Genomic DNA, 57,671 nt, shown 5'->3' on the forward strand with positions numbered 1-57,671 from the left:
TGAGTCGATCTCGTGCACTTGATTTGCACTGCTCACTTTCATCCGCCGCAGGTGGTATACATTGACCGCCCTATCCAACAAGGGAATTTTTTTCATGTTTATGTCGTAGATAACATACTCCATGATCTCGGATAGCTTAAGAACAACCTCAGCCGCTTTTTTGGATCGCTGCAAGGTTAGCGCATAAAGGTTATTTAGGGTATTAAAAAAAAAGTGGGGCTGTATCCTGGCTTTTAAAAATTTAAGTTCGGTTTCAGATTGCAGGGCCAACAAATGTTTGCTCTTGTTCAATTGAACCACATATTCCACGGTAAACTTGATGGCTGAGACCAACCCAATCACATATATTTCGCCCAAAACCACGGTAACAATATGATTGAACCCGAAGGGTTCATGAATTCCTTCAGCCTCTCTCCAGATTACTTCACAAACCCACCAATAGGATAGGCCTACGCGAACAAAATAATGACAACCAAGGGCAAGCATCAATAAAAGGATATAGGTTTTATATCTTTTGGATAGAATAAATTTCGGGACGAGATAGTAGATGTTGAAGTACACCATGATCATATGCAACGGGAACTCCACCAGATTGGATTTGAACGAATACCAATAATCATGAAAATAGCTGCCCCATCGGATGGAATTGAACAAAAAATAGACCACCCAAAATATAATGTGGTATCGGATGGGTATCGTGGTCTTTACCTTGTTCTCTATGTTCCAAAATGCACTCAATACTGAACTTTTGCAAGGATTAAGGTGGATGAAAATTAGATGTTTTTACCCAATCTACAAACTTGATAATCACCCTATTTGGAGTGGAATCACGCCGATAAGGGAAAACCATGCAATTGACCTTCACAAACATACCGTTCAGATAAAAAATAATTTAGATTTTTTAAAAAGCAATACTTTCAAATTGACAATTAAAGTTGGAAATCACATTTTATGCGACTTGCATCCATAGATATTTTAAGGGCAGTTACCATGGTCCTAATGATTTGGGTAAACGACTTTTGGACACTTTCCAATGTCCCCAAATGGCTTATGCATGCCACAGGCAATGAGGATTATCTGGGTTTTTCAGATGTTATTTTCCCGCTGTTTCTGTTTATCGTAGGCCTTAGCATTCCCTTTGCCATTAGGAACAGAATGGACAGGGGAAATTCAAAATCATCCATTGCCGTTCATATTCTCATTCGTTGGTTTTCCCTTTTACTAATAGGATTCTACCTTATGAACTATGAGGTGGCTTTTGACGAAGGTATTTTAATTGGAAAAGATTTCTGGACCATTTTAATGACGCTGGCCATTGTCCTGGTTTGGGTTGACTGGGAAAAAACATCGACCCCAAAGAAATATCATCCGCATTTTAGGGCCGTAGGTGCCGCCCTGTTGATCTTTCTGGCAATTATTTACAAAGGTGGAGCTGCAGGTGAGGATTGGATGCAGGTTCACTGGTGGGGCATTTTGGGGCTTATTGGCTGGGCTTATCTTTCCAACTCCCTAATTTTTTTGTATTCCAAGGGAAATCTGATTGTAATTCTTCTTCTTTGGATACTGTTCAATACACTATGTATCCTCTTTCAACAGGGAATAGTGGAAGGGCCTGATGGATTTTTACGATATTTCTCAGTGCTATACCAAGGTACCATACCTGCTTTTACAGCAGCTGGAGTGTTGACCACCTTATTGTTCCAAAAATATTCCGCTGCGCGATTAAATTCCGCTTATCTGGTCTTGGCCTTCCTTGGGATTGTAAACATTGCCATAGGGTTGATTACCAGACCCCTGTGGGGGATTTCCAAAATACAAGGAACCCCATCTTGGCTGGCCATTTGCACCGGAATTGGGGTTTTGGCCTTCATTTTGTTTCATTACTTGGCCGATGTCAAGAAAAAAACCAAATGGGCAACCTTTATTTCCCCGGCAGGAACAGCTACCCTTACCTGTTACATGATTCCGTACATGGTATATCCGATTCGCAGTTTGTTGGGCTTTAGACTCCCCGACATTTTCAACAATGGATATGTGGGACTATTGGTGTCTTTTGTTTTTGCGCTTCTTGTGGTGGCATTTACAGGTTGGATGGAACGCAGAGGGTATAAACTGAAACTCTAGAATATAATTGATTTACCCCACTCCTACTCATTCCATTACAACCTTTTTTCCCTAGGTTCTAGATCCGTTAGCTCCGCTATTTTAATAGGGCGACCACTTTCAATACTTTTTCTGGCGCCTATACCAATAAGAATGGACATAGCTCCGTCCCTTACCCCAGCAGCCCTATCAAAGGGGTCTTGGGTGTTTGGAAGTTTGAAGATTTTTTCATGAAGTCGCTTATCTCCTCCACCATGACCTCCTCTTTCCATGGGCACTTGTACCGTTTCATGGTCTTTCCATAGATGATGGAGAATCATGGGTTTGTACCCTTCCACCTCCTTAAGGTTCTGAGTCATTTCCAAAGCGTGAAGCTCTTCTTGGCTCAATGGATTTTCCTTGCGATAAGGAATATCGTGCCATGCCTCTATCCTCCCCTTGGTTCCATTGAATGCTATCCGCCACCCTTCAAAAGGAGAATAGGTCGTTAACGAATAATTGACCACGGTTCCATTGGCATATTTTATCTGGGAAGACATCTTATCATAGATGTTTATTTCTTCACGATACAGACAGTTGTCCCGTACATAACCATCATGCTTTTCGTTTTTGACATACAGATTCATGTCCATCTTGCTTTGGGTAATATCCCAATGAAAATCACAATTATCCACATGTTTGCAATCCCTGCAATTGTTTCCTCTAAATGTATTGGCACTGCCATAATGCTCCAAATCTCCGTAAGCAAATACTTCCATGGGGTCCGAATCCAACCACCAGTTCAATAAATCAAAATGATGGGTTGCCTTGTGCACCCACAAAGTCCCCCCTGTCTGGCGCAGGCCGTGCCATCTCCTAAAATAGGAAGCTCCATGATAAGTATTCAAGTACCAATTAAAATCCACAGAGGTTATTTTTCCAATGGTCTCTTCCCGAAGCAATTCCTTTATTTTGGTGTTGTAAGGAATCCAGCGATAATTGAATCCAACAATTACCTTGTTGTTGTATTTCCTTTCAGCATCTATGATCTGCTGGCATTTGTCCTCATCAGTGGTCATTGGTTTTTCTGTCAACACATCACACCCCAGCTCAAGCCCTCGGATAATGTATTCGTGATGCGTGGAGTCCGTTGTGGTAACGATTACTAGATCTGGTTGGTTCTGTTGAACCATTTGATCAAAATTGGAACAAGTACTGCACTTTACACCCATATAGTCTTTGGCAAAAGCCAACCGGCCAGGATTAACATCGCATAAACCTACAAACTCCAAGGTGTCGGAATAGGTATCCACTAATCGCTTCCCCCAAAATGTAATACCTCTTATTCCCGTTCCCACCAACACAACTTTAAGTTTTCTTCCCATAAAGGCAAAGTTCAATGGTGATGCTTCTACCATAGTTCCAGCGGCCAACATGGACACTGCCGTTAAAAATTTTCTTCTGGTTTGTTTGTTCTCCATGGCGGTTTTGGTTTTGCGGATTATATATTGATTTTTGAACTTCAGTAATTAGGATATGATTGTATTCTTTTGATTAAAAAGTTGCGTCCATTAAAACATTTTGTGCAATCGATTACACAATTATAGCAATTTACCATGCGTAATCAAAATATTTTTGCCATCTTGCTCCCAACGTAAGCGTTCATTTCATTTCATTTTTGAACTTTTGGATTCTATCAAATGGCCAATAAAACAACCATCTATGATATTGCAAACGAGCTAAATCTCACCGCGGCAACGGTTTCGCGGGCGCTGAATAATAACCCCAGAATTAGTAAGGCCACAAAAAAATTGGTGCTGGAAACCGCTAGGGAATTGAACTATGAGCCCAACAAGTTGGCCTTGGCCCTTAAAAAAGGAAAAAGCAATAATGTGGGAGTGGTTGTCCCCTATATTAACCACAGTTTTTTTTCCACCATTATAAGAGGAATTGAGGAAGAACTCCATCCCAAAGGATACCATGTAATCATCAGTCAATCGCACGAAGAAGAGGACCGTGAAGGACAAACCATAAAGAGCTTACTAAATGCCCAAGTTGAGGGCATTTTGATTTCGGTCTCCCGATCTACAAGAAATACAGAACACTTGGATGAGGTGGTACAAAAAGGTATTCCACTGGTCTTCTTTGACCGAAAGAAAGATATTAGCGGGGTAAGTTCTGTGATCTTTGATGATTATCAGGGGGGATATCAGGCCACCAAGCATTTAATTGAATTGGGATGTTCCCGCATCGCTCATTTTTCGGGGGATAGGTCTTTGGAAATATACCAAGACAGGTACCTAGGTTATTTAAGCGCGCTCAAAGACCACGGGAAAGAGCCCGACCAAGATTTGGTTTTTGAAATCCGCAGTACGGCAGAGGACGGCATACAGGCCATTAAAAGCCTGATGGCACTAAAAAATCCGCCAGATGCTATTTTCTCATCCACGGATTACGGAGCACTGGGTGCAATCACATGGTTAAAGAACAATGGCTTTAAAATACCAGCGGACATCCGCGTAGTTGGATTCAGTAATGAACCTTTTACCGAGTTTATGGATCCTCCCATAAGTTCCATGGACCAATCTCCTTTGGAAATGGGAAGGAAGGCCGCCCAAATGTTCTTGGAGCAAGTAGGTCAAAATTCAAAAAGAAAAGAAAAAAGAATAGTCCTCCCTCCTAACCTCATTGTTAGGGAATCTTCTTCATAGCTTTTAAGCCAAATGCGTTTTCCTGAAAGCTGAAGGTGTAAGCCCTTCAAATTTTTTGAAGGCGCTGTTAAAAGAAGATAGGCTACTGAAACCGGAATCAAAAGCTATGCAGGATATCGTAAAATTTTCGTTGTCCTTATCCACAAGCAGTTTCTTGGCCTCCTGAATTCTGTAGAAATTAACAAAGTCATTGAAATTCTGCCGGGCATGTTGGTTGATGACTTCGGAAGTTTTTTGCGTACTCACTTTCACCAACTTGCTTAAACTGGATAGGGAAATATCGGATTCCAAGTACAACTTATTATCAACCAAATGATGGGTCAATTGATGAAATAGGTCCAAATCGTTGTTCCCTTTAAAAGCATTTCCGTCCATATCCGTCACCTTGAGTTGAAATGCTTTAAAACTCAAGAAATAGACCACCACGGAATACATAATGGGACCAACTATGTAGGGTACTGCATCTTCCACAATGTTCAACACATAGGAAATCCAAATAATGACCAAGCCTATATGCAACAAACCTAACCAGCTAAAAATGGCCTTTTGGGATTTGGTCCTTTGCTCCTTGGGATAGGTCTTGCCCATTTTGTTATAAACCCTACTGGAGATGAAGATATAAAAGGCAAAGTGCAGGTAGATAAAAATGAGAACGCTGCCAAATATGATGATGACTTCCTTATTGTTTGTCTCAAACCAAGCTTTGTTCACGAAAAAGCTGGCCAGAAAAACCAGTGCAAACGGAATTAATTCCAAAGCATAAAACTTCGGTAGTGTAAAACCCGAACGTGTCATTCCGTTAACATACCAGCGCAACATGGGGCCGATACCCAATAAAAAAGCCAAGCCTGCGAAAATAAATGCAGGCTCAAGATTATTACCAAAATACAGCAGTACCGATTTGCCTATTCTAAATGCCATCAGCATCAGAATCAAGGCCAACAATGAATTGGTCAGGATTCTTTTCTTTTTGAAGAACAGCAGATATAAGGCGAACATGGTACCATGCAAAAGGCCGGCACTGCTAATAATTACAAGAAGTATATCTAAAAATCCCAAATAACCAATTTCTCAAATGTAGCTATATTTTCGCGCTTTTGGCTTCGCATTTTTTGGCGTGGGAAACCAACCCAATAAGTGCAGCGAACTGCCCAAGCTCCCCTTTCATAGCCGCAATTATTCCATGTTTGGCGATCAACACACGGTCTAATGGTTTGTTCTCCTCAACCAATAAGTTCTCCATTAATTGCTTGGCAGGTTGCTTTCCTGCCTCATGGAATTTTAGAAGCACTTGCACGGCATTCTCCTCTGCTGTGATTTCCCGCTTTTTTAAGGTATAGCCCATTTGCTGAATCATTTGTTCTGCCACACTCCAGGTGGACCATGGATTTTGTCCGGTTATCAAGTTTTGATCATGGCTGACATTGTCCAAATACATAACCCCTTCATTGAACTTGGCACCTTGTTCCACCATTTTATCCTGTAGCAAAAAAGGAAAGATTGTCTCAGCATCGGAAATTAGAAGCAATTCCTCTTTATTGGTAAAACCGCTTACGGTTTTGTTGGCCAAGATATGCTGCCCGTTGTCCAAGGTAACATTGACCAAGGCTGCTGGGCCATGGCAAACGGCTCCAATAACTTTGTTGGATTGATAATAGTTTCTAACCAATGTTTGAATGGCCACATTGTTTGGAAAATCGAACATGGCCCCTTTCCCTCCAGCAAAGAAGACTGCTTGATAATCCTCCGCCATTACTTGGTCCATTGGAATGGTGTGGCTTGTTTTGAGCTGGGCAATGGAATCGTTCAAAAATGCGAAGTCGAAGGCTCCCATATCTTCATCATCGATTACAACAGGTGGTTTTCCACCTTCTGGACTCGCAATGTCCACTTCAAAACCGTTGGCTTGGAAGGTGTAATATGCCCTTGCCAATTCCGTCAATTCATAACCTGTGCTTTTATCACTGTTTCCCATAGTATCAGCACTGGTAACCACCGCAAGTATCTTACCTCTATAAGGCACAGGATCATTTACCAAATAGGCCAGTTCCGTTGCGGAAGCGGATGTTAGCGAAGCATCTCTGGGCGGTATCAAGCTTTTAAACCAAAACCCAAAGGATACCACCACAATAATTAAACTAAGAATAAAGAGGGATACCCATTTCAGCATCCGATATTTTTTAAACATAACTTTTGATTTAGAATTACGATGCGAAATAAGGGCAGGAAGGCAACAAAAGCTGTCGAAATGATAATTCCGTCAGAACAAAATATAATTCGATAGGCCCCCAAAGCAGAGCAATCTAGAATATAAAAATTCTTTTATCACTAAACTTTTGCGTTGGCTGTGGATTTCAAAAATTGGGATGGGGTAATTCCCGAAAACTTTTTGAACGCTTTGTTGAAGGTGTTTTTGTTGCTGAAACCAGCATCAAGGGCAATGGCCAAAATGGTCAGGTGGTTATATTTGGGATTTGTCAATCTGCTCCTTACCTCCTTGTACCGATATTCATTCAAAAATTCATAAAACGTCTTGCCCAGTTCCTCGTTCAAAATCTGGGAAATCACATGTTTGGGTATACCTAGGTTTTCGGATAGCTTGGATAAATTTAGATCGTGAAGCAAGTAGGGCTTTTCATCCTCCATATAAATTATAATTTGAGAAATATGCTTCTTCAAATCAGATTCCACGAGCTTGGAACTTTTATATTTCACCCTTGGATTATTCAAAAGTACCTCCGTATAGACTTTGCGGTTCCTAATGGTAAGAACTACCATAAAGTGGATGAAGAGGGTGCAGCAGAACAAGCTCAAATAGTATGCCTTTACATCCATATGTCCCTGCTGTAAAAACCAGACAACGGCTAAAAAATCAACCAGCCAAAATAGCAGAAACCCAAAAGTAATTTTCCTTAACCACTCCAGTCTAAAGGTATCCTTCTTCATCTTGGATTCCTGGGAACTTTTGTTGAGTAGGTTTAAGGCTAGCACGACATAGATAAAACTTTGGGCGATTTGGGCTACCGTGAATATTGTAGTACCCAAATCCAACCCTTGCTGACCTGAAATTATCTGGGATTCAATCAACTGGATTTTAGCTGGACCAGACAGCATAAAAAATGGTGCCATTGACAATAGCGCCAACAAAAATGGAAGTCCGTGTAGGAGGTCAGTAGCCCTAAACCCAAACCCCTCGCTTAAAACGGATTTCACATAAAACAAGAATAAGGGACCCAGTAAAAAAAGTAAAGGGAGGCTAACGTTTACCAAATGGGGTACGTTTAAATGCAAGCTGGAATTGATGATCACATAATTGAGCAAGTTGATAGTGACAACTGCTACCAAAGCAATGAGGTAGTATTTTGACTTTCTTCTAGTGGAGCCGATCAGCAAAAGCATCCCTAAGAACAGCCCTTGTAAAATCCCAAAAAGCAATAGGACGGACCAAATGTCAAACCTAACTGCGGATAAATGCTCCATGCTTCACTGATATAATTTAGATACACAAAGGTAAGACCTTAGTTATCAAGTGTTCAAAATGACTCTTCCAAAGAGTCACTCTCAATTTATGGATACGCTTTGTGCAGAAAATTGCTTTAATCTTGACCCAATCAATAATAAAAAAAATGGAAGGTATATCAATACTAAGAACTGCGCTTAAAGCAAACGGATTTTTCTCTTTGGCCACTGCCCTACTTACCTTGCTATTGGGTAATTCAATCTTGGCATTCAATGAAATGGCCAATGGACAACCTATGGGGTTGGCTATCCAATTGTTCATTTTTGCCGCCGTTGTCTTGTTTGCAGCCTACAGAAAAAAAGTGCCGGTAATACTCGTTTGGATCATCATAGTATTGGACATTTTATATGTACTGCTTGGATTCTATAATCTATCCTTGGTGGCGTCGGAGACAAGTTTGGGCGGAAAAATGCTTATGGTCATAACCAATGTAATGGTGGCCTTGTTCGCTGCCCTCCAAACTTTAGGAATTATCAGGTATCGAAAATCCTTGACAGCATCTAAGCCCTAGTTAAGGTTTCCAAAAAAAAAACAGTCATTTTCTAAAGAACCAAGTCCAGATGTTTTTGTCGATACTGGTTAGGAGTACACTTTTCATGTTTTTTGAACACGGACGAAAAGTATTGACTGGTAGTAAATCCTGTTCGATAAGCCACTTCCGTTATGGTAAGTTCAGGCTCTTCCAAGAGCATTTTTTTGGATAATTCCAAGCGCCGCATCATCAAATAGCGCATGGGCGTTAGATTCGTGATTTGTTTACAATGGTAGGTAAACCGTGTAACGCCCACCCCTGCAGATTGGGACATTTCCTCAATGGTCCAGTTTTCCGAAAGGCTGTTTTCCAACTCTTTTAGAAAAAAGTTCACACTTCTGGAACTCTCGGTAAGTGACTCATTCAGAATAATATCGTCCGTATCCACCAAATCTAGAATCAAAATCAAGAGATAGTTGATGAGCAATCTTATTTTTGAGGCGTTGCTCCCGGATTCGTCGGTATCTATGGCCTTTCCAAGAGCAATAAAACAATCACGAACCTCCTTATTGGTTTTTAAGATGGACTGATCATTCTGTCTCAGAATAGTCGTCAATCTATTCAAGTCATTGGGTGTTAAGGTTACCCAGTCTGGCCATTGCCATTCCTGATGGGGTCTGCGGACTCCCAAGTCAAGAATAACCCAGTAAAATTTACCCATCCCTACGTAGGGATTACCAACCTTATGTACCTCCCAGGGCCTGGTAATGGTTAAATAATTGGGTTTTAAAAGGACTTCTTTGTTTTCCTGTGCATAGGGCATACTACCAGATTCCAAGAAATGGAATTCAATTCCTTCGTTGCGATGCCAATCCAATCCCCAATCCTGTGGTTCATGGGCGTCCCAATACCCGATGCTGTTCAATCCCAAGGTATTATCATCCAATCGGTCACCAGGATAGGTGTGTCTTGACAACATCCTGGATTTGATTTTCTGCCGCTTAGCGGCATCTACCAAGGGCAAACATTTATCTGCATGATACACAATTCCGTCTGCCTCGTAGGGCTGAATCTCATGTATACTTTCTTTCATTGAAAAGATTTAAACAAAATGGGATGAAAAGTAGTTATTTTTATATGTTCAATCAAGTATAAGAGATATAAGCATCCAAAACAAGTTTCATGGGAGCTCCAACTAAATCATTTTCACCACGAAAAATTTTCAACCTGGTTTTGTTTGTGCTTTTTGCAGCTTTCGCTTATGTACAATTAAACGATAAGGACGGAATGCTTTGGTTTTCTATTTATGGTGTGGTGGCTTTGGTTCATCTATATATTGTTTTTAAAACTATCAATAGGATCATCCTGTTGCTAATGATGATTGGACTAGCCATATACAGTGCGGTACACATCCCCTACTTTGTGGATTGGATACAAGTGCAAAACAAATCCGAACTTTTTGGTGAAATGGTCTACGAAAAACCATACCTTGAAGGTACTCGGGAATTTTTGGGCTTGGTCATAGCATTGGTTTCCATGGTTTATCAATGGAGACAATCCAAAAAATGAAAAGAAATCTATACTGAAAATAATGTGGGAAGGATAAAATGGGAGATAGAAAGTTAGATTTTACCAACTGCGTTCTAAGCAAATTGTCTCCTGAAGAGCAAGATTGGTTGAACTTAAAAACGGCGGCCGTTAACGAGAGCACAAGGAGATTTCCCATTTTCTTTAGCCAAGCCTCACGTTTTATAGCCAGTGAAATCCCGGAATGGAATGCCAATCAAATTCAAGAACTGAATAACATATATCCAGGGTTTGGAAAGACGAATTGGACCAAACAGGACTTAGCAAGGACAATATTGGTGTGTGCCCTGGACACCAACAAAGATGCACAGGTATTACGCGGCTTTTTTGAAATTGCGGAGATGAAGGAACTGGTGGCACTTTATAAAAGCTTGTTTTTATTGGACAACGCAGCCGATTTTACGTCGCAGGTCAAGGAAGGAGTCCGCACCAATATGGTCAACGTGTTTGATGCCATTTGTCTTGGTAATCCTTTTGCGGCCGCTTATCTTGAAGACCCGGCATGGAACCAATTGGTCTTAAAGGCCATTTTTATGGAAAGACCTTTGTATAAAATCCAAAATATAGACCAACGAAGGAATAAGGAATTGGCCAATATGCTCCAAGATTATATCCAAGAACGCTGGGCGGCTAAGCGAACAGTTTCTCCTGAGGTCTGGCGACTGGTAGATCAATACCTACGAGAAGATGTCAAGCAACTAATTTTGGAAAAGGAACTTGAAACATTTGAAAAAAGTGCTCTAGAAACCGTTTTAAGTTCGAATGAGACTGTGAACGAGGAATTTTGGAACAACATAGGAAAAATGAACGAATTAAATTTGAATTAATGCACTATATAGACCCCCATATACATATGGTCTCAAGGACCACAGACGATTATGAAGCGATGAGGGAAGCCGGTATTGTTGCCGTGATTGAACCTGCATTTTGGCTGGGACAGCCACGGACCACCGTGGGATCCTTCAAGGATTACTTTAGCATGCTGGTCGGTTGGGAACGCTTTAGGGCCTCGCAGTTTGGAATCAAACATTATTGCACCATTGGACTGAATTCCAAGGAAGCGAACAATGAGGAGTTGGCGGAGCAGGTCATGGAAATCCTGCCCCAATTTTTGGCCAAGGAAGGAGTTGTAGCCGTTGGTGAAATCGGATATGATGATCAATCCCAAGCAGAGGACAAATACTTTAGATTACAACTGGAACTCGCAAAGGAATTTGAACTACCCGTTATGGTCCATACCCCGCACCGCGATAAGAAAAATGGTACCCTAAGAAGTATGGATGTTATCCAGGAGCATGGCATTCCAGAACATATGGTGGTCATAGACCACAACAATGAAGAAACCGTAAAACATGTGCTCGACCGAGGCTTTTGGGCTGCGTTTACCATCTACCCGAAAACCAAGATGAGCAAGATGCGAATGGTGAATATTGTAAATACCTACGGTTCTGAAAAGATCATCGTGGACAGCTCAGCGGATTGGGGCGTAAGCGATCCGTTATCAGTTCCTAGGACTGCGGCCTTAATGAGAGAAAATGGCATTGCAGAACATCATATCCACCTCACTTGCTACCAAAATGCGTTAACCGTTTATGGGCAAAGTGGGCAATTCAATGAATCTGATTGGAAACAGGATCATGTTGTAAAACAAGATGATCTCCATCAGGGAAACAGCGTGCTAAGGGGTCAGGAAGCCAAGGAAATCAACTTCAAAAATAGCATTGGGGATTAATACATGCAATGGTCCGGGTATATACAGCTGATCAGGCCTGCCAATATTGTAACTGCCATAGCGGATATCATTGCAGGGGTTGCCATAGCTGGCGTATTTACCCTTGATATTTGGAATCGGGATGTCATCTTGGATTTGTTCCTGCTGATTCTTTCCACTTCCTGTTTATATGGCGGAGGAATTGTCTTTAATGACGTTTTTGACATTGAGGAGGACAAAATCCATAGGCCGGAGAGAGTTATTCCTTCGGGAAAGGTCAGCCTAAAACAAGCCAAACGCTTCGGCACGCTGCTTTTCTTAGTCGGAATCCTTGCTTCTTTCGGGGTATCTATTTTAAGTGGTGGCTTGGCTACTGGGATTACCTTGTTGGCACTACTATATGATAAATACAGCAAACACCATTTGGTTATGGGGCCCTTGAATATGGGAGCATGCAGGGGTGCTAATCTTCTGTTGGGCATGAGCATTGTGCAACCTATTCCTTCGCAATTTCTTTGGATTGGTTTACTGCCCATAATCTTTGTGGCGGCCATAACCCTAACCGCACAAAAGGAAGGCCAAGGAAAGAACAAAAGAGCTATAATGGTTGCCATGGCATTGGACGCAACCATAGTGGCGGGTATGTTGCTTTTAAGCCGATACTTTAACTTTTCCTTAAAATCAGCTTCCATATTTATAGTACTTTGGTATGGGGTAAACTTTTTAGCGAAGCTTAAAGCGATTCAGCATAATCATCCAAAAGCCATTAAAAAAGCGGTGAAGACCGGGGTTTTGTCCCTTATCCCTCTAAATGCAAGTTATGTAGCAGGATTTGGTTCCATCTACTTAGGATTGGCTACGCTTTGCCTGTTGCCCTTGTCCATATACCTGGCCAAGAAATTTGCAGTGACCTAATTTGTTATGCAGAAAGTGATTATGAAAAAGGAAAGAACATTAGAACAGAAGTTTCAAGTAAATTTTCAATTTAAGGTGTTGTTTACGCATCATATTTTTGATGTGGACAATACCATCCTCCAGAAACTATTGTCGGAAAATGCTTTGAACAAGAGTAAAGCCCTCGTTGTCGTGGATAGCGGTGTTAAGCAAGCACACCCTGCTTTGATTCAGGCTGTACAAGCTTACTTTAAGCACTACGCTAAGTCTATTGCTCTTCAAGGAGAAATATTGGAAATTCCAGGTGGGGAGGCCGCTAAAAATGATGAATCCCTCATCAAAACCATTTTGGACAAAGTGAATCAATTTGGGATTGACAGACATTCCTATGTCATTGCCATAGGCGGAGGTGCGGTTCTGGATGCCGTAGGTTTTGCCGCGGCCATTGCCCATCGCGGGGTTAGACATATTAGAATACCAACTACGGTTTTGTCCCAAAACGACTCAGGTATTGGTGTGAAAAATGGGATAAATACCTATGGAAAGAAGAATTTTACGGGCTGTTTCGCCAGTCCGTATGCCGTTATTAACGATGCCACTTTCCTCTCCACCTTGGACGATCGCGATTGGAGGGCTGGAATAGCAGAGGCCATCAAGGTTGCTCTTATCAAGGATACAGATTTCTTCGAGTGGATCGAAATGGAGGCGGATGCTTTGACCAATCGGGATATGGAAGCTATGGTTGAGCTCATCTATCGTTGTGCAGATTTACATATGCAGCATATCCGAAACTCAGGTGATGCCTTTGAGCAAGGATCGTCACGACCTCTGGATTTTGGACATTGGGCTGCCCATAAGTTGGAGCAATTATCCAATTTTTCGTTGCGTCATGGAGAAGCTGTGGCAATAGGTATTGCGTTGGACAGTGCCTATTCGCACCTAAAAGGACATTTGGACCAACCATCCTTAGATCGCATTTTAAATCTGATGGCTAAATTGGGATTTGAACTCCACCATCCCAAGCTTACAGACCAAGTGATCCAAGGACTTGAAGAATTCAGGGAACATCTGGGCGGGCAGCTTACCATTATGTTGCTCAACGCCATCGGCAATGGTTTCGAAGTACATGAAATGGACGAAGAAGTAGTCTTGGAGGCCATGAATAATGTAAAGCACTACAGCGCGCAAAAACTCGAAGTGTAATGCAAATTGAACAAAACGCGCATTTAACCTATTGCACCAACATTCACCCAGGTGAAAGTTGGGAAGAAGTCTTTGCCAGTTTGCAAACGTATGGCCTACAGGTGAAAAAGAAGGTTTCCCATGATCAAGCCTTTGGTCTTGGTTTGCGTTTATCACGGCGCAGTGCTGAAGAATTGATTCAAGGGAAACATTTGGACCAATTTAAGTCTTGGTTGGATATCCATAATTTATATGTATTTACCATGAATGGTTTCCCTTATGGGGATTTTCACCATGTAACTGTAAAAGACCAGGTCCATACTCCTGATTGGACAACGGCAGACCGAGTGGTATACACCAAAAGTCTGGTGAAAATTCTAGCCCACCTGCTTCCAGAAGGCATGGAAGGTGGGATTTCAACCTCCCCCTTGTCCTATAAATATTGGTTCAATTCCGAAAAGCAGATTGAAGAGGTGAAAAACAAGGCTACCCTATCCCTAATTTCTGTGGTTGAAGATTTGGTCAAAATTAAAAACCAAACAGGTAAAACCATACATATCGATATTGAACCGGAGCCGGACGGGGTTTTGGAAAACACCCAAGAAGTCATTTCCTTTTATCAGGAACACTTGCTTAAAACAGGCATAGCAGCGCTGCAGGAAAAACTTAAGTGTTCCCCTTTTCATGCTCGTGAACACATTTTGGAGCACATTCAAATCTGCTATGATGTCTGCCATTTTTCCTTGGCCTATGAGGAACCCAAGGATGTTATGGCACAATTCCAGGAACAAGGCATCAAAGTCGGAAAAATACAGATCAGTGCAGCGCTTAAAAGTAGACGTTCTCCTGATATTTCCATTAAAGAACAACAGGATTGCCTACAACAATTTGATGAACCTGTTTACCTGCACCAAGCAGTGGTACTGAAAAAGGATGGGACGCTGGACCATTACCCTGACCTTCAGGAAGGCATAACTGCTATGGCTCAGGAAAATTTTAGGGAACTCCGAGCGCATTTTCACATCCCCATTTTTGTCCCTGATTTTCAAGTGTTGGAATCTACTCAAAATGATATTGTCAAGGCCCTGGACCTATGGAAAGAAGTTCCCTATAGCAGTCATCTTGAAGTTGAAACCTATACCTGGACCATATTACCGGAGCATTTGCAAACGGACATCACAAGTTCTATAGTAAGGGAATTGCAATGGGTTTTCAACCAATTGGAAGCATAAATAGCAAAAGTACATGAAGCAAACCGTGGTCATCAATGTTGTGGGACTCTCTTCTTCCCTGCTCCAACACCAAGATTTGTTTTTGTCTCAATGGATTAAAAACAAACAGCTATCCAAGATAAAACCTGTGCTTCCAGCGGTAACCTGTACTGTCCAGTCCACCTATCTAACTGGGAAACTCCCCAGTGAACATGGGATTGTGGCCAACGGTTGGTATTTTAAGGATGAATGTGAGATCAAACTTTGGCGGCAGTCCAACCACTTGGTGCAGTCTCCAAAAATATGGGACAAAGCCAAGGCACACAACCCCAACTTTACATGCTCCAATATGTTTTGGTGGTACAATATGTACTCAAATTCCGATTTTAATGTGACTCCAAGACCGCAATACCGAGCGGACGGCCAAAAGATTCCGGATTGCTATTCCAATCCACCGGAGCTGCGGGATAGGTTGCAAAAGAAATTGGGCACTTTCCCACTGTTCAATTTTTGGGGGCCTACGGCCAATATCAACTCCACCCAGTGGATTGCGGAAGCCTCCAAGTTGGTGCATACCTGGCATGAACCCACTTTACAGCTCATTTATCTTCCACATTTGGACTATGTTTTGCAAAAGCATAATGACCAAGACATCATTTATCAGCATCTAAAGGAGTTGGACACTGTTCTTAAAGACCTAATTGGATTTTATGAGGAAAAAGGAATTGATCCCATTGTACTTTCAGGATATGGCATCACTCCAGTTAAGGGGCCAATGCACATCAACCGATTGCTCCGAAAAAATGGATACATAAAGGTTAGGGAAGAAAATGGATTGGAAATTTTAGATCCAGGAGTCAGTGAAGCTTTCGCCATGGCCGATCATCAAATTGCACATGTCTACGTGAATGCAAAAGGCAAATTGCAAGAAGTTAGAAGACTCCTCGAAAATTGCCCGGAAATTGAACTGGTTCTGGATATGGAGGGCAAAAAGAACCATCATCTAGATCATATACGGTCAGGAGACTTAGTGGTAGTTGCGAAAAAAGAATATTGGTTTACCTACTACTATTGGCTTAACGATGCCAAAGCACCTGATTTTGCAAGAACAGTGGACATCCACAAAAAACCAGGCTATGATCCAGTGGAAATGTTCACGGATCCCAACAAAAAAATGATGCTGGCGCGAATTGGATGGAAACTGCTCAAGAAAAGACTTGGATTCAGGAGCTTGTTCAATGTGATTCCTTTGGATGCCAGTTTGATCAAGGGATCTCATGGAGCCATCAATATTCCAGAGGCATATTATCCGGTTTTCATACATAATGCTGACCAAGGGAAGCCGAAGCGCGAAACCCTACTTCCAACCGAAGTCTATGGTCATATCTGGAGGAATGTTTTTGGAACTGCCAAGGAATAAGAATCGACCTTACGGACTACATTATGTTGACCCGCAATGTATAAAATATTTCAACGTGCAATTATACACAGGAAAGAGACTATAAATCCTTAATTTTCCTTGTTTAAAATAAATTTCGAACGGCAAGACTATGAATGTGACAAAATATGCAGTGGTACTTTTGGTGCTTCTAACTGCAATTTCCTGCGGGAAAAAACAGAAGGAAATATTGGTGTTGAGCAAAACTGCTGGTTTCCGGCATGAATCCATTGAGGCGGGAATTGCGGCCCTCAAAAAATTAGGTTTGGAAAACGATCTTAAGGTAGTGACCACCGAAAATGTCTCCTACATTGTGGAGGATTCTTTGAAAAATTATGATGCCGTTGTCTTTTTGAATACCACTGGTGACATTTTAAATGCCGCACAGGAAGCTGATTTTGAACGCTACATTCAAGCCGGAGGGGGTTTTGTGGGGATCCATGCCGCAACAGATACAGAGTATGATTGGCCTTGGTACAACAAAATGGTCGGCGCCTATTTCATGGGACATCCAGCCGTGCAATCTGCTACTTTAAATATTATCGATAGAACGCATTCTAGCACCCAAATGTTGGATAGCACTTGGGTTAAGGAAGATGAATGGTACAACTTTAAGAGTTTTAATAAAGATGTCAATGTTCTGATTGAGATAGATGAAAGCACTTATGAAGGTGGAAACCACGGCGAGCACCACCCTATTTCTTGGCATCATGAGTATGACGGAGGAAGAGCCTTTTACACCGCCATGGGCCATACAGATGAAACTTTTACGGACGAAACCTTTCTAAACCATCTCATGGGCGGAATAAACTATGCCATGGGCAATCGCTCATTGGATTATAGTAAGGCCAAAACCGACAGGGTCCCGCTGGAGAACCGATTTACCAAAAAAATCTTGGATTTTAACCTGGATGAACCCATGGAGTTGGAAGAACTTCCAGGCAGAGGAATTCTATTTATTGAGCGCAGAGGCAACCTTAAATTTTACGATTTTAAAACGGCGACCACCAAGGTAATTGCCAAGTTGGATCTGTTTTATGGCAATGAGGATGGTCTCTTGGGAATGGCGGTGGACCCAAATTATGAAAAGAACAACTGGATTTATCTCTTTTATTCATCCGCAGAAAAGGTGGAACAACATGTCTCCCGATTTACTCTTAAAGATGATGTGCTAGACTTGGATTCCGAAAAAATCTTATTAGAGATTCCGCTGATCCGCGAGTGTTGCCACAGTGGCGGTGGTTTGGAATTTGGACCTGATGGAAATTTATTTATTGGTTTAGGAGATAACACCAATCCGTTTGAATCCCAGGGATTTGCACCAATTGATGAGCAAGAGGGAAGGGCCCTTTGGGATGCCCAAAAATCCGCCGCTAACACTAATGATCTTCGCGGTAAAATCTTGCGAATAAAACCCGAGGATGATGGCACGTATTCCATTCCAGAAGGGAACCTTTTTCCTGAAGGAACACCCAATACCCGACCTGAAATTTACGTAATGGGCTGCCGAAACCCGTTCCGGTTCCATATTGATTCCAAAAATGGTTATGTGTATTGGGGTGATGTGGGACCTGATGCTGGAAAGGGAGTCGAAGACCGTGGACCAAAGGGCATGGGTGAATTTGACCAGGCCAGAAAGGCTGGCTTTTGGGGATGGCCCTATACCCGTGGTAACAATCAACTGTACAACGATTACGACTTCGCCAAGGAAGAATCCGGGCCTAAGTTTGACCCTAACCATTTAATCAATGATTCGCCGAACAATACAGGGATACAAGAACTTCCGCCTGCCCAGGAATCCATGATTTGGTATTCCTATGACCGCTCGGAGGAGTTTCCATGGCTGGGCGAAGGCGGGGTAAATCCCATGGCAGGAGTGGTATACCACTCCTCGGATTATCCCAATGCAACCGAAAGCACCTTTCCAAAGTATTTTGAGAACAAACTGTTTGTTTACGAATGGATGAGGGATTGGATCTATGTGGTCACTTTGGATGAAGACCAAAACTATGTAAAAGCAGACCCCTTTATGCCCAGTACCGAGTTTTCGCACCCCATGGACATGATCTTCGGTTCTGACGGAAAAATGTATATGTTGGAATACGGTCAAAAATGGAACTCCAGAAACCTGGATGCCCGTTTGAGTCAGATATCCTACATAGAAGGAAATTTAAAGCCTGTAGCACAAATTACCTCCAACACGGAAATAGGTGCCGCTCCCCTTTCTGTTGAATTTTCCGCTTCGGCCTCCATAGATTATGATGGAGATGCTTTAAGCTATGAATGGTCTTTTTCAAACAGTTCCCAAGTGGAGTCCAATGAAGAAGCTCCAGTCCACACCTTTGAGGAGGCAGGACTTTACAACGTACAGTTGAAGGTAACCGACCCCTTTGGAAACTCTGATGTGACCCACACCAAGATTTTGGTAGGAAATACGGCACCAGAGCTTCAAATTCAGATTGAGCCCAAGGATTCCATGTATTTCAACAACAAAAAACTTACGTATAAGGTTGTAGTCGATGATGCAGAGGATGGAAATTCCGATAATGGGACTATCCCTGCAGATCAGATCAAGGTGACCTTTAGCTATATTCCAGAAGGCGAGGATATGATCAAAGCCACGCTGGGACACCAACAAAATGTAGTTCCCGAAGGGAAGGTACTCATGGATGCCACCGATTGTGCGGCCTGCCATGCGGTGGATGTTAAGGTTAATGGCCCCAGCTATACGGAAATTGCCGAAAAATATAGCTCGGATGACCGCAATTACCTTATTGACCGGGTCAAAAAGGGAGGCTCCGGGGTTTGGGGCGAGTCCCTAATGTCTGCCCATCCACAATTGGATATTGAGGAAATTGGGAAAATGGTGGACTATATCCTTTCACTGAGCCCCGATGAAAGCGTGGAGGAAACTTTATTGCCCCTTTCAGGAACCGTTCGGTTTAGAGAACATATGAAAGGTGAAAGTGGTGGTAAATATGTATTGATGGCCTCTTATTTGGACCAAGGCAACGAGAAGGTTCCAAATTCCGAATTGGCCACAAGCTCACAGGTGATTTTTACCACATCCAAACTGGAAGCGGAAGCAGCAGACGAACTCAGTGATGATGTTGGGGAGTGGGAAGCCGGAGGTGCAGAGCTGGTAGGCTCCATTAAGCACGACAGTTTTATCGGTTTTGAAAACATCAATCTGAGTGGCTTAAAAAGTATTAGCTTTTCAGCCTTCTATATTTCCGGGTACAACTATAAGGGGGTGCTGGAGATTCGGGAAGATTCCCCCGAAGGTACGGTCATTGGCAGTACGGCCCTTGGGTATTACCACGAGTCCGATGAAGGTTTTAAGAGCTATGAAATTCCGGTGAGACCCACCGCCCAGCAAAGCACGCTCTATTTGGTGTTTAAAAATCCAGTGGATGAAAAACAATTTATTGCCAATGCCAACTGGATCATTCTAAACTATTGACATTGGAATCTGAGCTAAGGTTTCAGTACAACTACTAAAACTTAAGTTGTGGTTAAACCTTCACCAAATTTTGTTGGATATTATCAGGAACCGCCTCAAAAGAAGAAAACACGGAATTGAACGTAGCCTTGCCCTGTGTCAATGAACGTAGATTGGTAGAATAACCGTAAAGCTCGACCTCTGGAGTATTGCATTTTAAAATCTGATAGCGATCCGCATTATCTATCCCAAGAATGACGGATCTTCGGGATTGTAAGTCGGTCATTACACTACCTACCATTTCTTCAGGTACTTTCACGGTCAACTCTCGAATGGGTTCCAATAATTTAGGTTTGGCATTCAAAAATGCGGCCTTAAAGGCGTGCGCGCCTGCTATTTTAAAAGCTATGTCGTTGGAATCTACCGAGTGCATCCTGCCGTCATAGACCATCACCCGTACATCCCTAATGTAAGAACCGGTCAACGGTCCGGATTCCATTACTTCTAGAATCCCCTTTTTGATGGAAGGCAAATACCGCAGGTCTATCACTCCACCCACAATGCAGTTGTAGAATACCAATTTACCGCCCCAGGGAAGTGCCATTTCTTCCTTTCCCCGAATATTGAATCCCTCTGGCTCCGGTATTCCCTCATACCATGGTTCAATTTTAAGGTGTACTTGGGCAAACTGCCCCGCTCCTCCTGATTGCTTTTTATGCCTATAATTAGCAGTGGAAGATCGCTTTATGGTTTCCCTGTACGCAATCTTGGGTTGTTTAAATTCGGCTTTGACCCCATAATTGTTTTCGAGGGTCCATCCAATAGTTGCCAAGTGCAACTCGCCCTGGCAGCCCAAAATCAACTGTTTTAACTCCTTGGAATAGGTAACCACCACCGTTGGGTCTTGACTGTGTATTTTCTTTAGGGCATCGCTCAGTTTTTCTTCATCCGCCTGTTTTTGGGCAACCACAGATTTACGGGTTCTAGGCTCTGGATAGGTTATAGGTCTTATGGTCACTTGATGACCCTGCTTGTACAGGGTATCATTGGTTTCGGTATGTTTCAATTTTAGGGTAGCTCCTATATCGCCAACCATCAGTTTTGAAACCGGTTCCCGTTTCTTTCCATCCATAATGAAGAGCTGATGTAGGATTTCCGTTTCTCCAGTGCGGGAATTAACAAGTTTGTCATTTGCATTGATCACCCCGGATTTTACCTTAAAGAAGGTTAGTTGCCCCAAATTGGGCATGTGTACCGTTTTAAAAACAAACAGGGCTGTTGGTGCCTCTGTTGTACGCAAAACCGTTTTGTCCTCCACACTTTGTTCCGGTTTTAAATCGGCAGCTGCGGGCGCTACATTGTCAATAAAGCCCATTAACCTACCACTGCCCATATCTTGAAGTGCGGATACACAGAAAACAGGAAAAAGTTCATGGTTCAGCATACCTGCTTTGATCCCCTGGCGCATTTCATCCTCACTAAGGGTACCCTTTTCAAAGAATAGTTCCATCAAATCCTCATCGTTCTCTGCTGCTTTTTCTACCAGTTCATTGTGCAATTGGTCTGCCAAGGCTTTTTGATCCTCGGGTATGGGTAATTTTTCAGGTTTTCCGCCTTGCGCAGAAAATTTGTAGAGTTTCATTTTCAATACATCAAGAATGCATTGCGCCCCATCAATGACCAAAGGATATTGGATTTTAACGGCGTTGTTGCCAACCAATTCCTTGATCTCCTTAAAGCTATCCTCAAAACTGGCATTCTTATGATCTATTTGATTTACCACAAACAATGTGGGTTTGTTATAAAGGTCAATTTGATTCCAAATAATCTGTGTGCCTATCTCTACCCCATGCCTAGCGTTGATCACGGTGACAACGGTATCTGCCACCCTAATGGAAGAAAGTATCTCCCCAATAAAGTCGTCGAGACCAGGAGTATCAATGATGTTGATTTTGTAATTACGCCATTCGGTGTGCAAAGGGGTTGCAAAAACAGAAGCACCCCTCTGGTGCTCTATTTCATGATAATCCGATACCGTATTTTTACCTTCCACAGTGCCCCGTCTATTGAGCAATCCTGCCTCAAAAAGCATGGTTTCGGCCAAGGTGGTTTTCCCACTGTTGTTGGCTCCCACAAATACAATGTTCTTTATATGTTTATCGTCATATACTTTCATAACCCTTAGTGTTTAGCATATAAAAATCCCTATTTCTTCATTCTTAAAATATGACATTTGGCACCTCTTTTTCTGAAGTAAAAGATGCTTACTGGCCTAACGAGCGGTTATCGAAAAATTTGGAGGTTACTGGATTCATTATCAAGATAATAAATATCTCTTCAGCATGCAATTGCATCAATTTTTGAATCCTACGTCTTATTAAGTGAAATTAAATACATAACATTTTAAATATATCACAATGAAGACTAGAGAAACAAAGGAAAGTAATGTAGTCCAAGATGGCGGATGCTGCGGACCAACTCAACAAGTAAGGGAGACTGCTTCAACTTCGTGTTGTGGCGGTGCTTTACAGGCAGTAGGCGGTGGATGCTGCTGATAGAAAGTACAACCATACATTATAAAACCAAAAGCCCTTCCTAAAGAAGGGCTTTACTTGGTAGTGCTTTCATCAATTATCATAGTTTTGTTTATCAATCATCTATATAAAAATGCAATCACAAATAGATCAGCTGTATAATCCTCTGTTTTACTACGTAAAGAAAAGGGTGAACAATCATGAAGATGCGGAGGATATCACCCAGGACGTCTTTTACAAACTGTCCAAAACAAAGACGGATTCGGTAGAGAACATAAAGAGCTGGGTCTACACCATTGCCAAGAACGCCATAACTGATTATTACAGGAAAAAACGAATTCCCGAGGATGACGTTGAGACTTTTGCCCTCACCGAGGAATATGACCAAGAAAATGCTGCCGAGGAACTAAGTAAGTGTGTCACCGTTTTTATCCAAGAACTTCCAGAAGAGTATCGCTCCATTCTTACACTTTCTGAATTGGAGGAAATGTCCCAAAAGGAAATTGCAGAAAAATTGGGGATAAACTATGTAACGGTTAGATCCAAAATCCAAAGGGGACGCAAAAAACTGAAAGGGTTGTTCTCCAAATGCTGCAACGTTAAGCAGGGTGGAAAAGGAAGTATCCTGGAGTACCACCAGAATTCCGCCTGTAATTCCAGTGGGTGCCCTGATTAACCATCCGCGGGCGTATTTTCATATTTCCATGCATCATTTTTTCAAGTTCACGTCTATAGTTGAAGAACAAATTATAAATCAAAAGTTTTCAACTATGAAATTAAGTTTTAAGAGTATCTTCTTTAGTACGTTGCTAATGCTAATGGGCCATATGGCTTTCGCCCAATCCAATTGCTCGGCTGCTGATACAAATGGAGAAAAGTCGGCAAAAAGCTGTGAAAGCAAAGTGGCCACCACTGGAGAATCCACTTCAGGGTGCTCTCCCACTTCATGTAGGGGCGCAAAAACAAAGTTTGGGGAGGCCAAGGTCATCAGTACACTAAGGTTGGACTTGATCGACCTCAAAGCGGGAATGGAACAATCCGCAGTTCACGCTTTTGATGCCCAATCCTATGATATTCATGGCATCATTGGCGAAACCGATGAAGAAAGTCTGGACATCATCATCAAAGAGGTTAAGGTGGTAGAAAAAGAAATTGCAGAAAAGCTGAACAAAAGGCTGGCCGAATTCCAACTTCCGGAGAACAAGGCCAAACAGATACAATATTTAAGCAACCGTATCAAAGGACTCAAGGCGCTCCTATAGCATTATTTTTAATTTGTTTCAGGTATGGTACCTCAAAAATAACTGGGGACCATACCTATGCACATCTACCACTAAAAAGATGACTTTACGAAAAATAATAAGTCTGTCCATCGCCCTGAGCTTTCTAGTTTTATTGATTACGGGAATACTGTCCTATGTACAAGTATATTCCCGAACAGTGGCAACCTTGCATACGGTTTTCGGTGGACTCTTCACGCTTGGAGTGCTATTCCATTTCACTAATAATTTCCGACCACTAAAAACCTATAGCAAATCCAAGCTATTGTATCCGATAACTGCGATATTGGCTATTTTTTTCTTAGCCGCATTTTATCAATTTAAGCCCTTCAAATCCATGATGGACTATGGGGCCAAACTAAAAGCAAGTTCAGGAAAGGAAGTCAATCTATCCGAGTACCTGGTGGTTGAAATGGGCAATGAACAAGAAGTTGAACTCAGCATCGACCTTTTACGATCAGAGCATTATTGGCATCCGCAAATGGCCATTTGGACCGAAGATTCCGAAGGAAACTATCTGGAAACCGTTTTTGTTTCAAAAGCAACGGCAAAGGGATTGTTTTTTGGTGGCCGAAGCAAGGAAAACTTCAAGACTTTTGATGAGAACAAAGATGCCGTTGGGGAGTATAGACGGGTCAACGCCCTACCAGTATGGTCGCACAAAAGAGGGGTGGTCTATGCAGATGGAATGTACGTTCCCACAAGCACTGACCCCCTGCCCGATGCCATCTCGGGAGCAACTTTGATCGATAACTTTAAGCTGTTTTCTTCCGTCGAGCGTTCGGATGCCTTTGTTTTGAAAATTGAAATCAACGTGGCGTTCGATGACAATGAATATTATTCCGAATATGATTTCCCAGATGATGATGTCTACCACAATGGTACGGGTCAATTGGGGCAACCTTCCATAATTTTTGAAACTCCAATCCACATGGACGATGGCAAAAGTTATTATCTCATGGAATTGGTGGGGCATGGGCATCATTCAGGTCAGACAGGGGAAATCTATACCGACCTCTCCACCTTGACCACGGCCAAGCAAATTGTGGAGCGCATCGTGGTCGGCGTAAAACCCGCAGCGCATCAAGATAAAATTGTTGGTGTATTAAAATAGCAGCATGAACATGGCTTCTCCCCTTTCACAAATCCAAATGGCTTTCCAGCATTAAAAACAGGATTAAGTGACCGTAGATGAGACCATGAAGCACAACTAGTTCTCTTGTTTCTTCCCCTCACCAAAGATTTGCCAGGCATCTATGGTAAGCTCACTTCCAGTATCAGAATTGGTATAAATGATATAGCCCATTTTCAACTTGTCGTAAATTTCAAATTGACATTTGAAATCACCGTTGTTTCCACCGTGGTAAAAGGTATTGCCATAATCCGTTTCCCGAACAAAAATACCGAGACCTGCACCCTCTTTCTTGTCCGCATTATTCCAGTATTCAGGTTCTGATTCGGTGTGAATCTCCAAAAATTCAGAATAGGTACTTGGTTTCAACCCTTTTCGCTCTAGAATTGTAAGGGCATATTTGGCAAAAGCCTTGGCCTCTGTATGCATGCTAAAAGCCATGCCAGCGTATTGTGGAATGTCCCAATGGGTAGGATGTCCTCCCACATGTCCATCGGATACCACCTCTCGTAATGCTTCGCTATCGCTAAATTCCATGTGGTATAATCCATTTGGTGCTATTAATTCCTCATCAAGAATTTGCTCAATGGTTTTACCCGTAATTTTCACCACCACGCGCTTTAGATATTCAAAACCTTCCCCCGAATACCCGTATTTTTCTCCTGGTTCGGCAATCATATCAATTCCCCAGTTGGGCAGACCACTACGATGGATCAATACGTGTCTGGCTGTCATCTTTTTATATTCCGGGTATTCCTCAAGCTGCTCAAATGGGAGATATTCATGCAATGGCCTGTCCATGTCAATGATGTTTCGATCTGCCAACCTTAACACCACATAAGCAAAAACAGGTTTGGTGATGGAGGCAGCCTCAAACAAGGTGTTGTCATCAACTTGTTCCTTGGTCACCGAATTCTTTACCCCATAGGTTTTATGATACACCACTTTTCCATCCTTGATCAAAGCCAACGAGACACCAGGAATATTGTAATGTTCCTGATAGCCCTCAATAATTTGATCCACTTGTTTTTTAGATTCTTCATTGAAATCATGCAGCAACCCTTTTTCTGGAATCAGGTCAGGTTCGGGAAGCATCTTGACCACCAAGGTGGGAATGGAATCATGGCCATCCTTACCCAGTGAAAAAGTTACAGGCGCTGTTGGGGCCATTCTGTGGAATCGGTAATCAACCTGTACAATTTTGGTGGGTACTTCTATTTGATAATCCCCAATGGGCAAGGGCACGGAAAAATTTCCTGTGGAATCCACCACGGTCTGAACCCACATGTTCTCATTGTCCAGACTGCTCATTCTAATACTAATGGGAACGGGAGTTTCGTTCACTCCAGAGGTGTCCACTTTGCCTTTCACCAAGCCAATTTCTGTGGCATCTGCTATAAAAATTACATTGCCCAATCGGTCTGGGTTTGCCACTTTTTGTGTTCCCCTGCCCCAAGAAAACCAGGTAAAGCTGTCGTCTTCGTCTTTGTCAACCACTACTAGGTCTATTCCCATGGACATGCCCTCCTCAATTTTTCGGTCCAGTTTTACCTTCCACTCAACGGTTTTTCCCGTATCCGTTACATTTTTTGCCATCTCCACCTTGTCCCAGGCAGTTCTTGCCCCGTAAGCATTGCGGTCGTTCCCGTATTCGCTGTACTGGGTTACCGGTGATCCTGTCTTTAAACTTTTCTCGTTAATATAAAGCTCCAATCCATCCTGATTGTCCCAAAAAGACAACTCAGGGGACTCTATGACCAAGGATTCATCTGCAATTTCCATGGCAATATATATTTCGCCTTTTGCCGCATTATACCCAATGCGAAAATTACCGTCATAATCTTCATGGCTGTCAGGTGCTGCACCTAATTCCGCATTTTTGATGGGATAAGAAATAATGTCCGTTGGCCATTCCGAAAGATTTCCATCCAAAGTGATGTTGTCCATCGGTACGGCGTAAGCAATAGCGGCATCGGTGTCCATTATAGTTGCTTCCTTTGAATTTTTACAAGAGGATATCAAAAAAATGGTCGGTAAAAAAGCATAAAAAAGTACTTGGGCAGGTGAACAGGAAAGGGATTTTTTCATGATGTGGTCTATTAGTTGTTACACTAATGAGTCCTTAAAAATCAAACTGTTACAGTAGTGAAATAATTCTTTTTCAGGAACATTCCAGGTCAATAACGCGTTTATCCTTTCTATTGAGTGCCCTATTTATGCTAACGACTTTCAATCAAGCGGTTGAACACAATGTCCCCAGACTTTGGCTTCAGATAGAATTCCCCCTGGTACTGTGCCACAGTCAGGCCTGCTTTTGCGCAAGCCTGTAGGATGGGAATCAAATAGAATTCATTTCCTATTACATATTTGTCAAAAAAAGGAGTGAAATCTGTATTAGTCAACGCATTAAGCTCATCAATTTGTTGTGGTAGACCTAGTTTCACTCCTGTTTTTCCATATTTGATATAAAGCGCGCTCATATAATCGTCCAGCGATTTTTTTCCTTGGCTTAGGGTTCTAATCTCAATATCAAGAATAAATGCAATCGAGGCACCCCCGCCATATATCAGGTGCCAATTTTTGCCTTTTTCATTACCCGCATCCAACAGGTTTGGATGATTATCACCAAGTGCTTGTGAACTATAAAATCTTGAAAACTGATACGCCAATTTGCTCAAATATTCTTCTTTTTCAACTAGTCCAGACCGAACCAATGCCAAATTGGAATAGTACTCCGTAAACCCTTCTGAAAACCAGGAGTTCGTATTCACGTTATCTCCTATTAGAAACCTCGTGCCGTTCCAATAATGGAACATTTCATGGGCGAGTACATTGCCCCAAACAATTGTCCTTTCCTCCAAGTCTTTGTCCACAAACATTTGATGAAAACTGTTATAGAATGCCTCCCCATCCTCAAAAAAGTGCTTGGAAGCGCATATTAAATAATTGGCTTTGGGAAGCTCACCAAAAATGTCCCGGTAAACCGGCAATATTTTCCCAAGTGTTTTTTCCAATAGATTTACGCTATGTTTTAAGTCTGGTACCACAGCCAATGTAATTGACATCTCATCATGGTAGATCAGACGTTCTTCATGCCTGCCTATCATAAGGGCATTGTTCACAAGAGTTTCAACATTTTTTGTCTTAAACTCTTGATCCTCCAGTTGTTGCCAAGGTGTAGAAACATTCCATCCATTTGTTATATCAAATGCTATGATGACTTCTTTTTCCTGGACTCCGCTTGGGTATATAAAAAGTGCTTTCGACACCCAAAATGCGGTACTTTCTGCTACTACTGTTGGTCTTCCGTCCACACCACCCACCGAATTCCATTCATATGTATCATGTTCTAATTTTACCACATAGTTCAGCTGTATTTTTGAATGGGCCAACGTGTTTAAACGCCATTTCTTCCGAAGTGAATTCCAGTGATAGGAAATTTCACTGCCATTTACGTCCTTAATGGATTTAATTTGGACAAAGTGTGCCCATCCGTTGGGGATGTGTGACGGAATTCCAAACCTGGCCATTTCAAGGTAAGGCTCTGTTACATAGAGCTCTGCACTTATTTCAACGTAACGAACATTTTCCGGGCTTACCTTTACGGTGTAGTTTAGTTGGCTGTTCGCCGGTGCTGGACTTTGGCAATGAGCCAATATCGAAAACAAAAGAAAAAAAGGAATGGTTCGGAATGCTCCATTCTTTGAAACCCGATGGCAATTCAAGGGTATAGTTCTTTTGAAAAGATGGCGTATACGGCACATGTTTTTGCTGTCATAAATTTGAACTTTAATATATCCTAGACCGAGTCATTTTATGTATCAAAAGGTGTTTTAGTCCCATTTCCTTTAACCGATTAAATAATTTAATGCTAGCTTGGGGGAAGCAACGCCCACAATGGTGTGTCACCAGTAAGTGTACCGAACAGATGAACAATTTGATACTCATTTTGATGGGAATGGTGGTCATTCAGAGTCTTCTTTTTGCCATCTACCTTTTTAGGAACGCCGTAAAAGACAGGAAGTCCAGAATTTTGCAGGTGCTTATCCTTGTAATCGCCCTTCACTTTTGCAATCTTATCTTTGGCAAAGTACTTCCCGATTATCCTGGCTATGGGCTCAGTTGGATGTTCTTATCTGTTTACGGCCCCTTAATTTTTATCTATACCAAGTGCTTTGTGAATCCCAAGGCAACTGTTGATTACCTGCACTTGACAATCCCGGCATACCCACTATTTTTATGGGTATTTACAACAAGACTGCATCGCGAATCGTCCGTGGATATGTATTTTGACTATTGGGTGTCCCTGCCCATTTACGGTTCATTTCTGGTCTACTTGATTATCTCACTATCCATCATTTACGCAGCCAACCAAAACTTGGCAAACCTGAAATGGCTCAAATATCTTGTGTTGTCATTTTCAATTCTTGTCTTACAACATCTTGTTGTGTTGTTCACTTTTTCAAAAGGGCAAGGCAGCCTAGGTACCGCGCTTTATATAGCTGAGATTGTTTATATGTTATTCTTTGTTTCAGGAATGGTATTCACGGCTCTCTCCAGACCTGTGATTTTTGCTGATGTAAAGAGAATTTTGGAAAGTATTCCCAGATCACCCAAGTACTATTATGCAAACCTTACCAATCAAGAATCCCGGCACATTCTGGAACAATTGGAAAAGTTTATGGGGGAAGAAAGCCCTTATTTGGATCCCAATCTCAGTTTGGTGGGGGTATCCGAAAGCATTGGAGTTCCAAAAAGATATATTTCGCAGGTAATCAATGAAAACCTGAATATCAACTTTAAGGAATACATCAATGCATACCGGATACGCCGCGCTGTTGATATCCTAGAGCAGCCCAACAACGACATCCGGATTTTTGAAGTCATGTACGATGTTGGTTTCAATAGCAGGTCATCTTTCAATCAGACCTTTAAAAAATTTACCGGCCAAACCCCCTCGGATTTTAGGTCATCTGTGCTCCAGAAACATGGGGATAACCCCTATATTACTGAGTAACGATTTTGGTGTCAAAAGCTTCAAATTCGGCTACCGATGAGAAAAAGAATTTACTGTATTCCTTAAATTCAGGGCTTGCGATATATTGTTGATGGGTATTTTCATTGGGCCATTCCGTGATGGCTATCCTATCTGGGATTCTGTCATTGTTCAGGCTGGACATACTTGCTATTTCACGGGAATCAAAACCCACCACAAGCCTACCGCCCAAACGATGGATGACCTTTCGCATTGGAATAAGATATTTGTGCAAGTTCTCTCCTGAGTGTTTAAAATCATGAAGCCAGATATAGGTTATTCTATAAACTTTGTCAGTGCTAAAACGCAATGTTTTTGCATCACGTATCTTAATGTGCACAGACCTTAGGTTCTTCCAATACAAGGGTCTTGTTGCCTTAAGTTCTGGCCAACTTTTCTCATTATGAAAGCCATCAAACTGTTTTTGGGAATCCCAAGAATACATCCCCAATACGCTGGCCATAAAGTGCCTTTCCACCACTTGTATGGTGTTGAACTGAACCAAGGGCTTAAAGGAATATTGCTGTGCCAGTGGAAACACCTTCTCAAAATAAGCCGAGGCGTTTTGCTGGGATTCTTGATTGTGAAAACTGGAGGCAATGAATGAAACGATCATTCCCTTTTCCAACACAACTTCCCGCTCTTGGGCGTTGGAAATAGCAAAAAGAACGACGAAACATAGACTTAAAACTTTGGATTTCATGTGTTTTGGATTGATGTTTTCCAAAACTCGATCACCCAGTTCTAAAGTAAGGCCTAAAACAGGTTTTCAGACAAAAAAAAGTGCTCCACCAACTAGGTGGCCTACCACTCGCAGGCCTCACTGGTTTGCTGATATTCCGATAATTTAAGCGTATCAATGTTCTGGCCATCCTTGATTTTAATGCACAGTAAATCTGGATTTCGGTTGGCGCTCAGGTAGTCTAGTGCTCCAAAACTGCTGACATCCAATGTGGTCAACAAGTTGCTAAAACAGGATAGATAATTCAGGTGCTCCTTTTCGCCAAAATCAATTTGGGTCAATTGGCTATCTCCTACATCTATGGTCTCCAACAAAGGGTTATGGGTAAGATCCAATTGGGCTATTTTATTTGTCGGCGCATATATACTTTCCAAAGCCACTGCCAAACTGGTGTCAAAGGTCTGCAGTTGGTTGTTGCTGATCAGTATATGCACCAAGCTTGGGTTTTCTATGGTATAGGTTTCCAAAAAATTAAAGGAAAGGTTGAGCATGTCCAATTTTGTGGCCGCCGACAAACCAGATACCTTGGTCAGGTCATTTACTTTTAAATCCAGCAGCAGCAATTCGGTGTTCTTGCTCAAATCTATGGTGGTCAGATCATTTCCGGCCAAATTTAGCGTGTCCAAAAGCACATTCTGGCTTAAGTCGATTGCGGACAAGCGGTTGCCGATGGCAAAAAGTCGTTTCAATTTGGTAAAACCTTCAATACCTGTAAGGTCATGAATTTCATCTGATACATTTTGACTGGAGATATCCAGATACTCCACCTGGGCTGCATCTGCTTTAAGGAGTTTCTCATTGATTGTACCATCAGAGTCAATCCCCAAACTGATCAACTTGGTTTCAAACTGGGAATCCGGGATATGTATCTCGGTTGCGGGATCAATGGTGTTGGTGTCATCGTCATTGGAACATGCGGAAAGGAGCGCCAAAAGCGCTAGCGAAAAGCTGGGAATTTTAAAATCCATAGGGAAATCTTGATTGTTTTTTGATTTGATAAATGAGAAAAAAATCAAGCAATAACCGTACCCTAAATGCAATAATTTTCCGTTAAGCTAACAATGAGACAATTAGCTTTTTTAAGACCATTTGTCACCCATGTCCTTTTGGCAGCACCGGATAATTTAACTCTTGGAAACCCAGGGGAGCACCTGCTGTAGACCGGGCATCCTGAGCCATAGGGCAAGCCAAAGCAGGATTCCAAAAACTACGGGAAACGTCACTTCGAGATGTCATCCTGAGCGCAGTCGAAGGAGCATTGAGAAGTCTTAAAAACCGTTTGTCCAAAGTAGGTCTCGACTGCGCTCGACCTGACAAATATTATATAGAACTCTGGTTAAAGTATAAATAAACAGTTTATAGTTTGTATCTTTTTGGCGCTATTGACCTCTCGCAGCATGCCCCACAAATTTTATATGTAGCGTATGAACGTCCATCTTACCAAAGAACAGAAGATTAAGGTCTTAAATTCTGTTGATGTGTACCATGTAATGCAGCAGATATTGCTGCGCGAAAACAAGATCCGCCGCAACCAAGAACATTTTTGGGTGGTGGGGCTCAATGGCAAGAATAAGATCCAGTTTATTGAGCTGGTTGCCCTGGGTGCCGTTAACAGGGTAAACGTAGACCCGCCAGATGTGTTTAGAATGGCCATTTACAAACTGGCCTCCAAAGTGATCTTTGTGCACAACCGCCCCAGTGGCTCCTTGGAGATCTCCGAAACAGACCAGAACGTGACCGACCGTTTGTTCAAGGTGGGCAAGCTGATCAATATTGAGGTGGCAGACCACCTGATCATTACCGAGGATGACTATGCCAGCTTTGCCGACGAGGGGATTATGGACAAACTAAAAAACTCTGGTTTGTTTGAGATCATGGGCCCCGAAAGAAAGGAGCTGGAACAATGGAAGATCGATACCGAAAAGAAAAGGGCCATTAAGCAAAATAAATTGGAGATTGCCAAGAAAATGAAGGCCGAGGGTTTGGATTCTGAAATTATCAAAAAAATTACTGGGTTGAGTGATGCTGAGATAGCGAGGTTGTAGGGGTTTTTCTAATGTTTAGGATGAAACCAAAAATCTTTCACAACTGAATTTGTGTTCATCATAAGGTGCATTTACTATAGTTTGTTTAAAACCTTACTTTGGGATTCCTTTACGCTGGTCATCATTCATCCATTTGTTTATACGCTTCATAAACGCCCAAACATCGTTGTCTGCAGGTTTCACATAATCTGGACTATCCGAATCCGATCCCATTTTTTCAAATATTTTGGAAATCCACATAGATTTATGAACCTCAATATCCAATTCGGATAACCAATGCTCTACTTCACCTATACGTACAGTGAAAATTCCGTATTCCTCCAGCTGATTGAATAAATTATTTGCAGCCTCTTTTTCTTCATGAGGTAAAGCATTTATACCACCATCATTTTTCATATCTAAGTTAAGTTCTGCAAATTTATTTTTCAATAAAGTTCTTGCCTGTCCTAGCTGAGTTCTACTTATTTCTGGCACATAAGATGACTTTAAGGCATTAGTCCAATTACTGCCTTGATTCTTTAAAATGTCAATATCATATATTCCAACTGCCGGAATACCCATTTCCCTAAGAGGTTTTATAATTTTGTAAATAGTATCTTTCCCTACAGCATTAATTATCAGGCAGTTGTCAATTGAATTTTGTTGCTCAAAATGGTTAAGCCTTTCGTTTATCTCTTGATAAAATGCTCGGTCTGAATCCCCCTCAGTAACAATTACATTTTTATAAAACAAAGCATTAAGAACACCTATTGACCTCAAAAGTGGATCCTTCATTAAAGATTCGATTTTATCTTTATCCAATAATCTTGCCGTCCCAATTTCATTGGAATATGTCAGTCTGACAATGTTTATCGGGGAACCGCTCTGGATGCAACCCATTAAAAAATTAGAACTGTGAGTGGAAACAAACAATCTGTTCGGTTTGTTTTTGACTGAATAAGATATTTCCTTTCCAAGTTTATAAGACAAAGAAGGGTGTAAAAATGCTTCTGGTTCATCAAGTATGGTTACTTTCGGATTACCCGCAATTATAGTAGTTATTATTCCAGTAAAAGCTTTCACTCCATCACTTGCTTGACTTATTTCAAGTGCTTCGTTATGAAACGCGACTGCCTCTTCATGTAATCCTCTTTCTTCTTGATGATTTTTTGGTTTAACTTTAGATAATCTTATTCTTAATTTTCCTACCATAGTAGGGTCTATTACAAAATAGAGTTTAAATGCATCATATATTATCCTGCGAGTCTCAAGTCTTTTCTTGTCGTCCTTAAAAAGCGTTACCAAATAATTACGAGGAACTTGTTGTAAATCACCTAGCTCCTGCGGATTAATTATAGATATTCTATTTAGTGCGTCTAGTTTTAGCGTTTTCAGTTTTAAATAATATTTACAGAATTCAGTTTTAAACTCGTTTGGCGTTAGAAGAAACAGTTTAATTATGTCTTCCGGTACCTGTGACTTAATAAGACCATTACCAAACAGGATATGACCTTTAAATATTCTGTCCGATGGACCTGGCTCTACTGTATGCTTTTCAATTTCATTGGCTAGATGTTCTGAATCAATTCCTACGAATGATAGGTCTTCTATTAGTTTACAGGTATGTTTTACAAATCCCTCAAGGCATATTTGATGTATTTCCGATAGCAGTTTGCTTTTGCCTGAATTGTTTGGCCCAACAAAAATAGTCACGGGGGTTGTTTCAACAGATAACTTAGGACTATCTGGATGTGCCCCGAATCTAAGTTTAATGTTCTTAATCACTAATCCAATTTGTTTTCTATTAGTATTTCCTTAAAATCATCTAAATGTACCAATATACTTAAAGAATATATACCTGATTTTCCTACTTTTTAAGAAATCCGTTCTTGAATCTGAGCAAACAATTGTTGATACGTGGGTACCTCAACACTCAGCCGTTCCGCGGCACTAACCACATAACCTACTAAGCTCGCCACTTCAGTATAAGCTTTTTTGTTTTGGAAATCCGAATGTAAAAAAGAGGTGGCCACTTGGGATAAACTTTTTAAGCGGCCCATTGTCATTCCGCACTTGATGCGGAATCCAAACCTTATTCCAATGGATTCCTGCTTTACGCCACCGCTAAAGCTTTTGGCGGCACGCTGTCGCAGGAATGACAATCTGTAGTGCCCTATTTCTCATCATAATGAAACCTGCATTGGATGATAATGCATTGTTGGTCAACCCCTTTTTTGCCCGTTACCTTATACACCAATCGGTGCTCCCCGGTAATTCGTCTAGACCAAAAACCTTTTAACCCATGTCTTAGCGGCTCAGGCTTGCCCAACCCTTTAAAAGGGTTTTGTTTAATAGATCGTAAAAGCTCCTTTACTTTGATGGCGGTATCTGTATCGGTTTCCAGCCAATACGCAAAATCTTCCCATCCGTGGGCGGTAAAACTAATGTTCATTCAGGGGTAGCTTCAATTTCGTCTTCGTTGTATTGGATCAAATCCCCATTATTTATTTGCTCCATAGATTCCCTAAGCCTTTCCCTATTGGCCTTTGTGGATAATAAATGTTCCGTTTCCTTCAGTGCGTTGTACTCACTGATCGGCATGATCACCACGGCATCTTCTTCTTTACTTCGCGGCACCACAATGATCTCCAAGGATTTGGAGACAAAGTCAAAATGCTTCTTCATGTTTTTTCGCAAAGCGGATATGGTTATGGCTCTCATGAGAACGGATTAGAATGCACATAATTTTGTACATGTAAACGTACAAAATATATACCAGAAATACAAGCGCAAGGTTTTTGAGACCACTAGTGCTGAACCAACATACTACTCTCTTCCTTGGATTTCTACATACAACTTCTGGTAAGTTGGCACTTCAACACTAAAGAGCTGTGCAGCTGTAACCACATAACCTACTAAACTCTCCACTTCAGTATCGGTTTTTTTGTGTTGGAAATCAGAATGCAAGGAAGAGGTGGCCGTGCCGGGCAGGGTTTCCAGTTTGGCAAGCACCTTTTCGGGCATATTTGTGGAGATGGCTATGCCCTTTGCCTGGGCCACTTGGGCCACTTCGTTTACCAAGGCTATTGTGGTGTTTCGTTTTTCGGTATCGGCTAGAATGGGGCCCACAGGGGCATCAAAATAGGTGGTGGCCGTTGCCATTACCGAGATAAAGACAAACTTTTCCCAGATCATCTTTTCAATATGTGGGGTCAGGGTCACGGCTACCCCCGCCATTCGTAACATATTTTCCAGGGCATACAGTCGGGCATCGGAACCACCTTCCATCCCAAAGAACAGCTTTTTAATGTTGCCCAAGTTTTCCACCACCCCAGGGCGGGAGAGTCGGGCAATAATGTACACGCAGCCATCGCACACCAGATTGTTGGGCAACAATTTTTGGATGCGATCCCTACAGTCCACCCCATTGAGCAGGGGCAGGATCACCGTTTGTGGGCCAATACAGGGAGCCAATTGTTCTATGGTCTGCTCCAAATCATAACTTTTGGTGCAGACAATAATATAGTCCACCTCGCCAATTTCGCTGGCATTGTCCGAGGCCAATTTAGGAACGGCCACAAATTGCTCCTCGCCCTCAATAACCGTTAAGCCAGCTTCTTGAATTTTCTTTAGATGTGCTCCGCGCGCCAAAAAACTCACTTCCACCCTTGGGCTGTCCTCAAATTGTTTGGCAAGCAAGCCTCCAAAGAAGCCGCCCACCCCTCCTATTCCGGCAATCAAGATTCGTGTAGCACCCATAATTTCCCCATTTGAAAACGTCGCTTGAAATTAAGCATATTTCCGCAGTCAATGCCAGCCCAAATGATGCTACAGATACTTTTCTTTTAGAATGTTGATATGGTGCAGCTCATGCCCAATAATGGTTCGTAGAAAATCCGAAAGGGGTACCGTCTGATCTTTGGCCTTGCCCTTGATCTGCAATTGCTCCGTAGAGAGGGAACACACAAAACTATGGCTGGCCTCTCTCACGTTTTTGTAATCGGTAAACAGCTCTTGGAAGGTTTGTTCATCAAACCTAGCGTTTTGCACCAAAGCCACCTGATCATACCCCCAAAGTTGCAGTTGTTGGTTACGGCTCAGCCAAAAGGCACGGCTCATTTTAATCCGCTCATGATCCACAATATGCCCCACCACCTGCTTGATGCTCCATTTGCCCGCCGCATAGCGGAAAGTGGACTTTTCCTCGCTTATCGTTTCCAAAAAAGACAGCGTGGCCGTTGACGCAAAAAGGATTTGGCAATCAGAATTGCCAGCCAGATCCAGATAATACGGAAATCCATCTTGAGGTGAATAGGTCATGGTTTATATTGGGATTATTTTGATTCTTCCCAATGGAAAGATAAGGCCTTTACACTTGCCTACCAACCACGATCATTTATCAATACAGCTTGACGGCATCAAAACTCTTTTTGTACTCTTCCAAGTGTTCAAAAGCATCCAATGCCTCAACAGAATCATTACGTTCCACCCATTTTCTGAGCTTGTCCGTACCGTTGATCACATCTATGGGATTTTGGTCATAGTTGTATTCGTAGGGTGGTTGTTTCCATTTAAAATCCTCCCCCAGCACATGGTACAACTCCCTGATTACAAACTGCCCTACCCGCCAGGGTTTAAAAGTCTTCCTGTCCGTTACATGGATTTGGAACCCACCGCAGACCGTGTTCCCGTGCTTTTGAAAGGTGGGTAGAAAAGTTATGGGCCTCAGCTCAAATCCTTGTAGTTTGGATGCCTTTATGCTTTGGGAAATTTGTTTTTCATATAAAGAATAGGGTTCGATTTTTGGGTGTCCCACAATTTCCAAAGGCTGCGAGGTGCCTCGACCTTCACTCAGCTGGGTACCCTCTAGAAAAACAGTGGCAGCAAAGGTGATGGTACTCTCAGGCCGTGCAATATTGGGTGATGGTAAAAACCAAGGCAAGCGGGTATCCTCAAAATACATGGCCCTCTCCCAATTTTTCATTTGAATGACCTCAAGCTTCGCTTTCTTTTTAGCCCACAGCTTTTGGTGCATCAGCCCCACCTCACCAATGGTGAGTGCATGCCGAATGGGCAAGGGATGCAAGCCCACAAAGGACACAAAATCAGCCTCCACCAGATTCCCCTCGATATCTTGCCCGTTAATGGGGTTGGGGCGATCCAGTACGATTACTTGAATATCCTTGTCGGCACATTTCTCCAATAACAGGGTAAGCGTATATATGTAGGTGTAGATCCTACAGCCCACATCCTGAAGATCCACAAAGATATGATCAATGTCCTCCAACATTTCATCCGTTGGAATGCGCGTTTCCGAATAGAGGGAATAAACAGGAATTTGAAAATAGGGATGTATGGTATGATCGGTCTCCACCATATTGTCCTGCACATCAGTAGAAAAACCATGTTGGGGGCCAAACAGTTTTATAAACCTGGGGCCAAACATTTCCTTAAACCGAATGGTGGCATGGGTATAGGTGCTATCCACGGATGCGTTATGGCACAGCAGGGCGACCTTTCCCTTATATTGTTGCTGAAGGCTTTTGTCCTGGGTCAGAACATCAAGACCTGATAAGACTTTCATTTGTTCGTTGTTTTGGTTGAAATCAATTTAGGGTAGTCAGGAATTGTACAGGGGCAACTACGCCGTTGCCCCCGTACCGTAACTAAACTAACTACTCAAAAAAACCATTCTTAGATAGAAGGGTTTGCCGGTGTATTCGGATTGTTCTCCCTTTCAATGGTCGGGTATGGATAAAAATTCCTGTTTCGCTCATTGGTGGTATTGGCCGCCTGCGGAACGGAGAAATCTGGATAAAACCGCTTGTGGTCTCCCCAACGCAGTCCGGTCAAGAACAGTTCAATGGCCCTATTCTTATAGATTTCATCCATTACTTCGGATTGGCTTCCTGAGTCACCTCCCCAAGCAGGAAGGTTGGCATTCACCCCCAAAGGGTCATCTGTTTTTTGACGTACCAGATTGATTTGCGTCACTGCATTGCCCAGCTGATTTTGTCTGGCATAAGCTTCTGCCTTGTTCAGCATCATTTCCCCAGGCAGATAAATGGGGAACGGAGCCGTATTGGTGGCCGCAAAGCCCAACATTTCGCTAATGGCCTGCCCTCCAGCATCGGCATTGGCAAAGCCAGCATCGGCACCCAAGTAAAAGGCAATACGTCCGTCTCCCGCTTCTGGAATAAATGCGCCTAGTAGACCAAAATTGGTCTGAGGTTTTAGATCCGTAGAGTTTACGGTTCTGTTCCAAATGGGGTTTTGGTTGTTGGCATCGAAAATCCACATGGAATTGGTGGCATCGCCATCGTTTAAAACAGCATCGGAAGCAGCAATGGATTCCGCATAATTCCCAGCCCATAAATGGTATCTGGAGAGGTGCGCATTGATGACCTTGGTCAGGCTTAAATCCGTCCACAAAACAGCAGATGCAAAATCGTCTGAAACTGCGGTTCCCGCCAATTCATCCCTTGCCTCCTGCAAAAGTGCTATGCTCTCTGCCAATACTGCTGCCCGATCACTAAAAGGTGCTGCACCATCGGCTGAATTGTTGATGGGTACTTCCTCAAACATCTGCACCATGGCTCCCAAACACATGGCCTTGAACAGATTGCCATAGGCCAAAAGTCCACTTCGGGTACCTGCGGTGAGTTCCACGGTATTGGCGCCCTCAATCAAGGATTCTGCCATTCCTTTGGCTTTTAATAATTCAACCCAAGGGTTGGTAATACCTCCACTTTCTGCTGGTAGTTCTGCACCCCCTTTTGCCAGCTCATTAATATTCAGAAAGGTGTTGGTGACACCCAGCTCTCTTGTGGTAATCCCTGGAGCCTCCACCACTTGTCGCAATGCGGTAACTGAATAAAACTGCCGTATTCCAGTGGCCAAGGCAAAGAGTCCATCCTTGGTCTGTAGGACTACTTCTTCTGTTGGGTTATTGGGATTCTCAAATTCTGTATCACAGGCCACAAACAAACCCGCAATGATTAGAAAAGCACCTACTATAGTATATATTTTGATATTTTTCATCTTTCAATTTTTTGGATTAGAATGTAGCTGTTATACCAAACCTGATGACCGCTGGGATGGGAATCAATCCCATGACCCCTCCTCTAGACCCATTGCTTTGGGCATCAATGTTCACCTCTGGGTCATAACTTGAAAAGTCATCGATGGAGAACAGGTTCCGTCCGGTCAAGGAGAATTGAAAACTTTCCACTCCCGTAAATGGCTCACGTAACAAATAGCCCAAGGAAATCTCCCGAAGCTTGATGTAAGAACCATCTTCAATATAGGATTCCGCAATACCAAAATTGGCACTTCCGGTTCCCCTGACTGCATCACCCCGCAATTCAGCGGCTGTGGCAGGGCCACCTCCAAAGCGATAGAACATTCGCTGATCCCAGCTCAAAACATCCACCCCTTGAACGGCATCCAACTGCATTCTAAAAGAGAAATCCTTGTACTTCAACTCATTGATCAAGGAAGCGATGTAATCCGGATTGGGATCCCCGATCACCTTACTTAAGTTGGCGCCACTTGGTTGTCCATTAGCGTCCCTTTCCGGAACAGGGTTGCCATCAGCGTCAACACTTCCTTTCTCCCGTTGTGGTAATCCTTCAGGAGTCAAGAGTAAACTGCCATCAGGGTTTCTCGCATAAAAACCTTGGTAAAAAACACCTAAAGGCTTACCATTTTTAGCCACCGAAAATCCGAAATTCCCGATACCAAACTGCTCCCCAGCTATATCATTCACCTCATTTTTATTAGTCGAAAATGTACCGGTTACAGACCAATTAAAGTTATTGGTCTGGATAGGGGTTGCCGTGATCATGGCTTCAAACCCTCTGTTGGTCATGGTTCCGATGTTCTCTACTCTAAATTGAGCTCCCGTACTTGGTGACAAGCTCCTTCTTAACAACAAATCCTCAATGTCTTGTTTATAGTAAGTGAGTTCCAGTCCCACTCTATTATCAAACAAGGCCATGTCCACACCAAATTCCAGCTCCGTTTGGCGCTCTGGCTTTAGATCTGGATTTCCCAAAAGATCGGGAGCTACTAACCCAGAATTCCCGTCAATGCTTTCTGCAGAATAATTGGACAATCTGTCAAAAGGACCTATGGCGGTAAGGTTACCGGCTTGCCCCCATGCTCCCCTCAGCTTAAAGCTGCTGAACACGTTGGACAGATTATCAATCCAAAAATCCTCTTCGGAAATTAGATAGGATGCACTCGCCTTAGGATAAAATTGGTTTCGCTCGTCCTCACCAAAAACGGAAGACCCATCCAATCGGATAGCTCCTGTAAGGAAAAGCTTGTTGTCCAACCCAAAGGTCTGCTGCAAGAAACCTCCCCAGAAGGTTCGCTCACTGCGGTTTTCATTGGTGGTGATGGAAGCCGCACCATTAGTGGTTCGTACGCCCAAGGCCAATCCTGTTCCTTGTATGGAACGAAGGATGTTTTCATCGGCCTGCCAAGAGAAACCAGCTGTGGTGGTTGATTTCAGGTTGTCTGAAATCAATTTATCATAAGAAGCATTCAGATCACTATTGAACAGCTTGGCACTTATAGTGGTGGTACTGGCACTACCCAAGGGCACTGTGGTTGTCCCGATGGGAACATACCTTGTTCCTCTGGATTCTGCATTATCATACCCCAAGGTGTAATTGATCTTAAGGTCATTTGTCGGGGACAAATTGATTTGCAGATCGCTGATCGTTCTGTTGTTGGTCTGTTGAAAATCGAAGGTTTCTATATACTCCAGAATGTTGGGGTAAAAGGTCATCTGGGGATAGTTCCCGTTTTCATCAGGTGCTGGATTTATGGTGTTGTTCGTAAAAAGAATGGTCTGCAAAACCCCGAAGCCGTACCCTCCGTTGGGAACATCGTTACTGTGGCTTGTGGAAAAATACATTCCCGCGGATGCAGATGCCCAGTCATTAAATTTTTGATTGATGCGTATTCTTCCACCTTCTCTTTCATAATCGGTGGATTTCATGATTCCTTCGTTCTTTAAATAGGAAAGCGAGGCAAAATAATCGGTGTTTTCGTTACCTCCGGAGATAGAGACATAATTGTCTGTTCCTGTGGAGTTTTGGAAAACCATGTCCTGATAATCATAACGGGTAACCGATTCTGTACTGAGGTCTGTGATATCCGTGGAAGTCCAGTCCAAGGGCTCCTCATTAAACTCCCTTTTTTTCCTCAGGTAATTTAGATTGACACTGGTGGCCACCTTGATTACGGGTTTCCCTGACCTTCCTTTTTTGGTAAAAATCTGAACCACCCCGTTGCTCGCTCTGGAACCATAGATAGCTGCAGCAGCGGCTCCCTTAATGACCTCCACCCTATCAATGTCCTGAGGGTTAATGTCCGAAAGTCGGTTTTGTACCACACTGGTCACATCCAAAACATCGGTGGAGTTGTTGTTTACAATAACCCCGTCAATAATGTACAACGGATCGGAACTACCATTAACGGTACTGGCACTCCGCAACCTAACACTGATACCCGCCGCCGGATCTCCAGAGTTTTGGGACACCTGAATACCAGCGAGCTTACCGGAAAGCGCTCCTGTAATGTCAACCGCGCCGGAAGCTGCAATATCGGTTCCTTCAACACTTGAAATGGTATTTCCAATTTGCTTTTTGGCGGTCAAAGCCCCTACACCCGTAATTACTACTTGGTCCAAGCCCAAAATGTCGGTGCCTAAAGTAATATCGTTTGTAACCTCGGTTTGAGAACCCAAAGTCACTGTAAGTTCTTGGGTGGTGAAGCCCAGGGATCTAAAAATAAGTACGTAGTCGCCTGGATCAAGGTCTGCTTGCAACACATAATTTCCTGAAAAGTCCGTAATCGCTCCCTGATTGGTTCCCTCAATCTGCACTGTAACACCTGGAAGCGGATCCCCAATTTCGTCGGTTACTGTACCGGAGAGGCTGTACGTTTGCTGTAATTCCAATTTTGGAGCTGGAGCCTTGGGTGTCGGCGCATCGTCTTGGTTCCTCGTCAATACGATTTGACGGTCAATTATTTTGTAAAGGACATTGCCATAAGGAAAGAGCTTGCCGAGCACCTTACGTATCTCTTGTCTTTTGACCTGAATGTCAATTTTTCGCTCCAAATTCAGCTCCTCCCTGCTGTAGAAGAACTTAAAATCGGTTTTGGATTCTATCTCCTCAATAATCCTGGAAATAGGAGCATCTTTTAGATCTAGATCAATCTTGACTTTTTGCGAGTAATTCGGCTCTGCCTTTAGCTGAAAAAGGGCCACCATGAAAAACAAGAGTGAAAATTTCATTTTGAGATCTAGTTTCGGTAAGACGCGGGAACATCTCACCAATGAGTTCATTAGTTTTTTCATAATTTTGTTTGATTTTTGTTGATTCTTACGACTTAGATCAAATCTTAATCGGGAAGTGCGGGAACACTTTCCGATTTTTTGGTTCTTAGGGTGTTCAATTCATAGATAGTAGTTTTAGTTGTTTTTTGTCTGCTCTTTTCTTGTGCATTGAAATAGCACTACAAAATTTCTTGTTCCTTGTTGATTATAATAGTGTTCGTATCCCGATTGATGGTATATGTAAACGGCGTATGCTCCTGAAAAATTCGTAGTATTTGATCCAATGATTCTTTGGAGAAGGTTCCTGTGAATTTCTTTGCATCCAACTCGTGGTATTCATTGGTAATGGCTACATCAAAATGCCGCTGGAGTTCTTTAAGAATCAACTCGAAGCGATCATCCACAAAAAAGAGCTCCCCTTTGGTCCAAGCGGTATATTTCTGAACATTCACCTGATCCACTGCTATGGCTCCCTCTTTAAAAACAGCTCGCCCACCAGGAACCAGTGTGATAGGCTTCTGCCCTTCAGCATTGTTTGATTTGTATACGCCCACGCTACCCTCCACCAACACCGTGGAAGTATTGTTTTCATTTTTGTAACTGGAAACATTGAATTCCGTACCATAAACACTGGTGTTCATGTCATCCGTTATTACCGTAAAGGGTCGGGCTTGGTCTTTTTCTACCGAGAAATAAGCTTCCCCATCCAGGTAAACATCCCGGGGTTTGTCCTTTAAAAAGCTTACGGGATATCTGAGTTTTGACCCAGAATTTAAAAAGACATGGGAGCCATCAGAAAGTACCAATTCAAACTTTTTGCCATAAGGAACGGACAGTTGGTTATAGGTAAGTCTTTCCGCTTCTTGCTTGCCTTCGTTGTTGTACAAAAGCATATTCTGCTTTTGGTTCACCACCTGGTTTCCTTTGGTATTGGTTATAATTCCTGAAGAAGTATCGTCTAAAACCTTAATGGTACCGTCTTCCAACTCCAAGGTAATAACTGGGGTGTCAGACTCTATCACGTGTTCCTGTTTGTTAAACAGTCCGCTTTGATACACCATATAGGAAGTTGCCAACAAGCCGATAAAAACAGCGGCTATTTTTAGCACAAAGCTCTTTTTTGATCCCCTGGATGGTCTCGGAACAAATACCCTGTCCCCATCCCTTCTCCGTTGGATAACATTTTGCCACATGGTATCAAAATCGCCATCGGTGAGATTTTCCTCGTCAAAATCCATAAGCTGTATGAACCGTATGGCATTCTGGACAAGTTCTTTTTTCTCTGGATTGGCGGTCATCCAATTCTGCCAAAAATTGGATGTCATTTCATCTGGGTTCAGCACCCATTTTTGAAAGTACTCGTCTTTGATGAAATCTTCTTCGGTATAGTGAGCGTACTTCATTTAATCTTGAATCGAACAGAAACAATCTGTTGTTTTCTAATAAGAGAGTGAAAATGCGATTAGTACCCCATGGAAAATGAGAAAATTTCCAAATTAAAACATAAATATCTGTTATATAGTTGATTAGTTTAACTCAATTAAAGTAAAAAAGAGGAGTGATTTAATGAGCTGAGATAATCAATTCAGCAAAACGGATACTAACAGCGAAGGTATGGCCCCCATATATTTTCTAAGAAAATGTATCGCCCTTCCCATAAGTTTGTAGGTCCCTTTGTTGCTCAACGACATGATTTCCCCAATCTCAGCATAACTTAAAAGGGCATAATACTTAAGGTAGATGATTTCCCTTTGACGGTCCGTAAGCTTTTTGACAGCCTCCTTTAAATGCTGTTTTTGCAAATCAAATTCTTGTTTTTCTGCCAAACTATGGGCTTTGGCCTGTACAATCGGTTCAGAAGCAATTGTAAATTTTGCGTTGTCGTACAGCTTTCTACCTCGGACTGTTTCCGAAATCACTTTTCGCCTTAACGATTTAATGAGATACGATTTAATGGACTTTACGTTTCCCAAGCGATGCTTGGTATCCCAGATTTCAATAAAAAGATTTTGAATACAGTCTTTGACCAAGTTCTTGTCCTTGACCAACTTTAGGCCATAATTGTAGAGTAAAGGAACGTTGTCCCTATAGATTTGGGCAAATGCTGCTTCGCTTCCAGATTGGAATTCTTTCCATAACTGGGAATCCTCATATTTGGGCTCACCAACAGATTTGGACGCATGCTGACTTTTTGCATCCTCAGTCGTGAGCTTAGGCCGATGCACTGATTTTAAAGGCAAAACAACAAGTAGTAGTTAGTTTTATTGCTGTAAGTTATAAAATAATCCGTTCAATCAATGGCCGTGTTTGATTGAAATTTAAACCGAGGTTGAACCGATCAATTTATGAGGAGGCACATCACTCCTCCCGCGTAAAAGGAACAAACCGCACTGCCATCACATTTCTTTTAAGCACTTTATTTTTCTTTTTGGTAACCAGGACCAATTGCCGCACTTGATTGTGAGGCCCGACCGGAATGATCATTCTACCCCCCACCTTAAGTTGATCAATTAGAGGTTGGGGAATGTATTCAGCACCCGCAGTGACCATGATAGCATCAAAAGGCGCTTTATCTGGCCAGCCATTATAGCCATCTCCCCTTCTTACAACAACATTGGAATAGTTCAAATTTCGTAATCGCTCCTTGGCACTCTGGGCGAGTTGCTCAACAATCTCAATGGTGTAAACAGAATCCACAATCTTGGCAAGCACCGCCGCCTGATACCCTGATCCCGTTCCAATCTCCAATACCCTATGGTCCTTCTTTAATCTCAGCGCTTGGGTCATATAGGCCACAATATAGGGTTGAGAAATGGTCTGCCCATTTCCAATGGGCAAGGGATTGTCGTTATACGCATAAGATTTTAAATCCTCGGGAACAAATAGGTGTCGGGGTACATTTAAAAGGGCATAAAGTGTAGCCAAGTTATCTATGCCCCTAGCCTTTATCTGGGTTTCCACCATCTGCTTTCTTTGGGCCGTATAGTTGTTTTGTCCAAACAACGCATGGGACATCAGGAAAGAAAACAAGATGACAACTGCCCTACTCATGGCCAACAAGATGAATTGATAGCCAATAAGTTACAAAACTATTGCTCCAGAATCAACTTGTTGGACAGATACATATAACGGGTGTAATTTTTAGATCGCTCCCCGGCATATTCATAGGCCTTTCCAAAATGAAAAGTCGCTTTTTGCTGGTCTTTGGCTTTGATGTAATATTCTCCCATGGCCAAATTGGCGATCCAATTGTTGGGTTCCTTTTGAAGCATTTCCGACAAGAGTTCATAAGTCTTTTGCATATCGCCTTCCAACAACATATAGCTCAATGGGTAATAATAAAAATATGGGAACCCTTTTCCCAAAGACAAGGCCTGATCTTCATATTTCTTACTCTCTGCATTTTTGCCCTGTTGGGCCAATAACTGAGATTTGAGCATGGTATTTCGGAATTCCGCCCCAATTTCAAGGGACTTGTCTACATAGGACAAGGCTTCTTCAACATTAGCAGGATCTTCAGCCACTATCAATTGGGCAATTTTGATGTAATCGTCCACGGTTTTTTCTTCTTTGACCTTTAAGTCCGCTAGCACATTGGCATTGACATCCACGGAGATTTCGATTCCGCAACTTATCGTGGACCACTTTAATTCTAACCTGGTGGACTGGACCTGCAAATTGTTGAATTCATATCGTAGATTTTCTTGATACGGACTTGTCGAAGGAGTTGCCGTTACCCGTAGGGCATCCTCATCTTTTTTATAGCTAAAACTTCCCCAGTTTTCGGAATTCTTCGAAAAAATGAAAACCCATTCGCTTTCCTTTACAAAAATGTGCAGTCCGTATTTTCCTTTGGCCAGTGGTTGACCTTGGATTTTAACATCGTGTGTAAACTCCACTGTTGTGTTTTGATTGGAACCCGCTCGCCACGGATATTCCACCCCATCCACAACAAAATCGTAGGGAACAATGCCACCAAATATCTTACGTTTTTTGGCAGAAGGACTATGGTAGACCACCGTTACATCCGTTGTGCCAATACGTTGGGTTATGCTTGCCCGTTGGCTCACCTTGGTGGCCACCAGCATATCTTGGGCACTGGATATCAGTACCCCGGTTAGGGCAAAACAAAGGCTGAACAATTTTAGTTTTAATTTCATGATTTCGTTTTAAGATTGATTTCTACTTGATTTTCAGCCCTTCTAAATCCATGAACCTTCCAGTAACAAGCCATCCACCGAAATCCTCGGAGACAGCCAATAAGAGAGTATTCTTTCCTTTCTTTAAATCAAGATACACAGCATCAAAGAGTCCAATGGTACCCAGAAATCTATAATCCCTACTTCGAAAGCGATTGTTTCCCTTGTAGATGGGTTTGTTGTTCAAAAAAGCCACCACCCTGTCGCTGTAGCCAAAATCGAAAAGTTTGACTTGATCTTTGTCCGAAGTAATGGTCAACTTGGCAATAACCGTATTTCCCGGAACATCGCCATCAAGCTTAACGACCCTGGCTATATTTGCAGCAACACCTTCTTCCACATATATCTTTTTATTCCATTTAAGGCGAGATATCAAGCCATCAATATTATCCAGATTGTCCAACTCCTTTTCCTCGAACTTGTCAGAAACCGTCCATTCCTTAATCACATTTTCAATGGGTTTTCGGGTTCCAGGATTGAAATTCTCAATGACTGGTGTTTGGTGGTCTATTTTGATATTGGCTATATGGAAGCCACGGAAAAGTCCGCCCGAAAAACTGATTTCTCCCGCTTTGGGTTCGTGGAACAGCTGCCAAGATAAATGAGGAGTTTCTGAATGATCCAAAAATACCTGCGCCCTTCGCTCATTGACCACAATCTTCACGTGCGTCCAGGTGTCGAAGTTGTATTTATGCGGAAAGGAATATTTTGGGCCAAAGTAAAACTGCCAATTGGCAAGTCCGTTAGTCACCGGTGTAGCCTGGTTGGCATCTGCGTTTCCGGATTGGTGCGGTCGGATATAAAACTGCTCAGCATCATCCTCGTTTATTCTAAAATATACGCCCGGAAAACCTCGGTCTTCGGTAATGTAGATGTCGTATTCAATGGTACCATTCAGAAAGGAAACATCCTTGAGACCAACCGTACCTCCTTTGAAATAAATGGTCTCCTCCCCCTTAAATTGTTCGAACATAAAGGAATTGGAATTGACTTTCAAGTGGACCGTATCCAAGGGAACAACCTTCTGTCCGAGGACAAAAACGAGATTAAACAATAAAAAAACGGGCAATAGAAATGTTTTAATCATGACTGAATGTTTTTTGATGTTCCAAAGCTCCTTTATGCGTACCGAAATCCAAAAACAAGTTGGTTCAAGTTCATTCATTCCGGTTCAGGCAGCGATTTTTTTGTGATCTTTACACCACAAATCCCAATCATGTATCCGGAAGAAAAATTGGTGCGGAAATGTTTGCTGCAAATTGAGGAAAGCCTAGGTTGGGGCCCTTCCCAAGGTTGGCATAGCGATGTGTTTATTGAGCTCAGTGAGCGTATTCAACAACGAACCAAGGTACTATTGAGTCCGGTTACTTTAAAGCGGGTTTGGGGCCGAATAGATTACCAAAGTGCTCCCAGCAAAACAACATTGAACACTTTGGCCCAGTTTGCAGGATTTGAAAATTGGCGGGATTTTAAGGGTGCGGCACCACTCAAAACAAAACATCCGTTGCTAAAGGTTGTCAATGCCAATCTTGGAGTGATCATGCTGAGTGCCTCAGTCATGACGGTGATCTTTATCTCGTTTTTCTCCTTAAAAGGAACCAGTAGCGATAACACTTCCTTTGATCCAGAATCCATTGTGTTTAAAAGCAAACCCATAGCCAAAGGACTTCCCAACTCCGTGGTTTTCGATTTGGATTTGGGCGATATCGATTCAGACAGCATCCATATTCAACAGTATTGGGACCCTACCAAAACCATAAGTCTTAAACCGGGACAGACCCAAGCCACGGGTCAATACTATTCTCCAGGCTATTTTAGGGCCAAACTCTTGGTGGATGGCAAACCCATTAAACAGCACGATCTCTTCATCAAATCTGAAGGGTGGTTGGGCACTTTGGATTACCAACCCATTCCCAAGTATATGCCAGCTGAGAAAATAAATGATGGAAAACTCTCGCTTCCCAAAGTCATTCACAAGGAGGTAAGCAAAAATGAACAACCCATAAACACCACCTACCATTTGGTCCAGGATTTTGATTCGATTTCTGGAGATAATTTTATTCTTAGGTCTTCCCTCCAAAATGTATATCGGGATAAATGGGCCGTATGTCAAAAAAGCTATGTGATAGTATTGGGAACCAAGGGTGCGATGGTGTTTTCTTTTTCCATACCTGGATGTAGTTCAGAATTGGGTGTGATGATGAACGATGTATACCTAAGTGGAAAGGAACATGACCTTTCTGGATTGGGGCTTGATCTGTCCCAACCACGTGATATAAAAATTCAGGTCAAGGATAAGCAGGTCGAGATTTTTGAGGAAGACACATCCCTTTTCACTGGAAGCTATAACCAAAGCATTGGACGGGTTGTTGGTGTTAGGTATCGATTCTTGGGTCTTGGGGAAGTGATCAATAGCCAGCTTCAGGACATCCATGGCAGTATTCAGCTTGATCTACTCTGAATGTCCCGTCTGTCTGGGCAGTACCTCTTCTGGAAAAGGGAATAGAATGGTCGAATTTTTCTCTGCTGCGATATTGGAGAGGGTTTGATACAATCTCAATTTGATGGCAGATGGCGAGCGATCTATTTGTAATCCTGCCTCCAATAGTTTGGCAGCTGCCTGTTCCTCAGCTTCGGCCAAAATAATCCGCGCCCTACGCGAACGCTCGGCCTCTGCTTGGTTGGCCATCATGCGTTTCATGTTTTCGGGAAGCTGGATGTCCTTAATTTTAACATCGATGATTTCAATGCCCCAATGATGGGTTTCCGTTTCCACAATATTCTTGATGTTTTTCCCCATTTCCTCTCGTTTGGACAAAATGGTATCCAACTCTACCTTTCCGCAAACATCCCTTAGCGCTGCCTGCGAAAGTTGGGTAATCGCAAAATCGTACTCCTCTACCTCCAGCACGGCTTTTTCCGGATTGTTGATCTTAAAAAACACCACCCCATCAATGCTCGAGGGCACGTTGTCTTCCGTCATCACCTCTTGGGAGGCTATATTGATGGTAATTACACGTATATCTACCACCTGAATGGTTTCAACCAAGGGAATAATCCATCGGAAACCAGGTTGTAGGGTTTTTACATATTTCCCAAAACGAAATTTTAGGGCGCGCTTGTACTCAAAGACAATCCGTATGCCTGCTAAGAGAAAAACACCCAACACAATACTGAAGAAGAAAGGCAAGTTCATTTTTCGCTGTTTTTGATTTATGGACCCTGCTGGAAAATCCCTCTATAAGTTACGAAAAAATGCTGTAGAATAAAACCCAAACTACTGAATATCAATCACAAAACAATATATTCCACTTGAATGTTTATTTTAACTTTGCGATAGCATGCAAGTAGCACCATCCAAACATCTGGCCCGAGTAATCAAGCATTACCTTTTTATTGATGGAGTCCAGGGTCCCGAAGGTTTGCAACAGCTTCGCTTTTTTACTGATGGGAATGCCCATTTGGTCTTTAGATTGAGGGAAACCGCACTTACCCAAGGTGCATCTCAAAATCAAGCAGGCCCTTTTATTGTTGGAGGCATAAAAACGAACAAGAACTTTGCTGTGCTCGGGGATTTTTCGGTAATCATAGTGGTATTCCAGCCCACTGGACTTTATCAGCTAACTGGAATCCCCTCTTATGAATTGGGCCAGGAAACCATAAACGGAACCTTCGTATTGGATGCGTTAATTGCCACACTTCAAGAGCAATTGGAGTCCTGTTACAAGTCCGAACAGCAGATAGACTTGTTGGATTCTTATTTTCTGCGCTACATCCAAAAAAGCCTCCACCCCATGGACTATCGATTTTCAGAAGTCGTAAAATCTATTCTAAATGCAAGGGGGCAATCCAAAGTTGGGCAACTGTCCAAAGGCTACCAATATACCGAAAGAAGCTTGCAGCGGGCTTTTAAAAAGTATCTGGGGATACCTCCCAGGGAGTACCTTCGGATAGTTCGATTTCATAACTTTTTGGGTTTCTTGAACCTAGAATCAGATTACGCCACACTTACTTCCATAGGATTAACAGCTGGCTATTATGACCAATCCCATTCCATACGGGATTTTAAGGATTTTACCTCCCTAACCCCCAAAGATTATATTGCCAAAACGAATCGTTTGGCAACGAATCTTGTTTCCCTGCCTTAGTATTTTTTGTCGGGTCCGTACAATTTTGGGTTGGGCTAGCAATCTAATTTTACGGTTTAAACAATTCAGTACAATGAAAGACCTAAACCTTGCCGTTGCACAATTTCAGCCTAAAGATGGGGACAAAGCATATAATTTATCTCGGATTCGAAAGCTTACCGAAAAGGCAAAATCCAAAGGAGCCGATATCATTAGCTTCCATGAAATGTGTATTACGGCCTATACGTTCACCAAAGATCTTTCTCGAGAAAAAATGTTCGAGCTGGCAGAAGAAGTTCCCAATGGGCCTTCTACTTTGGAACTCATCAAGATTGCCAGTGATTTTGACATTCCCATTCTAGCTGGTTTGGTTGAAAAGACATCGGACAGCATTTTCAACACCTATATCTGCGTTACCAAAAACGGTATTGTTTCGAGGTATAGAAAACTACATCCTTTTATAAGCAAACATATGGCCGCAGGCGGGGAATACTGTGTTTTTGATCTCAAGGGATGGAAATTCGGGATTCTGATTTGTTATGACAACAACGTGATTGAAAATGTGAGGGCCACAAGCCTTTTGGGCGCCGAACTGATTTTTGCGCCACATGTCACCTGCTGTACACCCTCCAATATGCCCGGGCGTGGCTATGTGGATGATAGATTGTGGCAAAATAGACATAAGGCCCCCGAAACCTTGCAGGCAGAATTTGACGGGCCCAAGGGTCGCGCTTGGTTAATGCGATGGCTTCCGGCCAGGGCATATGACAATGGAGTGTATTATGCGTTTTCAAATCCCATTGGATACGATGGTGAACATTTAAAAAATGGCAATTCCATGATTTTGGATCCGTACGGCGAGGTGTTATCAGAAATTAAATCCTTTGAAGATGATATCACAGTAGCCCGAATCACCAAAGATAAAATCCAGCTCTCTGGCGGTTGGAGGTATAAAAATGCACGTAGGCCAGAACTTTATCGGGATATCATTGGTCAACCCCATGAATCCGAAACAAGTCCTGTATGGCTAAAATGAAAAATCACTAGCCTACATTTAAATTTTTAAACTGTTGTGATTACTATTTCCTATTAAAGGAAAACTGCAAGATGTTTAGAGCAAACTCTTAAGGTTTGTTGGTTACGACCAACTCGTCATTTTCCCAAACGCCGCTGGCCACAATATCACCTTTTTTACCGTAGAAAGCCCCTTCACCCATGCGTTCATCGTCTTTCCAAAGACCGACAAACTTTTCTCCATTGGGCCAGTGGTAGGTTCCTTCTCCCGAGCGCTTGTCATTCACGTAGGATCCTGTGTAATGCTGTCCATCTGCCCAGTAAAATGCTCCGTCACCGTGACGCTGATTATCCTTCCATTCGCCTACGTAACGGCTGCCCGTGTTCAGAATGGCTACGCCATAGCCATTGGCTTTGCCATCTTTGACTTGACCAACGTAGTGCATTAAACTTCCCTTACTATTGGTGAACGTAAGATACTCCCCAGATGACTTTCTGCGTAATTGCTTTTGCATACGCGCAATTTGAACCTTGGACTTTTCCAAAGCAAAATTAAGGGAGTCATATTGGTGAATCTCCTTTGGTGCTGATTCAAGAATTGTAGTCAACGAATCCAATTGATGCTGTAAATCCAATACTTCGTCATTCTGCTTGGGCTGTGCTTTAAGTGCCATCATTTTCTGCGTCAAAGCGATTCGCAATTTCAATTCTGCCTCTTCGGCCAATAGATGCTCATCGTACTTTTCTTGATAGGCCTCTAAGGCTTGGGAATAGTCATCCCCATCTATGATCATGGCATCAATCTCGGATAAGTTGGGCTCATCAATCTCCGTAGCATTTGCCAATTCCTCAATCTCCTGGTTTTTAATGGTCAATTGCTCCTGCAGATTCTTGGTTTTCAGAAAATAAAAACCTCCTAACAAAAAGGTAAGGCCAAAAAGGATGTAGGTGAGTTGATTTAGTCTTTTTTTCATGATGGATTTGAATGACTTCCTAACATATACGTTGCTAATCGTCAAAATGGATCTCCGGAAGCTTATTTTTTACTTTTCTGATATCCGGTGAGAAGTAGACATGGAATCGCATGGTCCAACTTTGCTTGTAGATTCCCCCATTATCAAGGGTCTGCCCTTGAGAGTACATCAGTCCACCTGCAATGGTCAAACGTGGGGTCAAAATGTAGCCCAATGTGGTGGTCAAACGCAGGTCTTCCATGGGACTGGCCACTACAGCCTTGCCACTTTGCATAATAAGCTCTGCCTCTGGGGAAACGTATAGGGTTTTCGGTTCCAACTTATAGTTGTTCAATGGGATTTTGGCCCGAAACATATAACGCCAACGGTTTCTAAATATGTATTCGCTGTTTTCGGCAAAGTCCTGGGTCCAGCGGTGCTCTATTCTTAACCTATGATAAATCATGGAACTATAGAGCGGCATGGCAAATTGGTACTGGTGCCAAATCCTGAATTCAGGAACCACAGGGCGATCATCGGAATCCTCATCCGTATTGAAGTTGACCCTAAGCACCCCACCCAAGCTAAAATTCACCTTTTTGGAGTAGATGTATCCAATGGCGTGTCGGTTATAAATCTGTCCTATCTGACCTATAAAGGGAGTGTCCTCGGTTTCCTCAAAACGGAAATGCGTCTGGGCATCCCAGAATAACCGTTTTGAGATTCGAATGTTACCATAGGTATTGAACCAAACCTTGGTTGAAGGGTCCTTATACTTGGATTCAGCAGGTAACACCTGCTCATCCTGGGCCTGTATGTTGAAACTTATCAACATGAACGCCACAACCCATCCGGAGTGTTTGCTAAAGTACTTCATGCTAGTTTTCCAGAGGTTGAAGGTTGAACAATTCCAAAATGGTATTCGGGTTCTTTTCTTTGCGAAGTTTACGTTCCAATTTATGGGTGTCTTCTTCCCTTAGCTCCAACATCCGTTTATGCAGCTCGGTTAACAGCTGATTCAGGTTGTTGGCCTTGGTGCAATTCAGTTCACCGTTGGCTTCATTCACCAAGAATGGAATCAAGACATTTCTATAGGCCGAAGTGATTCTTTTCTTTACTTCCTCCTCCATCAAATTGGCCATGAAAGGATTCCAAACAGCATCTTTGTAGGTTTCCTGAATTTCCAATTCCCTAGCGGGAAGAGCCGCCAAATTTTGGGATAAATTTTTAAGGGTTTCCAGACAGGGGACCAATTGCTTGGCTTCTTCCAACCTTCCTTCGGTAGCTGCTGAACTTGAGTAAGCATTTAACTTGTTCTCCGCAATTGTCTTTATATGCAGAATGGCGGTTCCATAGGTTCCAGAAGTATCCAGCGAATCCACCATTTGGTTTAAGCTATTGATTTTGGCTATCATCTGCTCTTCCAAGGCCACAAATTCCTGTTGCTGCTGCTCGTTCTTTACTTTTTCGTACAGAATGGTGGCAATTTGGTCCAAACTGACTTTGGTATAAGATGACATTTGAGCTAAAGCTTGCATCTCCTCGCCCTCAAAATTGAAGTCATTGGCATTAGGGCCTTCAAAAGTTCTTTCTGATTCGTCTATGACAATTGTTGTTGAAGGTTTGCCATTTGGAAACAAACGCTGTGCAAGTAAATCCCGATCCAAATAATCCAAGATTCCCAACTCACTAAAGTGAACAACCTTATCCAGTGGATCTAAGAAAGATGCCTTGATTTTTTCCACTGCCGAATACAAGAATTGGGCTTCGTTATCCGAACGCCTTAACAAATTCAGCTGGGTGTTTTCCAATAACCCCTTAGCTACTTTGGAAGAATGTCCATACTCTTTTTGGATAGCCCCAAGTCCATTTCTTTCCAAGGAATCCAAGGGAAAGTAGGGAACCTTTACCTTAAACATGGGCAAAAATTGGGACTTGCCCAATTGTGATAGGATATCATCCAATTTTTTATAGTGCGCAGCATTTTCCGCCAGGAGTTTGTTGATTCCATCCCTTAATCCTTCAGCTTGCTCCCTTTCCAATTGAAGCTTTAAAATTTTGGAGAACCGCTTATCCAGATTAATGGTTCTGGCCGCCTTGAACGGACCTCGGAAAACAGCTATCGTGGTGTCATCCAATCGTATTTGGGTAAGCACGCCCTCGCTAAAAGACCATGTCTCTGTACTTTCATCCCCAAACAAGGTCCAGCTATCATGCGCCAGCCCATCCCTTAAAAAGCGACCTACCAAGGTACTTTGCTTGCCCTCAATTCTAAAACTCTGTTGTGGTACACCGTTATTATAGGTTATCTGGCTTCGGAACAGGGTTTCCTTAACTTCTGAATCCTCAATTTGCTGTTCGGAAATAATCCAGAGCCCATCGGGTCTTCCCATTTGAATCTCACCTTGGGCCTGATTCTGGATCCCATCCACGTTGACCCGATATTGAAAACCGACCACTTCGGTTTTTTGGTCTGATTCAAATTCTCCAAACTGGAAATTCCATGGGCCGTTGGGAAATCCGTTTTCAAAAGCACCTGTAAAAGAGAAGGTTTTGTCTTTTTGGTCCAAAAGGGCGTCCAAATTGGAACGCTTCATACTAAAAGGACCTTGGAGTAAGGTGTCCCCATCAATGATTTGATAGGTATAGTCCACCTCGCCTACAAAGCTGGCTACTTGAAAAGGGCCTGTATACCTCAGTTTTTCTTGAGCATGAATTGACCAAGAAAACAATAGCCCCAAAAGTAAAACCGCCAAGAATTTTGGTTGTCCGGTTGGTTTCACGCGAATAGGTATTTTGTTGTTTAGTGTTCTCGCGATCTATATCCCATAAAGCGCGATGCCCTATATACGTGAAGCGAAGCTACTTTGGATTGCGACTTTTGGATTTTAATTCAATCCACGCTGTTTTGCTTTACCACCACTGCTTAACTTCTTGGTTTTTGATCAAATCCAGCTCAATCATAGAGCCGATTTCCGGAGCGATCAACGGAATACCCAAACTCTTGGCCTTTTTGGTGACACGTTCAATGGGATCCGTCCACGAATGCAGGGCCAACTTAAATCCACCCCAATGAATAGGCATGATGGTTGCAGCTCTTAAGTCTATTCCTGCCTGGGCGGTCTCCTCAGGAAACATGTGGATATCCGGCCACATTTTGTTGTATTGCCCACATTCCAGCATAGCAAAATCGAAGGGGCCGTACGCCTCCCCTATTTCCTTAAAATGGGTGGAATAGCCACTGTCCCCGCTAAAGAAAATCCGTTCGGTCTCTGACTTAATCACCCATGAAGCCCATAAGGTACTTTGGCCATTGTTCATCTTTCGACCTGAAAAATGCTGGGCGGGGGTACAAACAAAATCCAGTCCGTCCAAGGAAGTTTCTTTCCACCAATCCAACTCCTCAATCTTGTCCTTGGCAACGCCCCATGCCTCCAAGTGCACCCCAACACCCAAGGGAACGTAAAAGCGGTCTACTTTATCCTTCAGTTTTTTAATGGATTCGTAATCCAAGTGATCATAATGATCATGGGAAATCAAAACCGCATCAATTTTGGGAAGTTTTTCTATGGCGATAGGAAGTTCTTTGTTAAATCGATTGGCACCCAACAAAGGATGAGGCGCAGGCACTGCACCCAACATGGGGTCTATTAAGATGTTTTTGCCACTCATCTGCAACAGGAAGGCCGAGTGCCCAAACCAAATCAACTGCGTACCTCTTGTTTGGGAAACAATTTCAAGGGAATCCACTTTGTGCAATGGCGGTTCCATTTCTGGTCTTCCGTTTTCCACTTTCTGAAAAAAGAACTTTCGGGCAATTGACAGCATCTCACCAAAACTAGCTTCTTTGGGTACGTCCTTTGTATTCTTGAAGGTTCCGTCCTTAAACTGTGGTGAATATGCATATTGTTTTTGACGTTCTTCGGATACGTCACCCCCGAAGGAGGGGTAAAAGTTGACAAAAGCCAAATAGGCAACTACCAAAAGAGCAATTAGTATTCCAATGGATAACAACATTCTTTTTAAA

General features: G+C 42.5%; 49 protein-coding genes (1 of these 49 running past the window's edge). 19 read left to right on the forward strand and 30 right to left on the reverse strand.

The window, feature by feature from the left end; all coding sequences use genetic code 11:
* On the reverse strand, positions 1 to 738 hold a 738-nt coding region (locus ACRHOZ_RS00005), incomplete at its 3' end, for a histidine kinase (RefSeq protein WP_431121001.1).
* Between the two features lie 213 nt (positions 739 to 951).
* Here ACRHOZ_RS00005 and ACRHOZ_RS00010 point away from each other — a divergent pair.
* A complete protein-coding gene (locus tag ACRHOZ_RS00010) occupies positions 952 to 2,124 on the forward strand; it encodes a heparan-alpha-glucosaminide N-acetyltransferase domain-containing protein (RefSeq protein WP_431121003.1) in 1,173 nt (390 codons plus the stop codon).
* A gap of 35 nt (positions 2,125 to 2,159) precedes the next feature.
* Here ACRHOZ_RS00010 and ACRHOZ_RS00015 read toward each other — a convergent pair whose 3' ends face one another.
* Positions 2,160 to 3,563: a Gfo/Idh/MocA family oxidoreductase gene (locus ACRHOZ_RS00015; protein ID WP_431121005.1), complete on the reverse strand. Its 1,404-nt coding sequence runs from the start codon at positions 3,561 to 3,563 to the stop codon at positions 2,160 to 2,162.
* A gap of 219 nt (positions 3,564 to 3,782) precedes the next feature.
* On the opposite strand from ACRHOZ_RS00015, the gene ACRHOZ_RS00020 reads away from it, so the two are divergent.
* Complete coding sequence (locus ACRHOZ_RS00020) at positions 3,783 to 4,793, forward strand: LacI family DNA-binding transcriptional regulator (RefSeq protein WP_431121007.1); 1,011 nt, start codon at positions 3,783 to 3,785, stop codon at positions 4,791 to 4,793.
* Positions 4,794 to 4,796: 3 nt separating this feature from the next.
* Here the strand turns inward: ACRHOZ_RS00020 and ACRHOZ_RS00025 are convergent, their stop codons facing one another.
* From ACRHOZ_RS00025 to ACRHOZ_RS00035, 3 genes are all read right to left on the reverse strand, one after another.
* A complete protein-coding gene (locus tag ACRHOZ_RS00025) occupies positions 4,797 to 5,852 on the reverse strand; it encodes a helix-turn-helix domain-containing protein (protein ID WP_431121009.1) in 1,056 nt (351 codons plus the stop codon).
* A gap of 22 nt (positions 5,853 to 5,874) precedes the next feature.
* Positions 5,875 to 6,981 (reverse strand): type 1 glutamine amidotransferase domain-containing protein, encoded by a 1,107-nt coding sequence (locus ACRHOZ_RS00030; protein WP_431121011.1) that lies wholly within the window; start codon positions 6,979 to 6,981, stop codon positions 5,875 to 5,877.
* A 140-nt stretch (positions 6,982 to 7,121) separates the two neighbouring features.
* A complete protein-coding gene (locus ACRHOZ_RS00035) occupies positions 7,122 to 8,273 on the reverse strand; it encodes a helix-turn-helix domain-containing protein (RefSeq protein ID WP_431121012.1) in 1,152 nt (383 codons plus the stop codon).
* Between the two features lie 146 nt (positions 8,274 to 8,419).
* On the opposite strand from ACRHOZ_RS00035, the gene ACRHOZ_RS00040 reads away from it, so the two are divergent.
* Positions 8,420 to 8,824, forward strand: a complete 405-nt coding sequence (locus ACRHOZ_RS00040; RefSeq protein WP_431121014.1) for a hypothetical protein — start codon at positions 8,420 to 8,422, stop codon at positions 8,822 to 8,824.
* 31 nt (positions 8,825 to 8,855) lie between these two features.
* Here the strand turns inward: ACRHOZ_RS00040 and ACRHOZ_RS00045 are convergent, their stop codons facing one another.
* The gene (locus ACRHOZ_RS00045; RefSeq protein ID WP_431121016.1) at positions 8,856 to 9,878 is read right to left on the reverse strand and encodes a helix-turn-helix domain-containing protein; all 1,023 of its coding nucleotides are present in this window, start codon (positions 9,876 to 9,878) and stop codon (positions 8,856 to 8,858) included.
* An 89-nt stretch (positions 9,879 to 9,967) separates the two neighbouring features.
* Between ACRHOZ_RS00045 and ACRHOZ_RS00050 the strand changes: the two genes are divergently transcribed.
* From ACRHOZ_RS00050 to ACRHOZ_RS00085, 8 genes are all read left to right on the forward strand, one after another.
* Entirely contained in the window at positions 9,968 to 10,354 is a 387-nt protein-coding gene (locus tag ACRHOZ_RS00050) for a transmembrane 220 family protein (RefSeq protein WP_431121018.1), read from the forward strand.
* Between the two features lie 38 nt (positions 10,355 to 10,392).
* Complete coding sequence (locus ACRHOZ_RS00055; RefSeq protein WP_431121020.1) at positions 10,393 to 11,199, forward strand: EboA domain-containing protein; 807 nt, start codon at positions 10,393 to 10,395, stop codon at positions 11,197 to 11,199.
* Positions 11,199 to 12,104 (forward strand): TatD family hydrolase, encoded by a 906-nt coding sequence (locus ACRHOZ_RS00060; RefSeq protein WP_431121022.1) that lies wholly within the window; start codon positions 11,199 to 11,201, stop codon positions 12,102 to 12,104. The genes ACRHOZ_RS00055 and ACRHOZ_RS00060 overlap by 1 nt, the downstream gene beginning before the upstream one ends.
* Before the next feature lie 3 nt (positions 12,105 to 12,107).
* Positions 12,108 to 12,998 (forward strand): UbiA-like protein EboC, encoded by an 891-nt coding sequence (gene eboC, locus ACRHOZ_RS00065; RefSeq protein ID WP_431121024.1) that lies wholly within the window; start codon positions 12,108 to 12,110, stop codon positions 12,996 to 12,998.
* A 21-nt stretch (positions 12,999 to 13,019) separates the two neighbouring features.
* Positions 13,020 to 14,180, forward strand: a complete 1,161-nt coding sequence (locus tag ACRHOZ_RS00070; protein ID WP_431121026.1) for a 3-dehydroquinate synthase — start codon at positions 13,020 to 13,022, stop codon at positions 14,178 to 14,180.
* The gene (eboE, locus tag ACRHOZ_RS00075; protein WP_431121028.1) at positions 14,180 to 15,391 is read left to right on the forward strand and encodes a metabolite traffic protein EboE; all 1,212 of its coding nucleotides are present in this window, start codon (positions 14,180 to 14,182) and stop codon (positions 15,389 to 15,391) included. Before ACRHOZ_RS00070 ends, eboE begins: the two co-directional genes overlap by 1 nt.
* A 13-nt stretch (positions 15,392 to 15,404) precedes the next feature.
* The gene (locus ACRHOZ_RS00080; protein ID WP_431121030.1) at positions 15,405 to 16,790 is read left to right on the forward strand and encodes an alkaline phosphatase family protein; all 1,386 of its coding nucleotides are present in this window, start codon (positions 15,405 to 15,407) and stop codon (positions 16,788 to 16,790) included.
* Positions 16,791 to 16,920: 130 nt separating this feature from the next.
* Positions 16,921 to 20,271 (forward strand): ThuA domain-containing protein, encoded by a 3,351-nt coding sequence (locus tag ACRHOZ_RS00085; RefSeq protein WP_431121032.1) that lies wholly within the window; start codon positions 16,921 to 16,923, stop codon positions 20,269 to 20,271.
* 52 nt (positions 20,272 to 20,323) lie between these two features.
* Here the strand turns inward: ACRHOZ_RS00085 and ACRHOZ_RS00090 are convergent, their stop codons facing one another.
* Complete coding sequence (locus ACRHOZ_RS00090; RefSeq protein ID WP_431121034.1) at positions 20,324 to 22,426, reverse strand: elongation factor G; 2,103 nt, start codon at positions 22,424 to 22,426, stop codon at positions 20,324 to 20,326.
* 491 nt (positions 22,427 to 22,917) lie between these two features.
* On the opposite strand from ACRHOZ_RS00090, the gene ACRHOZ_RS00095 reads away from it, so the two are divergent.
* The 3 genes from ACRHOZ_RS00095 (at position 22,918) to ACRHOZ_RS00105 (ending at position 25,178) form a co-directional block, all read left to right on the forward strand.
* A complete protein-coding gene (locus ACRHOZ_RS00095) occupies positions 22,918 to 23,460 on the forward strand; it encodes a sigma-70 family RNA polymerase sigma factor (RefSeq protein WP_431121036.1) in 543 nt (180 codons plus the stop codon).
* A 94-nt stretch (positions 23,461 to 23,554) separates the two neighbouring features.
* Positions 23,555 to 24,046: a hypothetical protein gene (locus ACRHOZ_RS00100; protein ID WP_431121038.1), complete on the forward strand. Its 492-nt coding sequence runs from the start codon at positions 23,555 to 23,557 to the stop codon at positions 24,044 to 24,046.
* 79 nt (positions 24,047 to 24,125) lie between these two features.
* Positions 24,126 to 25,178 carry a DUF4405 domain-containing protein gene (locus ACRHOZ_RS00105; RefSeq protein WP_431121039.1) on the forward strand — a complete coding sequence of 351 codons (1,053 nt, stop codon included), beginning with the start codon at positions 24,126 to 24,128 and terminating at the stop codon, positions 25,176 to 25,178.
* 96 nt (positions 25,179 to 25,274) lie between these two features.
* Here ACRHOZ_RS00105 and ACRHOZ_RS00110 read toward each other — a convergent pair whose 3' ends face one another.
* Complete coding sequence (locus ACRHOZ_RS00110) at positions 25,275 to 27,284, reverse strand: serine hydrolase (RefSeq protein ID WP_431121041.1); 2,010 nt, start codon at positions 27,282 to 27,284, stop codon at positions 25,275 to 25,277.
* A gap of 131 nt (positions 27,285 to 27,415) precedes the next feature.
* Positions 27,416 to 28,960, reverse strand: a complete 1,545-nt coding sequence (locus ACRHOZ_RS00115) for a hypothetical protein (RefSeq protein WP_431121043.1) — start codon at positions 28,958 to 28,960, stop codon at positions 27,416 to 27,418.
* A gap of 164 nt (positions 28,961 to 29,124) precedes the next feature.
* On the opposite strand from ACRHOZ_RS00115, the gene ACRHOZ_RS00120 reads away from it, so the two are divergent.
* Positions 29,125 to 30,213, forward strand: a complete 1,089-nt coding sequence (locus ACRHOZ_RS00120) for a helix-turn-helix domain-containing protein (RefSeq protein WP_431121045.1) — start codon at positions 29,125 to 29,127, stop codon at positions 30,211 to 30,213.
* Here ACRHOZ_RS00120 and ACRHOZ_RS00125 read toward each other — a convergent pair.
* Together ACRHOZ_RS00125 and ACRHOZ_RS00130 are read right to left on the reverse strand one after the other, a co-directional pair.
* Complete coding sequence (locus ACRHOZ_RS00125) at positions 30,203 to 30,934, reverse strand: hypothetical protein (RefSeq protein ID WP_431121047.1); 732 nt, start codon at positions 30,932 to 30,934, stop codon at positions 30,203 to 30,205. The two genes, ACRHOZ_RS00120 and ACRHOZ_RS00125, sit on opposite strands and share 11 nt — an antisense overlap.
* A gap of 101 nt (positions 30,935 to 31,035) precedes the next feature.
* Positions 31,036 to 31,941 (reverse strand): hypothetical protein, encoded by a 906-nt coding sequence (locus ACRHOZ_RS00130; RefSeq protein WP_431121048.1) that lies wholly within the window; start codon positions 31,939 to 31,941, stop codon positions 31,036 to 31,038.
* A 456-nt stretch (positions 31,942 to 32,397) separates the two neighbouring features.
* On the opposite strand from ACRHOZ_RS00130, the gene ACRHOZ_RS00135 reads away from it, so the two are divergent.
* Positions 32,398 to 33,018 carry a JAB domain-containing protein gene (locus ACRHOZ_RS00135; protein ID WP_431121050.1) on the forward strand — a complete coding sequence of 207 codons (621 nt, stop codon included), beginning with the start codon at positions 32,398 to 32,400 and terminating at the stop codon, positions 33,016 to 33,018.
* Positions 33,019 to 33,111: 93 nt separating this feature from the next.
* Here the strand turns inward: ACRHOZ_RS00135 and ACRHOZ_RS00140 are convergent, their stop codons facing one another.
* From ACRHOZ_RS00140 to ACRHOZ_RS00205, 14 genes are all read right to left on the reverse strand, one after another.
* Complete coding sequence (locus ACRHOZ_RS00140) at positions 33,112 to 34,782, reverse strand: ATP-dependent nuclease (RefSeq protein WP_431121052.1); 1,671 nt, start codon at positions 34,780 to 34,782, stop codon at positions 33,112 to 33,114.
* Positions 34,783 to 34,871: 89 nt separating this feature from the next.
* On the reverse strand, positions 34,872 to 35,159 hold the full coding sequence (locus ACRHOZ_RS00145) for a ketopantoate reductase C-terminal domain-containing protein (protein ID WP_431121054.1): 288 nt from the start codon (positions 35,157 to 35,159) through the stop codon (positions 34,872 to 34,874).
* An 11-nt stretch (positions 35,160 to 35,170) separates the two neighbouring features.
* Positions 35,171 to 35,449 carry a Txe/YoeB family addiction module toxin gene (locus ACRHOZ_RS00150; RefSeq protein WP_431121056.1) on the reverse strand — a complete coding sequence of 93 codons (279 nt, stop codon included), beginning with the start codon at positions 35,447 to 35,449 and terminating at the stop codon, positions 35,171 to 35,173.
* On the reverse strand, positions 35,446 to 35,718 hold the full coding sequence (locus tag ACRHOZ_RS00155; RefSeq protein WP_420399707.1) for a type II toxin-antitoxin system Phd/YefM family antitoxin: 273 nt from the start codon (positions 35,716 to 35,718) through the stop codon (positions 35,446 to 35,448). Before ACRHOZ_RS00155 ends, ACRHOZ_RS00150 begins: the two co-directional genes overlap by 4 nt.
* A 105-nt stretch (positions 35,719 to 35,823) precedes the next feature.
* Complete coding sequence (locus ACRHOZ_RS00160) at positions 35,824 to 36,756, reverse strand: ketopantoate reductase family protein (protein ID WP_431121059.1); 933 nt, start codon at positions 36,754 to 36,756, stop codon at positions 35,824 to 35,826.
* A gap of 69 nt (positions 36,757 to 36,825) precedes the next feature.
* Positions 36,826 to 37,317, reverse strand: a complete 492-nt coding sequence (locus ACRHOZ_RS00165; protein WP_431121061.1) for a DinB family protein — start codon at positions 37,315 to 37,317, stop codon at positions 36,826 to 36,828.
* Between the two features lie 79 nt (positions 37,318 to 37,396).
* On the reverse strand, positions 37,397 to 38,581 hold the full coding sequence (locus tag ACRHOZ_RS00170) for an exo-beta-N-acetylmuramidase NamZ family protein (RefSeq protein ID WP_431121063.1): 1,185 nt from the start codon (positions 38,579 to 38,581) through the stop codon (positions 37,397 to 37,399).
* A 110-nt stretch (positions 38,582 to 38,691) separates the two neighbouring features.
* Positions 38,692 to 40,038: a RagB/SusD family nutrient uptake outer membrane protein gene (locus tag ACRHOZ_RS00175; protein ID WP_431121065.1), complete on the reverse strand. Its 1,347-nt coding sequence runs from the start codon at positions 40,036 to 40,038 to the stop codon at positions 38,692 to 38,694.
* Positions 40,039 to 40,054: 16 nt separating this feature from the next.
* Positions 40,055 to 43,309 carry a SusC/RagA family TonB-linked outer membrane protein gene (locus tag ACRHOZ_RS00180; protein ID WP_431121067.1) on the reverse strand — a complete coding sequence of 1,085 codons (3,255 nt, stop codon included), beginning with the start codon at positions 43,307 to 43,309 and terminating at the stop codon, positions 40,055 to 40,057.
* A gap of 221 nt (positions 43,310 to 43,530) precedes the next feature.
* Positions 43,531 to 44,754 (reverse strand): FecR family protein, encoded by a 1,224-nt coding sequence (locus ACRHOZ_RS00185; RefSeq protein ID WP_431121069.1) that lies wholly within the window; start codon positions 44,752 to 44,754, stop codon positions 43,531 to 43,533.
* 177 nt (positions 44,755 to 44,931) lie between these two features.
* A complete protein-coding gene (locus ACRHOZ_RS00190; protein WP_431121071.1) occupies positions 44,932 to 45,576 on the reverse strand; it encodes an RNA polymerase sigma factor in 645 nt (214 codons plus the stop codon).
* 133 nt (positions 45,577 to 45,709) lie between these two features.
* The gene (locus ACRHOZ_RS00195) at positions 45,710 to 46,402 is read right to left on the reverse strand and encodes a protein-L-isoaspartate(D-aspartate) O-methyltransferase (protein ID WP_431121073.1); all 693 of its coding nucleotides are present in this window, start codon (positions 46,400 to 46,402) and stop codon (positions 45,710 to 45,712) included.
* Between the two features lie 38 nt (positions 46,403 to 46,440).
* Positions 46,441 to 47,511 carry a DUF2911 domain-containing protein gene (locus ACRHOZ_RS00200; protein WP_431121075.1) on the reverse strand — a complete coding sequence of 357 codons (1,071 nt, stop codon included), beginning with the start codon at positions 47,509 to 47,511 and terminating at the stop codon, positions 46,441 to 46,443.
* A 22-nt stretch (positions 47,512 to 47,533) separates the two neighbouring features.
* Positions 47,534 to 48,637 carry a hypothetical protein gene (locus ACRHOZ_RS00205; protein WP_431121077.1) on the reverse strand — a complete coding sequence of 368 codons (1,104 nt, stop codon included), beginning with the start codon at positions 48,635 to 48,637 and terminating at the stop codon, positions 47,534 to 47,536.
* A 6-nt stretch (positions 48,638 to 48,643) separates the two neighbouring features.
* Between ACRHOZ_RS00205 and ACRHOZ_RS00210 the strand changes: the two genes are divergently transcribed.
* Positions 48,644 to 50,011, forward strand: a complete 1,368-nt coding sequence (locus tag ACRHOZ_RS00210) for a hypothetical protein (RefSeq protein WP_431121079.1) — start codon at positions 48,644 to 48,646, stop codon at positions 50,009 to 50,011.
* On the opposite strand, the gene ACRHOZ_RS00215 is transcribed toward ACRHOZ_RS00210, so the two are convergent.
* On the reverse strand, positions 50,003 to 50,746 hold the full coding sequence (locus ACRHOZ_RS00215; RefSeq protein ID WP_431121081.1) for a slipin family protein: 744 nt from the start codon (positions 50,744 to 50,746) through the stop codon (positions 50,003 to 50,005). The genes ACRHOZ_RS00210 and ACRHOZ_RS00215 overlap by 9 nt on opposite strands.
* 145 nt (positions 50,747 to 50,891) lie before the next feature.
* Here ACRHOZ_RS00215 and ACRHOZ_RS00220 point away from each other — a divergent pair, with 145 nt between their 5' ends.
* Positions 50,892 to 51,698 carry an AraC family transcriptional regulator gene (locus ACRHOZ_RS00220; protein ID WP_431121084.1) on the forward strand — a complete coding sequence of 269 codons (807 nt, stop codon included), beginning with the start codon at positions 50,892 to 50,894 and terminating at the stop codon, positions 51,696 to 51,698.
* Positions 51,699 to 51,771: 73 nt separating this feature from the next.
* Positions 51,772 to 52,713, forward strand: a complete 942-nt coding sequence (locus ACRHOZ_RS00225) for a nitrilase family protein (RefSeq protein ID WP_431121086.1) — start codon at positions 51,772 to 51,774, stop codon at positions 52,711 to 52,713.
* A gap of 88 nt (positions 52,714 to 52,801) precedes the next feature.
* Here ACRHOZ_RS00225 and ACRHOZ_RS00230 read toward each other — a convergent pair whose 3' ends face one another.
* The 4 genes from ACRHOZ_RS00230 to ACRHOZ_RS00245 form a co-directional block, all read right to left on the reverse strand.
* Positions 52,802 to 53,665, reverse strand: a complete 864-nt coding sequence (locus tag ACRHOZ_RS00230) for a hypothetical protein (protein ID WP_431121088.1) — start codon at positions 53,663 to 53,665, stop codon at positions 52,802 to 52,804.
* 34 nt (positions 53,666 to 53,699) lie between these two features.
* Positions 53,700 to 54,521: a DUF2490 domain-containing protein gene (locus ACRHOZ_RS00235; protein WP_431121090.1), complete on the reverse strand. Its 822-nt coding sequence runs from the start codon at positions 54,519 to 54,521 to the stop codon at positions 53,700 to 53,702.
* A gap of 1 nt (position 54,522) precedes the next feature.
* Positions 54,523 to 56,427 carry a hypothetical protein gene (locus ACRHOZ_RS00240; protein WP_431121092.1) on the reverse strand — a complete coding sequence of 635 codons (1,905 nt, stop codon included), beginning with the start codon at positions 56,425 to 56,427 and terminating at the stop codon, positions 54,523 to 54,525.
* 130 nt (positions 56,428 to 56,557) lie between these two features.
* Positions 56,558 to 57,671, reverse strand: partial view of an MBL fold metallo-hydrolase gene (locus ACRHOZ_RS00245; protein WP_431121094.1) — the 3' portion only. It continues 20 nt past the right edge of the window; the window shows 1,114 of its 1,134 coding nt (coding positions 21–1,134); its start codon lies beyond the right edge, outside the window; it ends in the stop codon at positions 56,558 to 56,560.

The organism is Flagellimonas flava (assembly GCF_050617915.1).
In the GTDB taxonomy this organism is placed as follows: domain Bacteria; phylum Bacteroidota; class Bacteroidia; order Flavobacteriales; family Flavobacteriaceae; genus Flagellimonas; species Flagellimonas flava_A.

Excerpts from the sequence above, each read along its gene's own strand:
- ACRHOZ_RS00050 (WP_431121018.1), top strand. The coding sequence starts at position 9,968 with ATGGGAGCTCCAACTAAATCATTTTCACCACGAAAAATTTTCAACCTG.
- ACRHOZ_RS00160 (WP_431121059.1), bottom strand. The coding sequence starts at position 36,756 with ATGGGTGCTACACGAATCTTGATTGCCGGAATAGGAGGGGTGGGCGGC.
- ACRHOZ_RS00130 (WP_431121048.1), bottom strand. The coding sequence starts at position 31,941 with ATGGATTTTAAAATTCCCAGCTTTTCGCTAGCGCTTTTGGCGCTCCTT.
- ACRHOZ_RS00185 (WP_431121069.1), bottom strand. The coding sequence starts at position 44,754 with ATGAAGTACGCTCACTATACCGAAGAAGATTTCATCAAAGACGAGTAC.
- ACRHOZ_RS00110 (WP_431121041.1), bottom strand. The coding sequence starts at position 27,284 with ATGAAAAAATCCCTTTCCTGTTCACCTGCCCAAGTACTTTTTTATGCT.
- ACRHOZ_RS00105 (WP_431121039.1), top strand. The coding sequence starts at position 24,126 with ATGACTTTACGAAAAATAATAAGTCTGTCCATCGCCCTGAGCTTTCTA.
- ACRHOZ_RS00170 (WP_431121063.1), bottom strand. The coding sequence starts at position 38,581 with ATGAAAGTCTTATCAGGTCTTGATGTTCTGACCCAGGACAAAAGCCTT.
- eboE (WP_431121028.1), top strand. The coding sequence starts at position 14,180 with ATGCAAATTGAACAAAACGCGCATTTAACCTATTGCACCAACATTCAC.
- ACRHOZ_RS00100 (WP_431121038.1), top strand. The coding sequence starts at position 23,555 with ATGAAATTAAGTTTTAAGAGTATCTTCTTTAGTACGTTGCTAATGCTA.
- ACRHOZ_RS00080 (WP_431121030.1), top strand. The coding sequence starts at position 15,405 with ATGAAGCAAACCGTGGTCATCAATGTTGTGGGACTCTCTTCTTCCCTG.
- ACRHOZ_RS00085 (WP_431121032.1), top strand. The coding sequence starts at position 16,921 with ATGAATGTGACAAAATATGCAGTGGTACTTTTGGTGCTTCTAACTGCA.
- ACRHOZ_RS00205 (WP_431121077.1), bottom strand. The coding sequence starts at position 48,637 with ATGATTAAAACATTTCTATTGCCCGTTTTTTTATTGTTTAATCTCGTT.
- ACRHOZ_RS00200 (WP_431121075.1), bottom strand. The coding sequence starts at position 47,511 with ATGAAATTAAAACTAAAATTGTTCAGCCTTTGTTTTGCCCTAACCGGG.
- ACRHOZ_RS00045 (WP_431121016.1), bottom strand. The coding sequence starts at position 9,878 with ATGAAAGAAAGTATACATGAGATTCAGCCCTACGAGGCAGACGGAATT.
- ACRHOZ_RS00090 (WP_431121034.1), bottom strand. The coding sequence starts at position 22,426 with ATGAAAGTATATGACGATAAACATATAAAGAACATTGTATTTGTGGGA.
- eboC (WP_431121024.1), top strand. The coding sequence starts at position 12,108 with ATGCAATGGTCCGGGTATATACAGCTGATCAGGCCTGCCAATATTGTA.
- ACRHOZ_RS00195 (WP_431121073.1), bottom strand. The coding sequence starts at position 46,402 with ATGAGTAGGGCAGTTGTCATCTTGTTTTCTTTCCTGATGTCCCATGCG.
- ACRHOZ_RS00010 (WP_431121003.1), top strand. The coding sequence starts at position 952 with ATGCGACTTGCATCCATAGATATTTTAAGGGCAGTTACCATGGTCCTA.
- ACRHOZ_RS00060 (WP_431121022.1), top strand. The coding sequence starts at position 11,199 with ATGCACTATATAGACCCCCATATACATATGGTCTCAAGGACCACAGAC.
- ACRHOZ_RS00180 (WP_431121067.1), bottom strand. The coding sequence starts at position 43,309 with ATGAAATTTTCACTCTTGTTTTTCATGGTGGCCCTTTTTCAGCTAAAG.
- ACRHOZ_RS00020 (WP_431121007.1), top strand. The coding sequence starts at position 3,783 with ATGGCCAATAAAACAACCATCTATGATATTGCAAACGAGCTAAATCTC.
- ACRHOZ_RS00165 (WP_431121061.1), bottom strand. The coding sequence starts at position 37,317 with ATGACCTATTCACCTCAAGATGGATTTCCGTATTATCTGGATCTGGCT.
- ACRHOZ_RS00225 (WP_431121086.1), top strand. The coding sequence starts at position 51,772 with ATGAAAGACCTAAACCTTGCCGTTGCACAATTTCAGCCTAAAGATGGG.
- ACRHOZ_RS00095 (WP_431121036.1), top strand. The coding sequence starts at position 22,918 with ATGCAATCACAAATAGATCAGCTGTATAATCCTCTGTTTTACTACGTA.
- ACRHOZ_RS00235 (WP_431121090.1), bottom strand. The coding sequence starts at position 54,521 with ATGAAGTACTTTAGCAAACACTCCGGATGGGTTGTGGCGTTCATGTTG.
- ACRHOZ_RS00040 (WP_431121014.1), top strand. The coding sequence starts at position 8,420 with ATGGAAGGTATATCAATACTAAGAACTGCGCTTAAAGCAAACGGATTT.
- ACRHOZ_RS00155 (WP_420399707.1), bottom strand. The coding sequence starts at position 35,718 with ATGAGAGCCATAACCATATCCGCTTTGCGAAAAAACATGAAGAAGCAT.
- ACRHOZ_RS00115 (WP_431121043.1), bottom strand. The coding sequence starts at position 28,960 with ATGTGCCGTATACGCCATCTTTTCAAAAGAACTATACCCTTGAATTGC.
- ACRHOZ_RS00175 (WP_431121065.1), bottom strand. The coding sequence starts at position 40,038 with ATGAAAAATATCAAAATATATACTATAGTAGGTGCTTTTCTAATCATT.
- ACRHOZ_RS00125 (WP_431121047.1), bottom strand. The coding sequence starts at position 30,934 with ATGAAATCCAAAGTTTTAAGTCTATGTTTCGTCGTTCTTTTTGCTATT.
- ACRHOZ_RS00210 (WP_431121079.1), top strand. The coding sequence starts at position 48,644 with ATGTTTTTTGATGTTCCAAAGCTCCTTTATGCGTACCGAAATCCAAAA.
- ACRHOZ_RS00150 (WP_431121056.1), bottom strand. The coding sequence starts at position 35,449 with ATGAACATTAGTTTTACCGCCCACGGATGGGAAGATTTTGCGTATTGG.
- ACRHOZ_RS00230 (WP_431121088.1), bottom strand. The coding sequence starts at position 53,665 with ATGAAAAAAAGACTAAATCAACTCACCTACATCCTTTTTGGCCTTACC.
- ACRHOZ_RS00135 (WP_431121050.1), top strand. The coding sequence starts at position 32,398 with ATGAACGTCCATCTTACCAAAGAACAGAAGATTAAGGTCTTAAATTCT.
- ACRHOZ_RS00035 (WP_431121012.1), bottom strand. The coding sequence starts at position 8,273 with ATGGAGCATTTATCCGCAGTTAGGTTTGACATTTGGTCCGTCCTATTG.
- ACRHOZ_RS00030 (WP_431121011.1), bottom strand. The coding sequence starts at position 6,981 with ATGTTTAAAAAATATCGGATGCTGAAATGGGTATCCCTCTTTATTCTT.
- ACRHOZ_RS00215 (WP_431121081.1), bottom strand. The coding sequence starts at position 50,746 with ATGAACTTGCCTTTCTTCTTCAGTATTGTGTTGGGTGTTTTTCTCTTA.
- ACRHOZ_RS00120 (WP_431121045.1), top strand. The coding sequence starts at position 29,125 with ATGAACAATTTGATACTCATTTTGATGGGAATGGTGGTCATTCAGAGT.
- ACRHOZ_RS00070 (WP_431121026.1), top strand. The coding sequence starts at position 13,020 with ATGAAAAAGGAAAGAACATTAGAACAGAAGTTTCAAGTAAATTTTCAA.
- ACRHOZ_RS00055 (WP_431121020.1), top strand. The coding sequence starts at position 10,393 with ATGGGAGATAGAAAGTTAGATTTTACCAACTGCGTTCTAAGCAAATTG.
- ACRHOZ_RS00015 (WP_431121005.1), bottom strand. The coding sequence starts at position 3,563 with ATGGAGAACAAACAAACCAGAAGAAAATTTTTAACGGCAGTGTCCATG.
- ACRHOZ_RS00220 (WP_431121084.1), top strand. The coding sequence starts at position 50,892 with ATGCAAGTAGCACCATCCAAACATCTGGCCCGAGTAATCAAGCATTAC.